48 protein-coding genes (2 of these 48 running past the window's edge) are annotated in these 57,671 nt (G+C 48.0%); 26 read left to right on the top strand and 22 right to left on the bottom strand.

All coding sequences use genetic code 11. The annotated features are described in order from the left end of the window. The 6 genes from EHO61_RS01930 to EHO61_RS01905 all read right to left on the bottom strand — a co-directional run. A protein-coding gene (locus tag EHO61_RS01930) for a DUF4384 domain-containing protein (protein WP_135811956.1) crosses the window boundary here: on the bottom strand, positions 1 to 182 show its 5' end (the start). The gene continues 847 nt to the left of window position 1, outside the view; 182 of the gene's 1,029 nt are visible here — the first part of the coding sequence; it begins with the start codon at positions 180 to 182; its stop codon lies off the left edge, out of view. A gap of 181 nt (positions 183 to 363) precedes the next feature. Then, complete coding sequence (locus EHO61_RS01925; RefSeq protein WP_135811955.1) at positions 364 to 2,250, bottom strand: alginate export family protein; 1,887 nt, start codon at positions 2,248 to 2,250, stop codon at positions 364 to 366. A 187-nt stretch (positions 2,251 to 2,437) separates the two neighbouring features. After that, on the bottom strand, positions 2,438 to 3,502 hold the full coding sequence (locus tag EHO61_RS01920; protein ID WP_135811954.1) for a sulfate/molybdate ABC transporter ATP-binding protein: 1,065 nt from the start codon (positions 3,500 to 3,502) through the stop codon (positions 2,438 to 2,440). A gap of 8 nt (positions 3,503 to 3,510) precedes the next feature. Further along, on the bottom strand, positions 3,511 to 4,410 hold the full coding sequence (cysW, locus tag EHO61_RS01915) for a sulfate ABC transporter permease subunit CysW (protein ID WP_135811953.1): 900 nt from the start codon (positions 4,408 to 4,410) through the stop codon (positions 3,511 to 3,513). Next, on the bottom strand, positions 4,407 to 5,234 hold the full coding sequence (gene cysT / locus EHO61_RS01910; protein WP_135811952.1) for a sulfate ABC transporter permease subunit CysT: 828 nt from the start codon (positions 5,232 to 5,234) through the stop codon (positions 4,407 to 4,409). The genes cysW and cysT overlap by 4 nt, the downstream gene beginning before the upstream one ends. Positions 5,235 to 5,342: 108 nt before the next feature. Next, positions 5,343 to 6,335 (bottom strand): sulfate ABC transporter substrate-binding protein, encoded by a 993-nt coding sequence (locus tag EHO61_RS01905; protein WP_135811975.1) that lies wholly within the window; start codon positions 6,333 to 6,335, stop codon positions 5,343 to 5,345. 328 nt (positions 6,336 to 6,663) lie between these two features. Here EHO61_RS01905 and EHO61_RS01900 point away from each other — a divergent pair, with 328 nt between their 5' ends. From EHO61_RS01900 to EHO61_RS01870, 7 genes are all read left to right on the top strand, one after another. Next, positions 6,664 to 8,697, top strand: a complete 2,034-nt coding sequence (locus EHO61_RS01900; protein ID WP_246031957.1) for a PP2C family protein-serine/threonine phosphatase — start codon at positions 6,664 to 6,666, stop codon at positions 8,695 to 8,697. A 116-nt stretch (positions 8,698 to 8,813) separates the two neighbouring features. Next, positions 8,814 to 8,948 (top strand): hypothetical protein, encoded by a 135-nt coding sequence (locus tag EHO61_RS17380; protein ID WP_135766682.1) that lies wholly within the window; start codon positions 8,814 to 8,816, stop codon positions 8,946 to 8,948. A 104-nt stretch (positions 8,949 to 9,052) separates the two neighbouring features. Further along, positions 9,053 to 11,548 carry a hypothetical protein gene (locus EHO61_RS01890; protein ID WP_135811950.1) on the top strand — a complete coding sequence of 832 codons (2,496 nt, stop codon included), beginning with the start codon at positions 9,053 to 9,055 and terminating at the stop codon, positions 11,546 to 11,548. Then, positions 11,545 to 12,693 carry a DUF445 domain-containing protein gene (locus EHO61_RS01885; protein WP_246031955.1) on the top strand — a complete coding sequence of 383 codons (1,149 nt, stop codon included), beginning with the start codon at positions 11,545 to 11,547 and terminating at the stop codon, positions 12,691 to 12,693. The genes EHO61_RS01890 and EHO61_RS01885 overlap by 4 nt, the downstream gene beginning before the upstream one ends. 65 nt (positions 12,694 to 12,758) lie before the next feature. Then, positions 12,759 to 13,052: a hypothetical protein gene (locus EHO61_RS01880; RefSeq protein WP_135811949.1), complete on the top strand. Its 294-nt coding sequence runs from the start codon at positions 12,759 to 12,761 to the stop codon at positions 13,050 to 13,052. Further along, on the top strand, positions 13,049 to 13,402 hold the full coding sequence (locus EHO61_RS01875) for a hypothetical protein (protein WP_135811948.1): 354 nt from the start codon (positions 13,049 to 13,051) through the stop codon (positions 13,400 to 13,402). Before EHO61_RS01880 ends, EHO61_RS01875 begins: the two co-directional genes overlap by 4 nt. Before the next feature lie 97 nt (positions 13,403 to 13,499). Next, positions 13,500 to 14,210 carry a pirin family protein gene (locus EHO61_RS01870; protein ID WP_135811947.1) on the top strand — a complete coding sequence of 237 codons (711 nt, stop codon included), beginning with the start codon at positions 13,500 to 13,502 and terminating at the stop codon, positions 14,208 to 14,210. A gap of 6 nt (positions 14,211 to 14,216) precedes the next feature. Here the strand turns inward: EHO61_RS01870 and EHO61_RS01865 are convergent, their stop codons facing one another. Both EHO61_RS01865 and EHO61_RS01860 read right to left on the bottom strand, forming a co-directional pair. After that, on the bottom strand, positions 14,217 to 15,245 hold the full coding sequence (locus EHO61_RS01865) for a S1C family serine protease (RefSeq protein ID WP_135811946.1): 1,029 nt from the start codon (positions 15,243 to 15,245) through the stop codon (positions 14,217 to 14,219). 159 nt (positions 15,246 to 15,404) lie between these two features. Next, complete coding sequence (locus EHO61_RS01860; RefSeq protein WP_135811945.1) at positions 15,405 to 15,719, bottom strand: putative quinol monooxygenase; 315 nt, start codon at positions 15,717 to 15,719, stop codon at positions 15,405 to 15,407. An 84-nt stretch (positions 15,720 to 15,803) separates the two neighbouring features. Here EHO61_RS01860 and EHO61_RS01855 point away from each other — a divergent pair, with 84 nt between their 5' ends. Further along, a complete protein-coding gene (locus EHO61_RS01855; protein ID WP_135811944.1) occupies positions 15,804 to 16,721 on the top strand; it encodes an NAD(P)H-dependent flavin oxidoreductase in 918 nt (305 codons plus the stop codon). A gap of 47 nt (positions 16,722 to 16,768) precedes the next feature. Here the strand turns inward: EHO61_RS01855 and EHO61_RS01850 are convergent, their stop codons facing one another. After that, positions 16,769 to 17,260, bottom strand: coding sequence for a hypothetical protein (locus tag EHO61_RS01850; protein WP_135811943.1), 492 nt, complete (start codon positions 17,258 to 17,260; stop codon positions 16,769 to 16,771). Between the two features lie 123 nt (positions 17,261 to 17,383). Here EHO61_RS01850 and EHO61_RS01845 point away from each other — a divergent pair, with 123 nt between their 5' ends. Next, on the top strand, positions 17,384 to 17,956 hold the full coding sequence (locus EHO61_RS01845) for a TetR/AcrR family transcriptional regulator (protein WP_135811942.1): 573 nt from the start codon (positions 17,384 to 17,386) through the stop codon (positions 17,954 to 17,956). Between the two features lie 8 nt (positions 17,957 to 17,964). Further along, entirely contained in the window at positions 17,965 to 18,411 is a 447-nt protein-coding gene (locus EHO61_RS01840; RefSeq protein ID WP_135811941.1) for a PaaI family thioesterase, read from the top strand. Positions 18,412 to 18,474: 63 nt separating this feature from the next. On the opposite strand, the gene EHO61_RS01835 is transcribed toward EHO61_RS01840, so the two are convergent. The 7 genes from EHO61_RS01835 to EHO61_RS01805 all read right to left on the bottom strand — a co-directional run bounded on the left by EHO61_RS01835 (position 18,475) and on the right by EHO61_RS01805 (position 25,913). Further along, positions 18,475 to 18,741, bottom strand: a complete 267-nt coding sequence (locus EHO61_RS01835) for a DUF1145 domain-containing protein (RefSeq protein ID WP_135811940.1) — start codon at positions 18,739 to 18,741, stop codon at positions 18,475 to 18,477. Positions 18,742 to 18,848: 107 nt separating this feature from the next. Beyond that, positions 18,849 to 19,445 carry an MXAN_6521/LA_1396 family lipoprotein gene (locus tag EHO61_RS01830; RefSeq protein ID WP_135811939.1) on the bottom strand — a complete coding sequence of 199 codons (597 nt, stop codon included), beginning with the start codon at positions 19,443 to 19,445 and terminating at the stop codon, positions 18,849 to 18,851. Then, positions 19,442 to 22,357: an efflux RND transporter permease subunit gene (locus tag EHO61_RS01825; RefSeq protein WP_135811938.1), complete on the bottom strand. Its 2,916-nt coding sequence runs from the start codon at positions 22,355 to 22,357 to the stop codon at positions 19,442 to 19,444. Before EHO61_RS01825 ends, EHO61_RS01830 begins: the two co-directional genes overlap by 4 nt. Further along, a complete protein-coding gene (locus EHO61_RS01820; RefSeq protein WP_135811973.1) occupies positions 22,357 to 22,941 on the bottom strand; it encodes an ABC transporter substrate-binding protein in 585 nt (194 codons plus the stop codon). The genes EHO61_RS01825 and EHO61_RS01820 overlap by 1 nt, the downstream gene beginning before the upstream one ends. Before the next feature lie 167 nt (positions 22,942 to 23,108). Continuing rightward, a complete protein-coding gene (locus EHO61_RS01815) occupies positions 23,109 to 23,849 on the bottom strand; it encodes a TIGR04283 family arsenosugar biosynthesis glycosyltransferase (RefSeq protein ID WP_135811937.1) in 741 nt (246 codons plus the stop codon). Beyond that, positions 23,831 to 24,460 (bottom strand): TIGR04282 family arsenosugar biosynthesis glycosyltransferase, encoded by a 630-nt coding sequence (locus tag EHO61_RS01810; protein WP_135811936.1) that lies wholly within the window; start codon positions 24,458 to 24,460, stop codon positions 23,831 to 23,833. Before EHO61_RS01810 ends, EHO61_RS01815 begins: the two co-directional genes overlap by 19 nt. Before the next feature lie 118 nt (positions 24,461 to 24,578). Then, a complete protein-coding gene (locus EHO61_RS01805) occupies positions 24,579 to 25,913 on the bottom strand; it encodes a sterol desaturase family protein (protein ID WP_135811935.1) in 1,335 nt (444 codons plus the stop codon). A gap of 166 nt (positions 25,914 to 26,079) precedes the next feature. On the opposite strand from EHO61_RS01805, the gene EHO61_RS01800 reads away from it, so the two are divergent. From EHO61_RS01800 to EHO61_RS01745, 12 genes are all read left to right on the top strand, one after another. Continuing rightward, a complete protein-coding gene (locus tag EHO61_RS01800) occupies positions 26,080 to 27,132 on the top strand; it encodes a saccharopine dehydrogenase family protein (protein WP_135811934.1) in 1,053 nt (350 codons plus the stop codon). 55 nt (positions 27,133 to 27,187) lie between these two features. Next, positions 27,188 to 27,595, top strand: a complete 408-nt coding sequence (gene lsa14 / locus EHO61_RS01795; RefSeq protein WP_135811933.1) for an adhesin Lsa14 — start codon at positions 27,188 to 27,190, stop codon at positions 27,593 to 27,595. A 1-nt stretch (position 27,596) separates the two neighbouring features. Further along, entirely contained in the window at positions 27,597 to 28,028 is a 432-nt protein-coding gene (gene lsa14 / locus EHO61_RS01790) for an adhesin Lsa14 (RefSeq protein WP_246031953.1), read from the top strand. Beyond that, positions 28,025 to 28,381: a TRL-like family protein gene (locus EHO61_RS01785; protein WP_246031952.1), complete on the top strand. Its 357-nt coding sequence runs from the start codon at positions 28,025 to 28,027 to the stop codon at positions 28,379 to 28,381. The genes lsa14 (EHO61_RS01790) and EHO61_RS01785 overlap by 4 nt, the downstream gene beginning before the upstream one ends. Next, the gene (locus EHO61_RS01780) at positions 28,378 to 28,707 is read left to right on the top strand and encodes a TRL domain-containing protein (protein WP_135811932.1); all 330 of its coding nucleotides are present in this window, start codon (positions 28,378 to 28,380) and stop codon (positions 28,705 to 28,707) included. Before EHO61_RS01785 ends, EHO61_RS01780 begins: the two co-directional genes overlap by 4 nt. Beyond that, positions 28,704 to 29,456, top strand: a complete 753-nt coding sequence (locus EHO61_RS01775) for a hypothetical protein (RefSeq protein WP_135811931.1) — start codon at positions 28,704 to 28,706, stop codon at positions 29,454 to 29,456. Before EHO61_RS01780 ends, EHO61_RS01775 begins: the two co-directional genes overlap by 4 nt. Next, positions 29,453 to 30,331 (top strand): hypothetical protein, encoded by an 879-nt coding sequence (locus EHO61_RS01770; protein WP_135811930.1) that lies wholly within the window; start codon positions 29,453 to 29,455, stop codon positions 30,329 to 30,331. The genes EHO61_RS01775 and EHO61_RS01770 overlap by 4 nt, the downstream gene beginning before the upstream one ends. Before the next feature lie 359 nt (positions 30,332 to 30,690). After that, positions 30,691 to 38,709 carry a TIGR04388 family protein gene (locus EHO61_RS01765; protein ID WP_167884783.1) on the top strand — a complete coding sequence of 2,673 codons (8,019 nt, stop codon included), beginning with the start codon at positions 30,691 to 30,693 and terminating at the stop codon, positions 38,707 to 38,709. Between the two features lie 9 nt (positions 38,710 to 38,718). Beyond that, positions 38,719 to 39,540: a hypothetical protein gene (locus tag EHO61_RS01760; RefSeq protein WP_135811928.1), complete on the top strand. Its 822-nt coding sequence runs from the start codon at positions 38,719 to 38,721 to the stop codon at positions 39,538 to 39,540. A 99-nt stretch (positions 39,541 to 39,639) separates the two neighbouring features. Then, positions 39,640 to 42,972, top strand: a complete 3,333-nt coding sequence (locus EHO61_RS01755; RefSeq protein WP_167884782.1) for a TIGR04388 family protein — start codon at positions 39,640 to 39,642, stop codon at positions 42,970 to 42,972. Between the two features lie 47 nt (positions 42,973 to 43,019). Then, entirely contained in the window at positions 43,020 to 43,850 is an 831-nt protein-coding gene (locus EHO61_RS01750) for a hypothetical protein (RefSeq protein ID WP_135811926.1), read from the top strand. Positions 43,851 to 43,997: 147 nt separating this feature from the next. Then, positions 43,998 to 45,083 carry a TIGR04388 family protein gene (locus EHO61_RS01745; protein ID WP_135811925.1) on the top strand — a complete coding sequence of 362 codons (1,086 nt, stop codon included), beginning with the start codon at positions 43,998 to 44,000 and terminating at the stop codon, positions 45,081 to 45,083. 194 nt (positions 45,084 to 45,277) lie between these two features. Here the strand turns inward: EHO61_RS01745 and EHO61_RS01740 are convergent, their stop codons facing one another. The 6 genes from EHO61_RS01740 to EHO61_RS01710 form a co-directional block, all read right to left on the bottom strand. Continuing rightward, positions 45,278 to 46,342, bottom strand: coding sequence for an integrase core domain-containing protein (locus tag EHO61_RS01740; RefSeq protein WP_135811924.1), 1,065 nt, complete (start codon positions 46,340 to 46,342; stop codon positions 45,278 to 45,280). A gap of 511 nt (positions 46,343 to 46,853) precedes the next feature. Then, on the bottom strand, positions 46,854 to 47,075 hold the full coding sequence (locus EHO61_RS01730) for a hypothetical protein (RefSeq protein ID WP_135811923.1): 222 nt from the start codon (positions 47,073 to 47,075) through the stop codon (positions 46,854 to 46,856). A gap of 661 nt (positions 47,076 to 47,736) precedes the next feature. Further along, positions 47,737 to 48,981, bottom strand: a complete 1,245-nt coding sequence (locus tag EHO61_RS01725) for a circularly permuted ATPgrasp domain protein (protein WP_135811922.1) — start codon at positions 48,979 to 48,981, stop codon at positions 47,737 to 47,739. Positions 48,982 to 48,994: 13 nt separating this feature from the next. Next, positions 48,995 to 49,624, bottom strand: coding sequence for a low molecular weight phosphatase family protein (locus EHO61_RS01720; protein WP_135811921.1), 630 nt, complete (start codon positions 49,622 to 49,624; stop codon positions 48,995 to 48,997). After that, positions 49,621 to 50,685: an ACR3 family arsenite efflux transporter gene (arsB, locus tag EHO61_RS01715; protein ID WP_135811920.1), complete on the bottom strand. Its 1,065-nt coding sequence runs from the start codon at positions 50,683 to 50,685 to the stop codon at positions 49,621 to 49,623. Before arsB ends, EHO61_RS01720 begins: the two co-directional genes overlap by 4 nt. 41 nt (positions 50,686 to 50,726) lie before the next feature. Further along, complete coding sequence (locus tag EHO61_RS01710; RefSeq protein WP_135811919.1) at positions 50,727 to 51,059, bottom strand: ArsR/SmtB family transcription factor; 333 nt, start codon at positions 51,057 to 51,059, stop codon at positions 50,727 to 50,729. A 314-nt stretch (positions 51,060 to 51,373) separates the two neighbouring features. Between EHO61_RS01710 and EHO61_RS01705 the strand changes: the two genes are divergently transcribed. The 4 genes from EHO61_RS01705 to EHO61_RS01690 form a co-directional block, all read left to right on the top strand. Next, positions 51,374 to 52,804, top strand: coding sequence for a circularly permuted type 2 ATP-grasp protein (locus EHO61_RS01705; RefSeq protein WP_135811918.1), 1,431 nt, complete (start codon positions 51,374 to 51,376; stop codon positions 52,802 to 52,804). A 72-nt stretch (positions 52,805 to 52,876) separates the two neighbouring features. Beyond that, complete coding sequence (locus tag EHO61_RS01700) at positions 52,877 to 53,821, top strand: alpha-E domain-containing protein (protein ID WP_135811917.1); 945 nt, start codon at positions 52,877 to 52,879, stop codon at positions 53,819 to 53,821. Between the two features lie 9 nt (positions 53,822 to 53,830). After that, positions 53,831 to 57,130 (top strand): transglutaminase family protein, encoded by a 3,300-nt coding sequence (locus EHO61_RS01695; RefSeq protein WP_135811916.1) that lies wholly within the window; start codon positions 53,831 to 53,833, stop codon positions 57,128 to 57,130. A 311-nt stretch (positions 57,131 to 57,441) separates the two neighbouring features. Then, positions 57,442 to 57,671 carry the beginning of an imelysin family protein gene (locus tag EHO61_RS01690; protein ID WP_246031951.1) on the top strand. It continues 847 nt past the right edge of the window, so only the first 230 of its 1,077 coding nucleotides appear in the window; it begins with the start codon at positions 57,442 to 57,444; its stop codon lies beyond the right edge, outside the window.

Genomic DNA, 57,671 nt, shown 5'->3' with positions numbered 1-57,671 from the left:
TCGGTTTGGTAATTTTCCGCAGGACGAGCGGTAGAAGGATCCGTAATCAGAGAGGAAGGAGTGGCGCAAGAAAAAAGAAGAATGCAGGCAAGAAGGAAACCCTTCTTTTGAAAGGAACCGTAAGAAGTGCATTCGATCTTTCCGAGGTAAAACCGAATCTCATGCGAGAGCCTTCCTTTCATCCGATGCTCCTTCCTTCGGGCAAAAGCCCGTTTTTGGAATCTACCTGACATTAAGACCTGTCGGTGCAGGTATTTCTTCCATTTTTGTAAAAAAATTATCTTTTTACCTGGATCGTCGAGAAAGAAAAACTTCGTTTTTTAAATAGGGCCCGTTCCGCATGTAGGAACGGGATTTTGAGAATCAGATCGCGAACACCGTCTGCAGAAAGAAATAGGAGGCATCAGGCTTTCCGGTATATATGCTGGGGGTACTGGAAGTAGGCACGGTCTGATGGGCATTCCTGATCGAATCTCCCGCTCTTAAGAACGCGACGCCTCCCCAAATCGAGACGTTCTCCCACGGAGTCACCATATAAATGAAGTCCACCTCGGTTCCGATTTTCTTTCCCAAATGTTGTGAATTCGCATTATATTGTTGGTTATTGGAAAAGTCCTCGGTACTTCCCGCAAGAGTTCCGGTGACGATTCCGTTATTATTATAATAAGCGTCCTGCAATTTCGCCTTATAATAGAAATGCGGATTGAAGATGAACGTCCCCCATTTTCCCGAAGTCCATTTTATGTGAACGGAATAATCCTTCGCATTCTGCCAAAAGAAGGTTCCCGCGATTCCGTTTCCGCTATAAGGGATAAAACCGCTTGCGATCCTCCTTGTCGGAAAAGGGGCGTTCCAGGTGCCAACGGAAGAATCGCTTCTATTCGGATCTCCCGAGGCATAAACGTATTGTAGACCGATTCTGAGATTCTTACTCGGATGAACTCCCGCCTGTAGAGTAAGGAAATGCGAGGCATACTTTTGGTTTTCGTTTTCGATCAAAAAATTTTTATTGTTAAACGCATTGATCGCCCCCGTACCCGTACTCGGATCGGTCGCGTTTTGCAGCCAGCTCGTTCCCACTCGGAGTCCATTATAGCCTCCCTGCCAAGCGGCTTCCACGGTCCAGTCGAAAGGTACTCCTTCCGGAAGCGAATTGTTTTCCGTCCTGTTCGTCAGCCTGAAGCCGTAGGTATTCTGTTGGTCCGTAGGCTTGGTCACGACCGTGCTATTGTTCGCGGGGTTGTATCTTCGGATTACGGTGAAATCGTAGATATCCAAAGCCAACCAACTTGCAAATTTCGTAAAATTATTCGCTCCGACAAGATAGGAGTTGGGAAGAGCGGTATTCGCGCTGACTAATCCGGAGGAATTGTATTGAGCCGTGATCACGGTTCCGAACGTGTCCAAAGTGTTGTTTCCGGACTTGGCGGTAAAACGCAATCCGTCGCTGGAATTTCCGATCTGATTGTCGTTCGCCGCGCCTAGAATCCTTCCGTCTCCGAAATCGATGATTTGCCTTCCTAATCTGAGTCTGAGGGATTGGTCCGGTGTGCGCAGATCGAAAAAAGCCTCCCGAAAGGAAGTCGTATTCAATACTGGGACTTGGTTTTGGCTCGCCTTAGTGGTATCGTAAATCACACCGCCGTTCGTGCCTAGTTCGAAGCGAGAGGTTCCGGTGTATGCAGGGGATTGTTCTCCGCCCCAAATCCGAGAGTCCTGCAGAGTAGCTTTGAAAATAACATACGGATTGATGTCTGCGATCAGATAAAACTGGGTCAATCCGGTTACCACGTTGGAATTATCTGCAGTAGTCTTATTGAAGTCCGTGTTATTGATGGATTCGTATCGAGGGCGGACCGAAAATCCCACTCGGAACCTGTCCTGAAACCAGAGATCCGAATTGGAGCGGATCACCTTGTTCTGTTCCGGAGTGACCTGCAAACTTCTCAAGTATTCCCCGGGAGTATTTCCGATGAGAGGGCTCTTGTAGATTTCCTTTTCTTTCTTTTGTGGAGCCGATCCTGTTTCGTTCGGGTTCGTCTTTTCCAAGCCGCTCGGGATGGTTTTAGAAGAATCCTTAGGCTCGAGCTTGTCTGGTTCCGAGGGGAGAGATGGGTTTTGTCCGAATTCCGAACCCTTGTTTTCGTTCCCGGGAGGAGATTCTACGGGGAGGGCTTTGACCCAGATTGGGGCGGATAAGGTGGCGATTCCTAGGACCACACGTGCGATTTTCATCCTGAATTTCGTCATTTTATTTCCTCTTTTATCCGTTATTACAGATTAAAAGGGGGAATATGGTCAACTAGTTTATTATATAGAATAAAAATATGTTATAACGAATAAAATCCGATATGAAAGAGGGCGTGAAAGGAGAAATAGGGGATCCACAGCAAAAAATAGATTGTTTTCAAAGTGAAGGGAAGAAAGGGATCTCGTTTTAGATCGAAAAATCTTCCACATACACTTTCGCGTGCCGAATCCGAAGGTACACGGTTTCCCCCGGCAAGAGATTCAATTCACGGAAGGTGGTTTGGTCGATCAAAGACTCGATCAAGGAACCGGAATCCAATCGTTTCAATTCGATTCGAACATTTCTTCCGGTGGAATGGATGTACTGGATCTCAGCCGGGATGCCGTTTTCTGCGGTTCTTAAAATTTCGACATCGTAAGGTCTTACATAGGCGACCGCTTCCGCATCCTGTACCTGGGAATGCTCGGGAGAATCCACATGTTGGTCTCCGATTCTTGCCACGCCTCCTTGCACCCGGCCGTGAAATAGATTCACGTCCCCGAGAAAATGGAACACGAAGGGGTTCTTAGGCTTGTTATAAACTTCGTCCGGACTCCCGATCTGTTCGACTTGTCCCGCGCGAAGGATGACGACGGAATCGCTGACTTCCAAGGCTTCTTCTTGGTCGTGGGTAACGAACACGCTGGTAATATGGATTTCGTCGTGAAGTCTTCGGAGCCAGGTTCGGAGTTCCTTCCTTACTTTCGCGTCCAGAGCTCCGAACGGCTCGTCTAACAGCAGGTATTTGGGTTCTATAGCCAAGGCTCTCGCCAAAGCGACCCTCTGTCTTTGTCCTCCGGAAAGTTCCGAAGGAACTCTGTCGTGGAAATTTTCCAGCTGTACCAACTTTAAGAGTCGGAAGACCCTCTCGCGGATTTCGTCTTTGGACGGTCTGGTGGAACGGGGGCGGACTTTCAAACCGAAGGCGATATTTTCGAAAATCGTCATGTGTCTGAATAAGGCGTAATGTTGGAATACGAAACCGACCCCTCTCTCCTTGGAGTCTTTTTTGCCGGTTTTTTCTCCGTTGAAATAAACTTCCCCGCGGTCCGCGACTTCCAAGCCTGCGATGATCCGTAAAAGAGTGGTCTTGCCGCTCCCGGAGGGACCCAATAACGCGACCAGGTTACCGTCAGGAATGGTAAGATTGATGTCTTTTAACGCTTGAAATTCTCCGAATTGCTTACTTACGTTTTTGATTTCTATAGACATGTTCTCTCCTAAGGTTTTCCGGTTTTGCCCGCTCCCTGTCCGACAGGAAGAGAAGTTTCGGAGGCTTCCTCATTGTCCTTGTCGGACGGAGCTTCCTTGGCTGCGTCTTGCAGGTTCTTTTCCAGCACGGTTTTGACCAAGAGGGTCATGAGGGATAGAAACACCAGAAGGGATGCGGCCGAAAAAGCTCCAACCGAATTGTATTCATTGTAAAGCATTTCGATCTGCAAGGGAAGGGTGTTCGTTTTTCCGCGAATATGTCCGGAAAGGACGGAGACGGCCCCGAATTCCCCCATGGCTCTGGCGTTGCAAAGTATGATTCCGTACAGTAGTCCCCATTTGATGTTCGGAACGATGATCCTCAGGAACAGTTTCGGAAAGGAGGCGCCCAAGAGTATGCCGGCTTCTTCTTCCTCTTTTCCCTGGGTCTGCATCAAAGGGATCAGCTCTCTTGCCACGAAGGGTAGGGTGATAAAGAGGGTGGCGAGTACCAGGCCCGGAGTATTGAATACGATTTTGATTCCGTACTCGCTCAGGAATTCCCCGAACCAACCTTGCCTTCCGAATAAAAGTAGAAAGATCAGTCCGGAAATCACGGGAGAAACCGCGAAAGGGGAATCGAGCACCGTCAGAAGAACGTTCTTTCCGGGAAATTCGAATCTAGAAATCAAAAACGCGGCAGTGAGTCCGAAGAACGTATTGAGTGGTACTGCGATTCCAGCCACTTTTAAGGTCATCAGTAACGCGGAGATCGTGTCGGGATCCTGCAATCCGACGAGATAGCCGTCGACTCCCTGGGAGAAGGCTTCCGCAAAAACGATGGCGATCGGAAGAAGAAGGATCAGGGCCGCCAAAAAAAATACGCTTCCGATCAGCGAAATTTTCAGCCATACCGGTTCCGTTCTCATCCGAGTCTCCTTGAGGATCTACTCTGGAAGAAATTGATCGCCAACATGATGGAAAAGGAAAGTGCCAGCATCAGGAGAGCGATTCCGGTTGCCTTTGCGTATTCGTACTGTTCCAATTTGGTGACGATGAGAAGAGGGAGGATTTCCGTTTTACCGGGAAGGTTTCCGGAAATGAAGACGACGGAGCCGTATTCCCCGATTCCTCTGGCAAAAGCCATGGATGTTCCCGCGAGGAGAGACGGCCAGATTTCGGGAAGCAGAACTCGCGAGAAAGTTTGGAGGCGGTTCGCTCCCAGGCAGTACGCGCTTTCCTCCAATTCTTTGGGGAGTTCCTCAAGGACAGGCTGAACGGTGCGAACGACAAAAGGAAAACCGATAAAGACCAAGGCGATTACGATCCCGAGAGGAGTGTAAGCCACTTTGATTCCGAGAGGATCCAGGTATTTTCCGATCCATCCGTTGGGAGAATAGATCGCCGTGAGCGCGATTCCTGCGACCGCAGTCGGAAGAGTAAAGGGGAGGTCGACCAGAGTATCCAGGATTTTTTTGCCCGGAAATTCGTAACGGACCAAGACCCAGGCGAATAGAAAGCCTACGACCAGATTGATCGCCGCAGCCGCTCCTCCGGCGCTGAAACTCAACCATAAGGCTTTTTGAATACGATCCTCGGAAAACACCTCCAATAATCCGGACCAGCCTAGATTCGCCGATTTGAAAAATAACGCGGATAACGGAACGATGACCAGAAAGCTCAGGTAAAAGACGGTCATGCCTAAGGAAAGACCGAACGTTGTTTTGGAATATGGGCGGAGGTTCAGTTTCAATTCTTACGTTCTCGGATTTCGGAGTTCCGCTGACGATCCTAGTCGAAAGCGGAATTTCGTCAAACGAAGAGCCGTTTTTTCCGGCTCTTCGATCCTTCCCCGAATCCCTTATTTTTTCGCTTCGGAATAGATTCCGTCAAAGATTCCTCCGTCGGCGAAATGTTTTTTATGCGCGGCTTTCCAGGAACCTTCCAATTCCCTTACGTCGAATAACTTCACTTTCGGAAATTTTGCGGAGTTCGATTTCAGGACCGCTTCGTCTATGGGGCGGAAGAAATGTTTCGCGATCGTCTGCTGGCCGTCCTTGCTGTATAGGAACTCCAAATAGGCTTTTGCGGCTTCCCAGGTCCCTTTTTTTCTCGCGACTTTTTCCACGATCGCCACGGGAGTCTCGGCCAGGATGCTCGTGGTCGGATAAATCACTTCGAATTTGGAATTTCCTCCGTTGTCTTTTTTGGATTCGCTTAAGGCTAATTCGGCTTCGTTTTCCCAAGCGAGCAAAACGTCTCCGATTCCCCTTTGTACGAATGTGGTCGTGGATCCTCTCGCACCCGTATCCAGAACGGAGGTGTTTCGATACAGGGCTTTGACGAATTCCTTCGCTTTTTCTTCGGATCCGTATTTCTTCTTAGCGAACCCCCAAGCGGCGAGATAGTTCCAGCGAGCTCCTCCGGAGGTCTTCGGGTTCGGGGTAATGACTCCGACTCCCGGTTTTACCACGTCGTCCCAATCCTTGATCCCTTTCGGATTTCCTTTTCGGACTAGGAACACGACGGTGGAATAGTAGGGTACCGAGTGGTGAGGAAAGGCTTTTTCCCAATCCTTGGAGACTAGGCCTCCGTGATCCGCAATGCTGTCGATATCATAGGCGAGGGCCAGGGTAACTACGTCCGCTTCCAATCCATCGATCACGGCTCGAGCCTGTTTTCCCGAACCTCCATGGGATTGCTGGATTTGCAGGGCACGCCCCGTTTTCTTTTTCCAACCTTCGATAAACTGTTTATTCACGTCTTCGTACAATTCTCTCGTGGGATCAAAGGATACGTTTAAAAGAGGTTCGTCCGCCGAGATCGGGGCCAGGCTTGCTAGTGTTAGGGCCATGGCTAGGCATGGAGAAAGAAACCGACTGATTTTGCTGTGATTCCATCTTTTTTGGCTCATTTTTCTACCTCTTTCTGTAATAAATCGGATAAAAATCTAATTTATTGGATATTTATCTGCTATACTTTTGAGTCTCCCGGAAATTGTCAATCTAGGTTTTACGCTCCTGACTTTTTTTTCGGGTTCGGAGATCGTTTTTCGATCGTAAGCGATTTGGACAAGTGCTAGATAGAACTTTGTGTTTTCATTCGGGCGGAAAGGTCTATCCAATCGGGAAAAGGGCGACTCGAAATTCGGAGCCCTCGTCCTTTCTCGAATTTGTTTCGTCTTGGCCTGCCTTTTCCTTCTTACGATCTCCTGCGAAGACGGAGAATCTTTTCCAACATCTTTTCGTCCGTTCGCGATCCAGGGAGAAATCGATTTAAAAAATTATGATCTAGATACTCGGGATCCGATTCTGCTCGCCGGTCTTTGGAAATTCCGCTGGTTGTACTGGAAAGCGAAGGGAGGCGAAGAGACGCCTGCAGAAATCCTAAACGTTCCTTCCGCTTGGAACGGAAAGAACGGAGAAAGACTCGGTGCAGGCTACGGAACCTACGAGTTGGAAGTAAAGCTATCGAGGCAATATAAGGAACTCGCTCTTCTTGTCCCGGAACAAAGTTCCGCGTATCGGTTGTTTATAGACGGCGTGCCCGCGGCGGAATGCGGTGTTGTCCGGTTCCCCGTGTCCACGGACCGGACTTCTTTCGAGGTGGATCCGGCTTGGTGCAATCGATTCGTAAGATTCTTTCCCAAGTCGGACTCGTTCCATATAGATATGATGATCGCAAATACGGATCATAGACTCGGAGGATTTTGGGCTCCGATCCGATTGGGAGAATCCGAATCCTTACATAAAGCCTGGGAAAACGAGCGTTATTTGGACGTGTTTCTAGCGGGGGGACTTTTTTGCATCGGGATGTTGCATTTGCTTTTCGCTTCCGTGCGCAAAGGGGAATCCGCATCGCTCTATTTCGGTTTTTTTTGTATCATCATGGCTACACGGGGGATTTTTGCGGGGACTCGGATCGCCGCGGATTATCTACCGTTTTTAGGTTTCGGGCATTTTATAAGAATTGAATATATTACCTTCTACCTCGCGATTCCGGTTTTTTTGAGCTACATCCTCGCCGTCTTTCCTAGAGAGTTGAAGCGGATACTTGTGGATCTGGTTTGGTGGATCGCAATTCTTGCGACTCTGATCGCTCTCGTCCTGCCCGTTCGTATCTTTACTTTTACGATCACCATCTATTATCTAGTGGCGTTTTTGGCCGGAACCTTGGGCTTGTATTCCTTGACTAAGGCCGCCGTACGAAAAAGACAGGGAGCGATCACGATCTTGGGCGGATTCGTTTTCGTGTATGTGGCGATGGTACACGATCTTTTCTACGCGACGTTTTTTTTGGACACCGGATATTTCGCGCACGTAGCCTCGTTCGTTTTTCTACTGTCCCAATCCATATTTTTGTCCGTTCGGAGTTCCGAGAACATGGACAGAATCATGGACCTTTCCAAAAATCTAGAAAAGAGGGTGGAGGAGAGGACTAAACAACTTCGCAACGCTTTAAGGGTGATCCGGAACGATCTGACCGTGGCGAGAGAGATACAAAAGGATCTCCTCCATCTGAACGACGAGGAACGGAAAGAATTCTCGGGTCTCATATTCGATGTTCTGAATAAACCTTTGGCCGAGGTAGGGGGCGATTTTTACGATATCGTCGAGTTCCCAGACGGAAGAATCAGGGTATTTATAGCGGATGCCACCGGTCATGGGGTGCAGGCCGCCCTACTGACGATCCTGATCCGGAGAGCCTACGAAGATCATAGGCTCCTTTCGAACTCTCCCGGGGAATTGATCTCCTCTCTGAGCATGGAGTTCCATAATAAATATAAGAACGTCGGCACATTCTTTTCCGCCGCTTCCTTGGAGATTTCCTCCGACAGAAAAACTTTGGGATACTCTCTGGCCGGAGCTCCCTCTATCGTATTGCAGGACGCGTCGAAAGTAAATATTCTAGAATGCGAAAATCCTCTAGTGGGTCTACTTCCTGATTTCGCTTATAAGAATCGAACAATCGAATTGAACTCCGAGTTTAGAATTCTCTGTTATACGGACGGATTGACCGAGGCATCCCGGGATATGGGGGATTATTTCGGGACGGAACGCGTGGTCCGCCTCATGGAGCACGGAAAAAACGCTGAATTAAACTCTTTGTTGGCTACGATCTACTCCGAACTGCTTAAATTCATGGGCGGCGGGGGGCCGAAGGACGACGTTCTTTTACTGGGAATCGAATCGAAAAGGGCTCGTGTGTCCGATTGATTCCTCCCCTTTTTTGGTTTAATTGTTTTGCCTTATGAAATACATGGTATAGAAGACGGCGGGGAGGGAGGATTCGTCCGGCAACCCTTTCAATCGAAGCCGAGAGAGGACTCTTTATGGCATACAAGCTCGACGGGGCAAAATTTCCCACGCTGGAGGAACTCATCGCAGCGCTCTATCCCCTTTATGCGGACAAAATGAGCGAAGCGGAATTTCGGAAATACGTTCAGGAGAATGCCAAGGAGGAGTAATTCCTCCTTGGGGCCGATTTTCATTTTGCGAGCCGATCGGGAACTGGGGATGATTTTCCCTAGTTTTGCTTGTCAAGTCGACCCGCTTTCCGTACCTTCTCGCAATGGCTTTTCAATTTAAGAAGTGGAGACTCGCCCCGGCTTGGCGGAGGCCTCTTCTCCTTCTTGCCTCCTTTCTCGTAATCATCCTGAAATTCAGATTTTTACTGACTTCCGAAGCCTTATCCGGCTGGAGTCTTCACGCGCAAACCCATCTTGCGGAAACTTATGATTCTCTTCTTTCCGGCGGAGAATCCTTGGGATACGATACGAGATGGTTTTCCGGAATGCCGGTTTTTTACTTCGAACCTCCTTTCTTTTATTTCACGGTCGCTCTGCTGCACAAGTCCCTCCTTTTTTGGGCTCCACTTACCCTTTCGTTCAACGTCGGTATCCTGCTTTCCGTCCTTCTGTTCACATACGCTTTCATTAAATTCAGTCTTTTGTTATTAAGCGAAACCAACCATAAGGCCAATACCGTGATGCTGGCCATGTCCGGACTCCTGTTTTTCTTTCTTTGTTCCGGGGAAGAACCTTTCGGACTTTCTCTCGTCGGGTTGTTTAGCGGAACGGTAACCGGATTTTTCGGCCTGAGTTGGAGTTTATTAGGATTTTATTATCTCGAGAAATACAGAACCACGGGAAAAATCTCCGCGCTTTCCAAATATGTGGTCGTAAGCGCCTGCGTTTTTTATTCGGATTTTCCCTCTTCCCTTTTTTACGTCGTATCGTTATTGATCTATTTTCTTTTTCTCGGCGAGGAATTGGGAAAACGAGCGTTTGCCTTGGCGTTTTTTATCCCTATATTGATCGCCGCTCCCGTATGGTGGAATTTTCTGAAATACTCCTCCTATCGGGCGGAGACATTTCCGATGGAGACCAATCCGGGACTGATCTCGATCCTCGGCCCGGGAGCCCTCGCACCGATTTGGGAAGGCAAAGGAATTTTGGCTTTTCTCTCGAATTTCCTTCTCGGATTGTACTGGATCCAGGCAGTGTTTCCGGCTTTGTTCCTCCTAGGGATCCGGTCCGTTTTAAGGAGGAAGATTTTTCCTCCCGCTTCCAGGTTCGTCTTTTTTGCGAGCTTGATCTTTTACTGGATGGGAGTGGATACTTCCCCCGGCAAATTTTTTCCCGGCATAGGCTTTCCCTGGTATAGGGCTCTGGATCTTTCTCTGCTCTTTTTGACGTTGTCCGCTCTGGAAACCGCCGTTCATTTGTTGAAGAATTTCAAATACAAACTCTTGGCGCAATATTCCATCGGCGGTTTATTGTTCTTTGCTTTGCTTCGGTTTTTTCTCTGGCATCCCGAATTGGAATGGAAAGAGAATTCGGCTTTTTTAAAGGAAAGTTTGTCCGCACTGGAAATGCAGGAAGTGGAAAAGACTCTTTCCGAACTGCCTAAGAATTCCAAAATATTTCCCGAAACGGATTCCCGCAAAAAATGGGGGGACAGCCCCTTTACTTTAGGACTTCTGATCCGAAGAGCGGGTCATAGGAATCTGATCGGAATGGAAGCGGAGGCGTCCTTGACTTCTCTTGCCGTCCAGCCTTATCTGAGTCGATTCCTGCCTTGGACTGCTTGGAAAAAGGAAGGCGTCTATGAGGAAGAGCTTTCTCCGGAGGAAGCCGGCAAAGGGTTGTATCGTTATCTGCAATCTACCGGGACCTCTTATATTTTGGGATCGACGAAGAAACTTTATAAAATTCTAAAGTCGAATCCTGATAAGTTCTCGTTGGTGGACGGATGGGTGAATTCCGAGGGGATCCAACCCTTGGCGACTCCGGAACACGCGAACGCCCGATACGAAAAGGAAACCGAAGATAAGAGCTCGTTGTATCTGTTTTCCGTCAAGGATTCGGGTGCGGACCTTTCCCGTCTGAAAGAAAAAGCCTGGGGCGTCGCGGATTACAAAGAATTGAGCGGCGGAAAAGGATTACGCCCGAAGCGTTTTCTCCATAGCACGAACGAGGCGATCCTGTACGAGGGCTTGGATCCGGGCATCGTATTTGCGAGGATCGGAAAGAACGAGATAGAGGCCGCAGGGGGAGATCTGAACAAATGGTTCAAGGGGATTCTGGTCATCAATACTCCGCCGAATAAGGAGGATTGGAAGGCTGCAATCCGGGAAAAATACGGAAATCTTCCTTTTATGGACCGATCCGAGTTTTTGGGGCTCTTCTTTCCCGTACCTGGAAAGCTTTTGCAGGAATCCGTTACGTTGCCCGAATGGCCGGTTCCGTCTAAAATTCTCTCCGACGAACGGATCGTTTCCGAAGAGGATCCGCGCCCCGCGACAAACCTAAAGGATAAGACGGAAGTATCTTCGCCTAAGTATTGTTATTTGGTTCGCAGAAGTTTTTTCCCGAAATGGTGGGATGCGAACGGAGGAATCCTGTTCCAAACCCAAAGGAACGAAATCCTCCTCTGTTCTAAAGAGGATCACTTCGATCTGAAGTTTTCCAAGGGAAATTCGATTTGGCTTACGTGCATTATGTACCTTCTTCCCTTACTGTTTATCCTGGCTTCGCTGGTAAAAGGAAGGTGGTTCTTTCGTTGAGTCTTAAGGATATGAGCGCGGGAGCAAGAGACAGACCTTACGCGAGACTCCAGCTACTTTCCAATTTTCTTTTGTTTCTTTTCGGAGGGCTGCTGTTCTGGGGGTTCTTCGGAAAATGGGATCGGTTCCCTTGGGGAGGCGTGCTCCTTCACGGATTGGAAGGAGGGCTGGTGGGTGCCGTCTGCGATTGGTTTGCCGTATGGAAAACATACCGGGCGGTGGAAACGGAGAGTGAAACCATCGCCGAGGAAATAGGAAAATGGGTCTCTTCCGATCTGGTGAACGAGGAAAAATTGCGGGAGTATATGGACCGTATTCTGGACGACCCGGAACAGATTGCGGCTCTGTCCACGCTGCTCCAAGAAAATCTAGGCGGGTCCGAAAGGATCGGTAAGGCCCTGGATCTGGTTTGGGAAAAGGTGGAAGAGGACATTGTCAGATATCTTACTAATTTCCGCTTTTCCGGAGCAGACCAAGAAATCCTAAAAGATTTGAGTAGAAGAAAGGAAATCCTGGGAACCGTTCGTTTCTTGGTCGGAGAGGCTCTGGTCAAGGCTGCGGACCAGGAGGATTTTAAGGACCGAATCGATAGGATCACGCGCAGTCTTTCCTTCTTGGCCAAACCGTTGGTATGGTTGTTGGACCCGCAAAAAAGGATTCGGGAATTCGGAGCCGGCCTAAAAGAGGATCAGGAATTCGACTCCGAAGAAGACACGGTTCTTTTCGAGATATTTTCCCTGTTTTCCGATTGCGCGGATTTATACATAGGTTCCTGGAACGATCTTCCCGAATCCAAAAAGGAGGAGGCGGTTCGTTCCTTAACGGATTTCGGAAAAGACCAACTCAATCGCATGTTAACGGATCTAATCGCTCTTCATGTGGAAGATATTAAGAAAATGGAAAATTTAAGGGAATACGGTCCGATCCGTTCCGTTCTGGAATTTCTAAGAGAGAGGACGAATGCGAGCGTCTCAAGATACCTGGGAGAGCAGGTGGCAAGAGGATTGAAGCGTCTGGAACCTAGGCAATTCCGGATCAATCTCGAGGCGAAAACGAGAAGAGTTCTGGAGAAAATACGGATCAACGGTAGTTTGTTGGGATTCGTTTCCGGTTGCGGTATCGGGCTCTTGGATTTTCTGTTTTAGATACGCGAAGATTCCCGCAGAAATTTCTTGCAAAAGCCTTCCGTTTAGGATTCCATCATTTCCGTATGAAGGGAAGGGCTTTCGCTTTCATCCTATTTTTATTCCTGGGAGATTGTTATACCTCCACCTTATTTTATTTCGATAATATAAGAATGAAGGAAGTTCCTCCGGACGTGAGGAGCGGTTTGTACAAACAGGAGGAATCGGATTGTAAGGAAAATCTGGAAACCTTACTGGAAAGGATCCGGAAAAAAAGTCCGAACGCGACTCATGTAAGGGACCTGGAGGTTTTTAAGACCGATTTGGGTTTCGGTAATCGTTGCCTTAGGGTCCGGTACGGATTGGAGATTTCGAGATGAGAAGCCGTCGGAACGTCGTTCTCTTTTTTTCCGTTCTTTTCCTTTTCTGCCTAAACTGCGCCAGCCCGGAAAAACTCTTTTTCCAGATCGATCGCTTTCGACCCATAACGGAGAAGCAGTCCTTATCCGAATCTAGGGTGGAAGGGGAGGATTGCGTAGGCTGGTTTTTTCCGATCTATTTCGGTTCCTTCGAACCGGATCTGCAAACCGCATACGACAATGCGATCGCAAAGTCTCCACCTGGCACGGAATCTTTGGCGAACGGCGAAGTGTTTACGAAATATTTTTTTCTCCCCCCTCTTGTCTACATCCGTTGCATCGCTATCTTGGGTACTCCGGTAAAGGAATAAGTACGGTTTTTTTAAACCCAAATACTTTATTGTTGAACCATCTTTTTTAGAATGCGTCTAATTGATATCCCGGAAAAAACGGGAAAAGGAGGATTTCATGGAAGCAGTGTTGCACAAGTCGGAAACTAGGGGAAAGGTTGATTACGGCTGGCTGAAATCCAAGCACACGTTCAGTTTCGGTTCCTATACGGACGAATCTAGGATTCATTTCGGAGCCTTACGGGTGTTAAACGATGATACGATCGCGGGAGGCACGGGATTCCCGATGCACCCTCACCAAGATATGGAGATCATCACCATTCCGTTGGAAGGCGCGGTGGAGCACAAGGATAGTATCGGAACGAACGGAGTCATCCGTGCCGGAGAAGTACAGGTCATGTCCGCGGGAACCGGGATATTGCATTCGGAGTTCAATCATTCCGCCTCCGAGCCCTTGAGCTTGCTTCAGATTTGGGTGATTCCGGAAAAAAGATCCGTTTCTCCTAGATACGCCCAAAAAACGTATTCCGTCGAAGAGAGGAAAAACCGTTTTCAAGTCGTGGTTTCTCCCGATCAGAATTCGGAATCGCTCTGGATCCATCAAAACGCTTGGTTTTCCTTGGGAAATCTGGACGCAGGCGTTCGTTTGGAATACGAGCGTAAGAATAAGAAGGGCGGAGTGTACGCGTTCCTGATCGGCGGAAAAGTGCAGATCAACGGAGTGGACCTCCTTCCTAGAGACGGGGCAGGTTTTGCTCTAGACGACGTGCTGGAAGTGAAGGCCCTGGAAGATTCGGAACTCCTGTTAATGGACGTTCCGGAACTTTAAAAAAAACTACTTTAGTTCTCTGGGTTCCACGAAAAAGGTTCTCAGAGAACTATCGCGTATCAACCGGACGGTCAACTTTCTGCCTATGCTCGATTCGTCCAAGATCTTATGGAGATCATCCACTCCTAGAATTTCCCGATCCGATAAGTGGATTACGAGATCTCCATTCCGAATACCGGAAAGATCCGCCGGAGAACCGGACTCCACGCTCTGCACCAAGACTCCGCTTTCCTGACGTAGACGATTCATGCTACGAGTTGCGGAGGGGATCGTCTGGTTCTGTCCTCCGATTCCTAGATATCCTCTTTTTACGCTTCCGTGGGTGATCAATCTGGTGATCACGTATTCCGCCGTGCTAGAGCCTACCGCAAAGCAGATCCCTTGGGCCGGAAGAATGATCGCGGTATTGATACCGACGATTCTTCCTAAGGAATCGACCAAGGGACCTCCGGAATTTCCCGGATTCAAAGCGGCATCCGTCTGGATAACGTTATCGATGAGTCTTCCCGTTCTAGACCGGAGAGTTCTTCCTAGGGCGCTGACCACTCCCGCGGTCACCGTGGATTCGAATCCGTACGGGTTGCCGATGGCGATGACGAGTTGTCCTACTTTCAATTTTCCTGAATCGGCGAAGCCCGCGTGACTGTATCCGTTTCCCCGGATCCTGAGTACGGCGACATCCGTAAACGGGTCGTCTCCCACAAGTTCCGCTTCCGTGGAGGATCCGTCGGAAAGTCGTACCCGGATTTTGGACGCACCGTGAATGACGTGACTGTTGGTCGCGACGAATCCGTCCGGGGTCAGTAGGAATCCGGAGCCGCTTCCGCCTTGTCCCCCGGCGGAAGATTCCACCTGTAAATGCACGACTGCCGGACCCACTCGATCCACCGCCTTGATTACGGAATTGGAATATGCGTCCAAAAGTTCCGATTCGTCGCCGACGGAACGGGAATCCTCGTCGGGTAAGAGAGGGGCTTTGCGGAAGAATGCCGGATCGTTTTTGCCGTGAAGGTCGGAATTTGCGAATTGAATCATACTAATTCTTGGACCTCGGAAATTTCGAACTGGAAGAAAAAACGTAACTTTAACCGTTACAGTTTGGGAGTTTCGGTTTTTTTTCGTCCGAGGTTTGTATAATAAGGTCCCTTTCGAATCGGAGAAGCGTACGAAAAAATCCGGCTCGGGCCGAACGTTTTACGTTTTTTTCCAATCGGAAATCGGAGGAAAGACGGGCTTGTAAGGAACCGTTGTGGTTCCTTGGGAAAACATTTCCGGCACGGCGCGTCTCCAATTCAAAAAATGAGGGGTTTCTAAATGGGCCTTCCGAGAAGATTCGCTTTCGTACGCTTCGATTAATAAAAATCTGCCATCGTCTCCGTCGTTTTGCAGAAAGTCGAATCTGTACACTCCGACTTCTTTCAGGGACTCCGAGGCAAGTTCCGTACTGATCTGCCGGAACTCGTCGATTTTTTCGGGAAGGATTTTATAGGAAGAGACGGTTACGATCATAGCGAACCCAGACTAACATTCGATTTCCGGACTGCGAGAAAAAAAAGATGGATTCGACGACGCCGTGTGGAAAGCATCTCCTCTATGAAAATACGCACTCCCATCACAGATATGCTTCGGATCGACTTGCCGATCATCGGAGCTCCCATGTTTCTGGTCTCTTATCCCGATTTGGTCGTAGCCGTGTCGGAGGCGGGAGGAATGGGAACCTTCCCCTCCCAAAATTATAGAACGATAGAGGAATTAAGAAGAGGGCTGGAAGAAATCCGTTCCAGAACCAAAAAACCTATCGGTGTTAACTTGATTCTGCACAAGGATCATAATCCGAACTGGGCCAAGCATTTCGAATTATTGTTGGAGTTCAAAGTGGAATTGATCATCACGAGCTTGGGAAGTCCGAGGAGTATCGTGGGAGAAGCTAAGTCTGTAGGCACGAAAGTGTTCTGCGACGTGACGACTTTGAAGCATGCGAATATCGTAGCTAAGTCGGGAGCCGACGCATTGGTTGCCGTTGCACAGGGAGCAGGAGGCCATGCCGGAGCGATTTCTCCGTTCAGTCTGATTCCATACCTAAAAAAGGAAGTCGGTCTTCCCGTTCTTGCCGCCGGAGCGATTAGCGGCGGCCAGCAAATGGCGGCTGCACTTTCCTTAGGCGCCGATGCGGTCTATATCGGAACCCGTTTGATCGCGTCCAAAGAGGCCGCTGCCTCCGAAGAATACAAGCAAATGATCGTGGACTCCCCTCCGGAAGAGATCGTTTATACCGAAAAGATCTCCGGAATTCCCGCCAACTGGTTGAAGCGATCCGTGGAAAAGGCGGGGGACGATTTTCACGCGAATCGTTCCACAAGTATAGACCAGGAATTTAAGAGGTGGAAGGACATCTGGTCTGCCGGTCAGGGAGTTGCCCAGATCGACTCCGTGCTTCCGGCTGGGGAAATCGTTCGGAATATGGCGAGAGAATACGGAGAAATCCTGGGAGCATTGCCTAAGATTCAGTGACGAGTCGACAGTCTGCAAGTCGACTCGTTTCGGAGTTTCCGTATTTCTCATTCGACCTTCGCGGTATCCCGTTTGCGCAGGAGTAAACGGAATACCGTGATATGGATCACCACCAGCAGAGGCGCATATGCTGTGAAAATAATGAACATCAACCCCGCATGAGCTGCTATGTGTAGAGTCAATGCCTGGACGGCAGCATAGAGCAAGTCGACGAAGCCCTCTATATTGAAGATCCAAACCGCGGGTATTGCAAGCCTCGAGCCGCGCGAAAGTAGTAGGTAAGCGAATAATGCCAACAAGGCGGCGGTAAAATCTCCCCATACGGCGGGGAAGACGAAAGCCTGCGGCATTTCCGGACCTACCACATTCGGTATGTACATAGACATTCCTACAAAGCGAAAGACGTGCACGAGCAGTAGACCCTGCAGAGTTTTCGTAAAGCTTCCTTTCCCCCGGGGTAAAAGGACGTCCTTGACGAGTAATGTAGAAGCGATCGCTCCCATGGTTGAAGCCAAAAGAAAGTAATGTTTAGGTTCCATAGTCTCTGAAGATATAACGTACGAACGTTCGTTCGTAAATCAAAAAAATACATTCACCCGAACGTTCGTTCGTTTTTTTTTTTCTTGCGGTTCCATTTTATCGTGTGCAATCTGGAAAAATAGATGGAGATCGCCGATTCCAGAAAAAAGATCCTTGCGGCTGCGGCCGATTACGCCTCTTTACACGGGCTCAACGATCTTACGATAGGCAAACTTGCGAAGTCCACCGGCATGAGCAAAGCCGGCTTGCACGGTCCTTTCGGTTCGAAAGAGGCTCTTCAGATCGAAACGATCCGTTATGCGATGGGCGTTTTTAGCGAGCATGTCATTCAACCCGCTAGGAAGAAGCCCTCAGGAACGGGGAGGGCAAGGACATTTTGCGAGTCCTGGATCCAGTATGTGGACGGGAAAGTCTTTCCCGGAGGTTGTTTTTTCGGACGGGTTTCCATGGAAGGGGATTCCCTGAGCGACACGGTCAACGGTGAAATCAGGAGACTCTTCAATCTTTTTCGTAGATTTATGACGGCCGAATTGAGCGAGGAACGGAAGGGATCCAAATCCGGCGGAGCCGAATTTGCCGATCAAGTGATTGCACTCGTCGTAAGCTATAATTGGGCGATGCATTCGTTGAAAAACAGGGAACTTGCGTCGCATGTACGTAAGTTGATTCGCGAAAAATTCGCGACGTTAAAATAAGGAGATTTATGAGCGACACGATCTGGGATGAACACTACCGCAAGCTGGAAAATATGTACCACGGAAAAGCGCCGATTAACGTTTTTTTTAAGCCTACAATCAGGATCTCCCGGATGGAGGCGGAAGTGGAAATTCCGGTTCGCGAAGATTTCTTTCATGCTGCGCAGTCCGTTCATGGATCGGTTTATTTTAAAGCGCTGGATGATGCGGCTTTTTTTGCCGCGAATTCGATCGTAAAGGACGTCTTTGTGCTTACGCTTACGTTCCAACTCCAACTCACTCGAGCGATTAAGGACGGATCCATGACCGCGCGGGGGAAGGTTTTGCAGAATCTAGGAAATCAGATCATCGCCGAATCCGTGCTATATGATTCGAGAGGCAAAGAGGCCGCCAGAGGCAACGGAGTTTTTGTAAAGAGTAAGATGCCCTTGTCCGCGGAGATCGGTTACGTTTAGGAACCTACCGGACGAATCCGAAAGGTGATTCGGTCCGGCGTTTTTCGTGCGGCCTTTGTTCCGTTATTCTTTCTTGTCGGAAAAACTTACGGGGATCAGATGGAAAACCCCGAACAGTAAAACCTGAATCGCATCGTTCCACCGAAAGCCTCCTCTTTGCGGGGCACGAATCGAGTAGATTCCGGTTTCCAAAACGTGCAGACCTAAAATCACCCAACCTGCAAGCATGATCCAAGCGTCGAGTTGGGGAAAAATTCGGATCGCTTGGAAGAGTACGGAAAACCAAAGAAACCAGAAAAGTCCCGTAATTACCTTAGAAACCAAGATCATCGCTGTCGCGCTCCTTCTCCGGGAAATTTCCCGGAGAGTTTATACGAACGGAGAGGCGGTTCAGGTCAAGAAGAAGTTTTCGGATTCATACCGAACACTATTCGAATTCAGGTTTGGGATTCTATCTCTATCTTTTCGTCCTGTTCCGCTTCGTTTAATACCGGGCCGGTAATCTCGTCGAACAGGGCTCTAAGCAGGTGATAATAAGGAGCGGCCTTAGGGCCGACGGACTCGCCGAATTTTTGGGTATAAGTCTTTCGTAAAGACTGTTCTTCCGCCTCCGTAGTGGAGTAAGAGGAGGAGGCCAGGGCTTCCCACAGTACGGAATTTCCGGGACAACTTTTCAACTGTCCTAGAGCGGAGAGTTTGATTTTAGAGCCGGAGATTTCCTCGGTCATCTTGAGTAGAAAAATCCCTTGGGCCTTTCCCGGAATGTCCGTACAGGTTTCTCCCGAATTTTTAGGATTGGGATAAACGATGAATTCCCTGTGATGGGCTAGATACTGCTCCGACATCGCTTTCGCCATTTTGGATTCCGCAGAACCCAAGGTGGACTTAAGATCCATCACGACCACCAACCGTTTGAACCTAGCTAGGGATTTCGTGAGATCGGGGGATTCTTTCACGTAACTAACCGTACAGTTGGAAACGGTTAGGAGCAAAAAAAATACTAGAGAAAGGATTCGTTTTAGATATAGGTTCATCGGCTTTTCTTTTTTGGGGTCTTGCCACCGGATTTTTTCTTAGCTTTGGCTTTGGCGATCGAGGGCTTCTCCCGGGGCGGCGGCGGTTCGACGGGAGCGGGCAAGCTAGGTTCTTCTTCCTCCGACTCGAGTCCCAAAGGAACCGTTTCCGATGCTTCGGATTTACGGGATCGATACGCGAGTTCTAGTATCGCGGGCAATAGGGTCAAGGCGATCAACAAGCAGGCGCCGATTCCGATCGTCGCCACTTTTCCGATGGAATGCAAACCGCGTTGGTCCGCTAACAGGAGCGCACTCCATCCGACCAGGGTGGTGAGGGTGGAAGCGATGACTGCAGGACCGACCATTGCCATGGCTCTCACGATATCGTGGTCTTCCCTATAGCGGTAATAGATATAGATTCCGTTCTGGATTCCGTATCCTATCACCACGGGAAATACCAATACGTTCATAAAGTTCAGCTTCAATCCTATCAAGGTCATAAAGCCTACTGTGATCAAAATTCCGAGCAGTAAAGGAATCAGCGAAAGTACGGCAGGTAGGAAGGCTCTATAAAAAAGAATTAATACTACGACCACGAGGAATAGAGTGATAAAGAAGGCGGCAAACCCCTCCTTTTGCACGATCAGGATCAGGTTCGCGAATAGCATCAAGCTTCCCGCCGTACTTGTCTTGAACGTAAAGGATCTCACTTCGGATACGCTTTTGTACGGACGGTGTTCCAAAATCGTGTCCACCGTGCCCGGTAAAATTTTGAGAGAGAGAAGTTTCTCCTTGGAATAGGAATTCAAAGCGGAAAGAAGCGTCTTTTCTTCCGCTTTGGAATACTTCTCCTTGGCCGGATCGATAAATCCTTTTCCCGCGATTCCGGTGGAATAGAGGATCGTATTCAAGTTCCTGCGAGAAACTTTCGGCACCTCCAATTGACCGACGGCGGCAAAAAACTCCAGGAGTTTTCCTCCGTGCCATAATGCGACTTTCGGATACAGAAAGACTATGTATCCCTTTTCCTTAGAGGTGGGAATTTCCGTAAATTGAGTCGCGAAATAATCCGGGACTTCCCGGTATCCGTACGGCTTGACGGAAAGAAAAACCTTGGCTTTGGGGAGGTATTTTCTCTGTTCCGGTTTCAAGAAGGCGGGCTTAACCGGTTTCATGTCCTTTTGGATCTGGTCCAGAATTTTGCGGTTGGCTACCTGCTGTCCGTAAGGAGGTACGAAATTCCAGAGGGAAACCACCTGGTCCACGGAACCGGATATTTTTTCCGGAACGGGATTCATATAATCGAATACGGCTTCAGATTCCTCCAGAGTATTCACTACGATCGCCTGAGGATCCGAGGAGATATCGAATCTATCCGAAATTTCGTCGTAGAGATTTACGGATTCCTGATTTTCGACGAGTAGGTTTCGACCGTTCACGTCGAATTCCACTTTCGGTGCGAAAGCTCCTAAAACCAGTACGAAAATCAGAACCGCGGCCGCTAGTAGTCCCGGTCTGGAATAGAACTTTCTCAGGATTCCGGAGGGAGTCTGTTGCGCTTCGTTTAACAAAAATACTCGAGAGAGTCCGGGGAACCATTTTAAAAGTAGGGTGATCTGAACCGCGGTGACCGCGTACATGGTGACCGCGATGACCAGAGTCCCGTAAGTCGCGATGATTCCGAATTCGCTGAAGCCTCTGAAATCGGAAAAGGAAAGCACGACGAATGCCGAAGTGGTCGTTAGTGCCGAACTTAACGAGGCGACTCCTGTGTGGTAAATGGTGTCCTTAATGGACCGGACCAAATCCTGTTTCTTGGTGAATTCCTCCCGGAATCGATAAAGGAATTGGATTCCGTAATCGATTCCGAGTCCCATCAGGATGGATCCGATGATGCTGGTGATGCTATTCAATTCCCCGATGAAAAATCCGGTGATTCCGAACGTGATTAAGAGTCCGGAAAAAAGCGAAAAGAGAAGCATCGCTATGAACAAGGGATTCCGGAAAAAGAGCAACAATAGGAGAGTGATTCCCACAAACGAAGCGATTCCGATCGGTTTTAATGCGCCGATCAGGGTCTCGTAGTCGTCCTGGTTCAGTTTGTAGGTTCCGGTATATCCCGCGTAAATGCCTTCCTTTTCCAGGCCGGAATCGGCGACGATGGATTGGATCCTTTTGTCCAGACGTTTGTCGAAATCTATGTCCACGAAAGAACCGGTCGGTTTGATCAAAAGGAGAAGCATTCCTTTGTCGGGAGATATATTATATTCGTCGAATATATCACGCTTGGCCAGTCTCTGATATTTGGATACGATGTCCGTGAAGTCCGGGTTGTATTCCTCGTCGGTAAGTTTTATGAAGAAAGGATTTGCCCGTTCCACTTCCTCGTCGATCTTCCGTTTGACCCGTTTGCGTATTTCCGCCAGGTCTTCCGTCTTGAGGAATAGGGGGAGCCTATCCTGGAGAAAGGAAACATTGTAACGATAAGAGACGAAACGGACGAATTCCTTGTCCGCCAAAAAGGATTTCGCCAAAGTTTCGGAGGCTTGTTTTAGAGCCCTTTCCCTCTCCTTATAATAGGAAAGGTTCTTTTGTTTGGCCGACTCGGCAAGATTCAGTTCTTTCTTTTGGAGTTCCTGATTTCCATCCCGTTTGGCGCGGAAAGCTTTTGCGAGATGGTCCGTCATTCCCTTCTCGTCTTTGAATTTCAGTACGACGGTATAAAATCCGCTTCCTCCCACCATCTCTATGACTTTTCTAGTGATGATTACGGAAGGATTGTTTTGCGGTAGTAATTCCAGGTTGTTGCTGTTTATGGAAAGACGCGTCGTATAATAGGCGGAAAGCCCCAGAAAAGCAAGTAGGCAGATCGATGCGGTGACCGGACGGGTGAGAACCGCGTCCGTTGTTCGAGAAAGGAATTTTCTCATCAGCTTTTTGCCGCTTTCAGTATTGAGAGGATCGTTCCTTTGACTCCGTTCTTTTTCAGGGAAGGTTCTATGTTTTTGGTACGATTGATGTCCGTGGCCAACTTTCCTTCCGTTTCAAAATCCGTAATGTACCAGTTTCCGTCTATTTCGGATAGGATCCAGGCAAACGTGATCTGGTCCGAGCCTTTGTATAAAATGGAGGATCCGATCCGAATCTTCTTATCCTTTAGGATCGGTTTTTCATACGTGATATCGATCTTGTCGAAATACTGAACGGCGATCGGAAAGGCCTTGTTTTCGATGTATTTTCCGACCGCTTCTTCGAAGTCTTTCTTTTCCGCCAGAGTGAGTTTATGGTGTCCGACTAGCAGTTCGGAAAAGCGGCCGACGTGGATCAGGGCTAACGCTTTGTCGTTTTTCTTAAAACGGATGAAGCCGACCAATTTTTTCACCGTCGATAAGGACTGTTCTTCCGGAGAAGCGGTCGTCGTTTCCGCAGGGGGAGTTTGAGGAGCTTCTTCCGAAAAAACGGAAACGTTTACGAGTAGAAGGGAAGTGACAAGAAGGATACGAATCTGTTTCACGCGATACCTGATATCGGAAAGGAATCCGAGGGTTTTTTTTCCGTCCGAGAATTCGCGCGAATCCGAGCGGATCGGACGTTTCGTACAGTAAACCGTACGGAAGATCCAAGTCAACGGAAAATACCTAGCAAGCCAAGGCCTTTTGATAGGATTCAAATCCGGATTTTCTAATGAAAGCGTACGGATTTCTTTTCGGAGCCGACAAGGATCCGATACGCTTTTTCCAAACACTCGGGCCCCATCCCCGCTAAAAATAGAAAAGAGCAGACCAAGTAAGAGAATTGCAATCGTATCGTTCCGATTTCGTAAAATTTACGGGGCGAAACGGTTATACTCGAGTCCAGAACTTTGAAAGAAGTCAACTTGCGGATTCTTCGGACGATCTCGGCATCTTCCATGACTTTCCATTCTTTTTTGTATCCTCCGCATTCCCGAAACAAGGAGGCTTCCATAAAAAGTCCTTGGTCTCCGAAACGAAGAAGGTTCCAATCCCAGTCCTTGTATTTCGCATTCCAGCGTAGCCACAGATTTCCCGATTCGTAACGGATTCGAAAGCAACCGGATCTGATTTTACGATCCGTATTCGTTCGGATCCGATCGGGAAAGTCGAAGGGAGGTAGGCAATCCGCATGCAGGAAAAATAAAATATCTCCCGCCGCGGAGATTGCACCCAAGTTGCATTGGGCGGAGCGGCTCCTGATTTCGGACTTGAGAAGTTTTACTCCGTAATTCGCGGCGATCTTGCGGGTCCGATCCGTACTCCCTCCGTCCACGACAAGAACTTCCAAATTCGGATCCGATTTGAGAGAAGTGTCCAGCGCTTCCAAAAGTACGGGAAGATATTTTTCTTCGTTCCAGACGGGAACGATGACGGAAATCTTCCTCTTTATTAGAAATTCGTTCTCCAAATTTTCAGTCCTTTCGCTTCGGCCTCTTTCAGGTCCTCGAGATCGTCGAGATCGGAGAGTGTCTCCAGAAGACCGACCTTCTTTTTCGAGGACTTCGCTCTTTTTACGCTTTCGGCAAAAACTTTCTCCGTGCTCCATGGGATTTCTCGAAAAAGATCCGGAAGGTCCTCTTTCAGAGCGATCAGATAATAACCTCCGTCCAGAGCAGGTCCGAACACGATTTCGTTTTCCCCCAACAAGCGGAAGGCTTCCCGGAGGTGGAGCTCCTGCAATTCGGGACAATCGCTTCCGATCAAAACGGAGTAAGTATATCCTTTTTTAAAGGAATCCAAAAAGGAATTTCTCATTCTTTCCCCGAGATTCCTTCCTTCCTGGATGCGAAGAGAGACTTCGCCGGAACCCCAATCTCCTAGGTCCTTTTTTTCCGGTAGAAAGGTATCGAACCAAAGAGTCTTCGCAACGGGGATTTTTTTTACGACGGAGCGCGTCGCTTCCACCAAGGCCAGGTAAACTTCCAACGCGGCCGCATCGCCGATGTCAGACGCCAGCCTGGTTTTTACCGACCCTAGTACGGGATTTTTTAAGAAAACATGAAGGATCGAATTTTCCATTTCTTAAGAAGTACACCCGGGACGGGTGGAAATGAGAAGGAAAAAAAATCGCTCCGTCTTTCCAGCGACCGGAAAATCGAATTCGCAGGAAAGACGGGGAAGTTCCGAAGTCTTTCGATTAAGCCGTTCGGCTTCGGATTTCTTTTGCGGGATCGATGTCTTTCCAGTAGGAAAAATATTGTCTGTAGTACAGGAACCAAACTAGAGAGAATCCGCAAGATCCTATAACGACGGCCATTCCTACACTGTCGAATCCGAAAATGAAAGCCGTCGCGACTAATGCGGCCAATCTGAGGGGCTCGGCGAATAGGGTCCATCGTTTCAGATCCAGGACCCCGCCGATCGTCAATAGGGAAACGAGACCCAGGAAAAAGATCGTGTATTGCACGTTTGTCGGTATGGAGGCGATTTTTACCAACATGGCAAAGGTCCCGATCACTGTGGCCGCAAACCAGACTAGCGAGTATGCCGTCAGCCCGCCCGGCAGAGATACATCATATTTTTTGAATGTAGCAGAATTTACTTCCGGGATCGGGAATTGGCCCCCCAGCTCGGCGGGTCTCCAGCCCGGCATGGCAAAGAAGATCCGGATCTTGTCCGCCCAACGAGGGGATTTCCAGGAGATTTCGAGCATTTCCCACCAATAATGGAGGTTGGCCCAAATCGGATTGAAGCTGCGTAACGGTTTTACCGTCCCGTACACCGGGATCTCTTCCTCTTTTTGGAAAGTACCGAACCATTTGTCGAATACGATCAAGGTTCCTCCGTGATTCTTGTCTATGTATTTCGGATTGATTCCGTGGTGGACTCTGTGGTGGGACGGAGTGTTAAATACTGCTTCGAACCAGGATGGTAGTTTATCTACCGCTTTTGTATGGATCCAAAATTGATAGATCAGATTCAATTCGCCGTTCAGAAGTAATACGATAGGTGAAAATCCCAGTAACGCAAGAGGGACGTAAAATACCCAGGAGAAAAGCATGTGAAAACTGGCCTGCCTGAGAGCCACCGTAAGATTGTATTCTTCGCTTTGGTGGTGGACGACGTGTCCCGCCCAAAGGAAGTTCACTTCGTGGCTGAGTCTATGGTTCCAATAATAAGCGAAGTCGTATAATACGAAGCAGGACACCCAGACGGCTAATACCACAATCCAAGACCAGGCTTGCGAGGAAACTCCCAGAAAGTCCGCGGTCGGCATCCAGGAAACTCGATCGCTCGGCCAAGAAGGAAGGTCCACGATCCTCCAGTTTTCATAAACCCATATATAAGCCGCGAACGTGATCGCTTTGAATAGGATTACGAAGATTTGGTTGGAGACTCCCGCACTCAGATCGTTGATCGAGTCGTTGAGTCGATACAATCCTCTCTTCTTGTACCACGAAAAGCCCAGCTCCAAGCCGATGAGTAAAAAGAAGAAAGGGATGGCGATCGTAATCAGGTTTATTTTTTCCATAAGCTCCGGTTCTCACCCTAGGATATCCATCCAAATTGGAACGGTCAATCCAAAACGAATCGTGGAGCTCGATTCGGTTTTTTTTACGTAACGAGCGGCCGAAAAAATAGTTCTTAGGGTATATGCGGTTGACGAAATCGAAATCCTTCCGGATGATCTCCTGCTTATGACACAAGGCTGGCTTTTGTACGGAGCGAACGGATATACGGGAGAGCTGATCGCAAGGAGAGCGGTTTCCCGGGGTATGAAGCCGGTTCTGGCGGGGCGTAACGCACCTAAAATCGAATCCTTGGCCAAGGAACTCCGGCTCGAATATAGGATTTTCGATTTGGAGGATCCGAACGTAGTTCGGATGAACATTCGTTCATTTTCCTTGGTATTGCATTGCGCGGGTCCTTTTGTTACCACGTCCATTCCTATGGCCCAAGCCTGCATTGCGGAGAAGGTTCACTACCTGGATCTTACGGGGGAAATTCCGGTCTTTCAAGCTCTGTTCGGAATGAATGCTCTTGCGGAAGAAGCGGGGATTTTGCTTCTTCCCGGCGTAGGATTCGATATCGTTCCCACAGATTGCGTGGCTGCCGCCTTGAAAAGGCAGCTCTCTTCCGCCGAGCAATTGGAGTTGGCATTTGTCGGGATGAATCAGGTTTCCCCCGGAACCGCAAAAAGCGCCCTGGCCCAGCTTCCTTACGGATCCAAAGTAAGGCGGAACGGGGAATTGGTGGGAGTTCCTCATTTGAGTTCGAAGCTCGAACTCTCTCTGAATGGGAAGAATTATACGGTCTACGGCATTCCCTGGGGAGACGTATTTACGGCAGCCATATCGACCGGAATCCAGAACGTTCAGGTCTTTACGGAAATTTCCAAAGGGCAAGTCCGAGCGATGAAGTTCTTAAGACCGTTTCTGTTTTTGTTGAAACTCGGGCCGGTTCTGAACGTATTGCAGGCGCTTTTGGGTTTACTCATAACGGGACCCGACGAAGAAACAAGGAGTAACGTGCGCGCGAAAGTTTGGGGAAGAGTGAAGTCTCCCGGAGGAAAGTCGGAGACTTTGTTATTGGAGTGCAAAGAAGGTTACGAATTTACGATCGAGTCCTCCTTGGCCGCAGTAAAGAAAGTCCTGAATCGAAAAGGGGGAAAAGGTTTCCGCACTCCTAGTCTCGCCTTCGGGCCGGATTTTATTCTGGAGATCTCCGGCTCGAAATGGGACTTCGTTTAAGTAGGGTTTTAAAAATTTCTTTACACTTTTTTTTTGTTGGAAATTCTTCCCAGTCATGTTCGGATCCTTTTTTTCGAGTCTCCTCCGACATTCCGTTTCGTTTTTGCTTTTCGGATGGTTGTCCGCGTGCTCGGGCACGAACGTTCTCACGTTAGTCAGTGCGGATTCCTCCACTCATCCTTTCCAAGGGGATTCGAATCCTTTGCAGAGCGTACTCCGCGGGGAGTGGATCTATCGGAGACAGAGGGCAACGAGCGGTATGTTCCCTGGGGGAGATGCCAGAAGGGAATCCGTCGCCTGTTCGCATAGCATTTTCTCTCTGGTCGGGTGGGGTGACTCGTCCTTGGAAGAAGTTTTCCGAAAAGATACGATTCAAAAAATTGCATTTATAGAATATTCCCAGGAAGCTTGGCTGTCCGGGATTCTATATCATTCCTTTTGCACTAGGGTAGTGGGGGAATGATATGAAAATTCGATTTCCTATGTTTCGCATCCTGATTCTTTTCTCGATACTTTTGTTTATGGGTTGTTCCGGTTGGAATCTTCTGAGCGCGGGTTCCCCCGGAATCGAGACTCATCCGATCCGAGGAGGAAGCAATCCGTTGCAGTCTTTGACGAGAGGAGGAATTCTCTTTTTCGAGACCAGTTCTTGGACGGGGGATAGATCTCAGGCGGATCCGATTTCGTTCGGGGAATCCTGCGCATACAGTCTTTTCGGAGTTTTTGCCTCCGGAGATGCGAGCATCGATTCCTCCATCCGCAAGGGAGGAATCTCCGAGATCGCTTTTGTGGAATACGACCAAATTGCGGTTTTGGGGGGTTTGGTGTACCAATCGTTTTGTACCATCGTTTGGGGAAAAAAGAATTCCGTCGGCACGGAAGGGAGGGGTTGGTGAATCGCAAGTTCTTGTTTCTTTTCCGGTCTTGGAAGTTCGGGAATCTTTTACTTTGTTTTGCGCTTCTGTTTTCGACTCTGAATTGCGCTAGCGGTCCTGTTAGCGGTTTGCTTTATTCTAAGACGGGATTTCCGGGGACGATCAACGAAGATCCGGGCGTGAAACGGGAGCTAAGGGCGGAAGGGTGTATCCATAATTTTCTGACTTTGATTTCGATCGGAAATGCGGGGGCGGGGGAGATCGCGTTTCAAAACGGAATCACGAGAGTGGCTCTCGTCGATCACTCCAGTCTTCAGATACTTACGGTTCTGTATCGGAATTATTGCACGATCGTGGTCGGTGATAAGGGATGAGATTCGTTCCGATGTTTCTGTTTGCCGTTTTGGTTTGTAGCTGCACTTCTTCTCCGGAGCCCGGCTGGATTTATACCCGCAATAAGTACCATTTGTCCACGGATCCTTCAGGAAAAACGATTACCTCCGCAAGAATCCGGAAAAAAGGAGAGTCTTGCACGTTCGGTTCCGCCTTATTCTATTTCGGTTATTACGGCCAACAAATTTCCCTGAAGGAAACGCTACTCAAGAGCGGAATCAACAAGGTCGCTTTGGTGGATCGTAGTACGGAAAGTTATCTGATGGGGTTGGTCTATTTCGATTGCCTCGAGGTTTGGGGGGAATGACGGAATCGGCTAATGCTCCTTCGGGGAGGAAGTTTCGGGCAGGAGTTCGATTCGTTTTCCGGTTCGTTTCTTTCTTTTCATTGCTTTGCTTTGCGACGGACTGTATTTCCTTGAGGGTCTATGTTCCGAGAACATTCCAGGATCCGCACGAAGTTCCTTTGCAATGGAGGAAGTATCGGGAATTGTATTTCGGGTTTTTGAGATCCTCTTACTCTCCGGGAGAGATCCAGGTGGTATTTCCGGGAGAAAAGGAACGGCATTTTGCGAAACGGAATCCTACTTGGCTCGTCTTTGCCCCCAATTATTTGGAAAACGGTTACGGATCTCTAAGTTCCCTTTTGAAAAAGGAATTTGCGGAACATCCGGAGGAATATAAGGGAGCCTACAAGGTCGTCGTCAGGCGCTTCGATTTGGAAACGAAGGACGGTTGGTTTGTGAGGCCGTTTACCAACGAAGTTTCCGTTCTTTTTGAGGCGGACGTTTTCGCGATCGGAAAGGCGGAGCCGGTGTGGCAATTTCACTTTCAGGACAAGATCGTTTCCGGTGTCACAGACGGCATGTTCGTTTTGGCGACGGTGACTTTAGTAGGTTGGATCTTTTACCTTCCCTATCTGGGGTTTCGCGGGAATCGTGAAGACCAACTCAATCAGTTGGGTCGGATCGCTTTATTAGAATTTTTTGAAGGATGGAAACGCCATCCGGTTTTATCCGCCGGGTCCGGCATTCCGGCACAAGAGATCGGCAAATGAAAGGAGTAAAAATTCCGCTCTTGTTACTTCTCGTCGCGATTCTAGAAATCAACTGTTTGTATTCCGCGGAAAAGAGATACACCGTAGGGCAGCCGTACGAGCCGAACGAGGAAAGCTATTTTTCGGAGGAAGACCCTCAGTTCGAAGAAGGTAGGCCTGTCGATTTTTTGGATTCTTTGGGTAATATCTTCGGGGTCTTGAGTAAGATCGTGATCGGTGACAAAAGGATGAGCAATCACCGGATCTCAGAAGAAACCAAACGATTCCTGAAGGAATATATCCGAGACAATAATTTGAAGGACGTGAAAGTTCGATTCAACCAATATTCTCCCGGCGGAGATTTTATGAGACTTTGGAGGTCCAAGAACGTGAATCCGTTATTGAAATGGACGTTCGGCTTGTTGACCTGGGTGCTCGAACTGGCATTTCCGGAACGCCTTCTTGCCAATTGCGGTATTCCTTATATCTGCGGCGGGGACCACTACAATCCGTATACGAACACGATTCATATCTATTCCGATCTTCCCGCGGCGGCGGTCCATGAAGGTGGTCACGCAAAAGACTTTTCCCTTCGGAAATTCAGATCCTGGTATACCGCTTCCTATATGATTCCGATTTTAGGAACCTTCTATCCGGAAGCGCGTGCCTCCGATGACGCGATCCGTTACTTTCGCTACCGTTGCGACTTGGCAACTCAGCTCCATGCGTATCACGTGTTGTACCCCGCGTACGGGTCTTATGTGGGTGGTCAATTTATCGGCCTCGTCGGTGTCATTCCGGGTTTTATCATAGGTTCTCGGAGCGCTACGGAGACTTTGAGAAAGGGGCCCGTTCGGGAGTGCGAGATCCTAAAGGAAATGGAAAAAGCACTCTGATCCTTGCGTACTGATCCCGGCCTTTCTAAAATGCCGGTGATCCATTATCCCCGTGCTTCCGCTTCCTTCTTTTCAATCGTTATGTGTTCGTGAGTTGGAAGCGCTTTGCGAGGTACGGGCATTTGGGTGGAACAGGGTGGCATCCCTTTAGGGATAGAAAAGCTGCATGTTTTCTCGAATTTTCGCGTGAAATTTGTATGTCAGCAATGTTTTTTTATTGCTCGCTTATTAAGTTATTTAATATTTTATCCTGACCGATCCTTTTTCTTTTTCGGTTAGATCGGCCTTTTTTGTTCGTGTCGGTTTCTCGTTTGGATGGATATTCCGATATGGGATATTTGTATGGAGGGTGCTTTCCTATGTTTCGTTCTTTTTTGCGTGTTGGAGCTTGGTTTTTCTTCTTTTGTGTTTTTTCCCCTCTTTCCGGCCAACCGGCGAATGTTCCCTCTTTGAATCCTCAATCGTATGATTGGTCCCTGTGGCAGAAGCAACTGCAAGGTTCGTATTCCGTCGCGAACAACCAGCATTCCGTAGCGGGTTGGGACGGTTTGGTTCTGCAAGGTTTCGGGGTTTTGCAGGCGGAATGGGAAGCCCAGGTTCAGGCGGAGATCAACGCAAAGGTTTCGAGCATTCACTCCCAGGACAGTTTTCAGAGCGTTCAGGATTATCGGAATTATGTGTACGACGCTTTGGAGAGTCAGGCCTCGTCTCTTTTGACGCAATGGCAGGCGGATGCCGAAGTGTCCATCCAACTGAACAGAGATCATTTTTTGTCGAGCAATTTCGGCGCGGGCCAAGCTCAGTTGGCCTCGATGGAAAATTCTTTTTCGAAGGAATTCCAGGATTTCCTTTCGGGGAGTCCCTTGAACTTAGGTTCCAATCCTCTTTCGAATCCGTTTTTGTCCGGCTCTCAGAATTCTTTGCAGCAGTTGGAGCAGAACTGGTCCGCTCAGTTCCAGGCGAACGTGCAGAACGGTTTGTTGAATTACCAACAGGCTCTTCTGGCACTGAACCAGGATTATGCGAATCTTTTGAACCAGGTGAATTCCACGGAAGCGAAGTACCAGGCGTACATGCAACAGATCCTTTCCTACGAATCCAGCGTTAAGGATCAGGTGAAGCAGACCATGGACGGGTACCAGCAATTCCTGAACGGTACGGATCTTTTTTGGAATACCGCAAACGTTCTCTTTGATTCCAAGGCGGGGGCTTTTGTTTCTTCTCCGGCTTGTCCTTCCGGAGACGTTTGTTCGGATTTTCTGTACGACGTGTCTTCGAGGCAATTTTCTTCCTCGTGTGCGTCCGGGGACGTTTGCATTTCCCTTCGATACGATTCTTCCACCCAGCAGTATCTCTCCGCGGTTTGTCCGAGTGGAGGGGATTGTTCCTCGAATCCTTCCAAGAATTTTTCCGTCCGGACGTCCTTGAACGCGGACGGGAAGGCTTTCCAAAATGTGATCAACAATATCGAGTCCGCGATCACGCAAGGGTTGACTTCTTTCGGGATCTTTGACGCAACTTCCGGTCAGTTAGTGAATTACCCCCAGTCCTGCGTAAACGTAGGTAGTGTTTGTAGCCAAGGTCAGTTTGATGTTACCTCTTCTAAGTTTCTATCTGGCTCCTCTTGTCCGGCGGGCCATTCCTGTTATTCCGCGGTGGTGGATCTGTCGGATCCTTCCGCGCCTACGGGTTTGTATGTTGCGTCTTCCTGTCCGAGTGGGGATCCGAATTGCGTTGTCTGTCCGTCCACGAACGGTGTTCCGGACTCTTGCCGGATCCAATCCTTCGAGGCGTCTTTGGTGTATGCTTCGAATGCGATGTCCTCTTTTTTTGCAAGAGAGCAAGGGATTTTTAATACTCAGTTGAACTCGGTCCTGTACGGCGGGGCCGGGATCGGGGGGAGCCAGTCCTTGGGTTTGGGTTTTGATCCATTCAACCATTCCATCAAGCCTTCTCACAGTAGTTCGAGTTTGTACATCACGACCGATGATTTTTTGAGCGCAAAGGACGATCTTTCCCGGAGGACGGGTCTTGTGGGTCTGGCTTGGGAGATCGTGGATTTTCTTTCCGGCAAGATCAGCGGGACGGATTTTCAGAATTGGCTGATGAGCGCGTACTCCGCGGGTACGAGTAGTGTCTGCTCGACGACTCCCACGGTCTCAGGGGATTCCTACAATTCGAACGACTTCAACGAGGGTTGTTTGGGGCAGGCCATCTCGGGGATCGCTCCGGGTGTGATCGTGGATGCGGTGAGTAAGCAAGGGACGGATCTTGTTGCGTTTAACGATCGTAGTTATGTGGGGAACAGCTACATGATCACGGAAGGCGGTCCCAACAACTGGAACATGGACCCGGCATATTGTCACGACTGGTTGGGTTGTTTCTTTGATCCTGCAGGTAAAGTCCCTGCGATCGGCGGTGCGAACCAATTCTTCCAGAACAATCCCACGATCGGGAGTCCTTACGGGAATAACTTCTACAATTATACGGAAGACCAAGCCGGGGTGACCCCTTGGGGGCCCGTTTTGTCCAACACTACGATGCAGGAGGATTCCATCGGGATCTTTCTGAACTATCATACTTCCGATCTGAACGGTCACGGGAACGCGGTGACTTGGCAGGCGGCTTTGAACCAACTCAACCAGTTTGCGACCAACTGGCAGAACAATGCGGTTCCTGCGATCCTGAATTGGTCGGCTCAGGTGAGCAATTTTCAATTCCAGTATTCCACCTGGCAGCAGACGGAGGCGGGATTGTTGTCCCAGGCGCAGTCCCAATATTCTTCTTCCTTACTGGTCCTTCAGAAGAGCGAGTTGTCTTGGCTCTCCCAGATGAACGATCTACAAACGAAGGTGAACGGTGAGTTTGCGGCTGCGAATTCCAAACTTCAAAATTCCCAAGGGCAAACGGACGCGAATTTGGTGGCGAGGGAATTGTTTGCCCGTTTGAATTTCGGGTCTTCCGGCGCGGAGCTTTCCTCCATTCCGAGAGAGTTTAACTCGTCGGAGAATCCGTTTGCGGGTAAGAACTCCGTCTTGGACGGGATCGATCCGGGGCACGGTCTTCCGAATTTCGACCTTCTTTCCAAGTTTTCCGGGGAGTTCGGGAGCGCTGCGACAGGGATGGGGAATCTGTCCCTTCTTTCCTCCACGAACAACGCGATCGTGAATGCGAGGGCGAGTTATATGCAGGATCTTGCGGCTTCCTTGCGGTCGGAGAGGTCGTTTACACAGAACGGTGAGGCGGATCTTTTGAAGGATCACGGGAAGTTGTCCACAAAGGATGTGGACGGTCACACGTATCTTACGGACGAGCGGGGGTTTTTCGTTTCTTGCAGCGGGGGTTCCTGCACTTCCTGCGGCGTGGATCCTACGAAATGTAACGGAGGGGCCGCGACGGAGTTGGGCGCTTTTATCCAGAGCGTTTGCGGGGAGAAGATGGATTCCTGCAACCAGTATACTAGATTCAAATATTCGAATGTGAGCTACGACAAGAGCACGGATTCCATCTCCATGGACGAGTCGGTCTATACGGGTTCCGCTTCCGCTTCGAGTCCGGGTTGTAACGGGAACGCGATGGACGCGGGATCTTACTGCTTCGGTACGGCGACCCAGCATGTCACGATCAACGCTCCGGTTTTTTCTCTCGGCGGAGGGGCCAACAGTTTCGGGAATCTTTTCGATGCAAATCCGGATCACCACGAAGGGGACGTTCTTTCTTCGTTTATCAGCCGTAGTTTTGCGAGCATGAGCAATTTCTTTGCGAACAGCGCGTATTCGGGAGCGATTTTATCCAAGTTGAACGCTTTGGAAACCGCGAACAATTACAACCTCCAAGCGGCCGGGAATAGCGCGAGCGCTCAGGCGCAGTCCGCAAACTTCATAGCGGACGCTATAGACATGATGGTTTTGCACAAGGGTGGCGTTCAGGATTTTATCAAGAAGGAAACCCATAATCTGGTGAACGGGATGGTGGCCACCGCTCTCGCGAACACCTTCCATCTCACTCCGGACGAGGCGGCTTTTGCGGCCGGGATGTATATGGACCAACAGGCGTACAAGAAGGCGGAGAATCATTTGGGTTTCTTGAACAAGGTAGATTCGTTTTTAAAATCGATTCCGATCTTGGGGACTTCCGTCGATCTTGCGTTCCGGTCCGGGGTGGGTCTGACTCATGCGGACGACCTACGCGCCATCCGCCAATGGAAAGATGATCGTTATGCGACATACGGTTTTATCGCGACGGAGATCCTGAAATCGGAGAATGCGACTCCGGAACAGATCGTGATCGTGAGCCAGGCTGTGACTTCTTTTTTCCGCATGAAGGACGCCAAGGAAGAATTGGGGATGAGAGGGAATCTTTTGTCCTTGTCTCGGATGCAGGGGATGTTCCGCGCCTTCGACGCTTCTCTGAACGGGATAGGAGGAGAGTTGTACGGAGGCCTGTTGAAATTCGGTAGTCATGGGTTGCAGCAAGGGCATTTGATTTCCGCAAGAGAGGAACAGAAATTCGACCGGGATCTCCGGTCCACGATCGACGACCTGAAGATGGTATATGACAAAACCGCGATCAAGCAGTGGCAGAGCGCTCAACTCCAACTGATCCGGGAGGCGACCGTCGCGTACGGTACCCGGCAAGGGATGGATCCTCAATCCGTGCAGAATATCGCGAATGCAGTTGCGGAAATGGTGGGGAGACAACAGGCGAAGGCGGAATTGAACAAACTGCATTTTACGGAAGACGTGCTGACCACTGTCTTGCCGATCCTCCCGAGCTCTTACTTGGATCGGCAGGTTTTTAAGGGCGGCTTTTCGATCATGGAAGCAAAGGCGTTTCGTGGAGTTCTGTTATCCATGGTGGATATCGGTAGATCGATGGGATTCTTTTCGAAATCTCAGGCCAAGGATTTTTACCAACAAACGTTAGGTTGGTCGAATTCCTTTACCGGAGCCACCCTGGAAGCTCAGGCCCACCAAGGATCTATGGACAAGTATTGGTGGAAGCAACAAGAACGAAATGTTGTATTCGATTTTTTGAGCAAGCTCCTAGATCCGAACGGTAATCCGGCGGAACAACAGGGAGTTGCGGCAGCTCTCAAATACTACTTCGACCAAAAGGAAGCGAAGAAACAGGCAAGAAAACAAAGACTGTTAGACATCCAACAAGGAATCGAATTCGCAGCAGCGGTGGCGTTTACGGTACTTACAGAAGGAGGAGGAAGCGAGACGATCACGAGCGTAACCGCCGAGGTCGCAAACGACGCGAAGGTTGTACAAGCTGGAGAAGAGATCGCGACGACAGCCGAGACAGCGACCCAGGTAGCAAAAGATACATCTTGGCTTAGGACGATCGCAGTGAGCCGGGATCTGTTCGAAGTGGGCGGGAACATGGCGAGACTTCAGTTAACGAACGGCCAACTGATCGCAGGAGCGGTGAGTACCGTCGGACAGACGTGGATCGGAGATGAGTTAGGAGGAACGAACGGAGCGGTCGCAGGACTGTTGAACGGAATCATCAGCACAGTGACAATGGGCTCGAACCTCCCGATGACAGGATTCGTGAGCTGGACACCTCACCAAAACAAAGACATTCTACTCGGAGAAGATGCGCAAGCAGGGGGCTGGGGAGGAGGATTCGCATTCGCTACAGATCGCCTTCCGTTAAACGCAGGATTGAGTTTTGCTCCGGGAAGTGGCGTAGACGTAAACGTGAACTACAACTTCAAAGGAGCGAACGGTGAAGGACTTGGCTTTGCAGGAGTGAATTACAACGCGAATAGCGGGAACGCGTCCGTCAGCGGAGGAGTGGATCTGTTCGGAAAGGATCCGGGGGCGAAGCACCACGGAGGACTCACAGCGAGCGTGAGTAAGGACGGAAGCGGCAGCATAGGTGGATACTACAACTACGGAGACGGAAGACTTCCCCCGAACCTGAGAGGCCACGGATTTACACTGAACTACTCCACAGACGGAAGACTGAACTTCAGCGGTCAGTTTAAAGGATCTACGGTCGCATCGGTAAATTATAATACTGCAACAGGAAGATTCGAGAAATTAGAAGGGAACATCAACTTCCAAAACGATCTGAACTTGGCATTCATCCAAGAACATGCGATCGAGAACTCTCAGAAAGGAACGAGCGTAGTAGCGGAGATGACTGGAAGACTACTCGTGGAGATGGGAGTGCTTTCCAAATCGGAATTCAGTGCGCTTCTTCGAGATCCGGAAGGTACAAACAAGATCAACGAACTCTTTGAATCCCGCAAAGCCAAACTAGATACCCAAGAGAAAAGAGATTTGTTCAAACTGCAATTGAAGACAGCAGGGGATCGACTGGGAGTCAAGATCGAATTCGAACCTTCTGCTACAGAGACATGGCAGAAGTTGACGAACCGGGTCCTGGGTGACGTGCTACTTGCCTTCGGTGGTGCGAACACGGGCTTGAGTGCAGTGGACACTGCGGAGAATACGTTTCGAACGAAGACGTGCTTTGAGGCGGAAACAGGAGTTTGGACTCCGAAAGGCAGAAGGTCTATCCAGTCCTTGAAAGTGGGAGAAGAAGTGTATTCGCTTAACGAAGAAACAGGGGAAATCGAGATCAAGAAGATCACGGAGACTTTTGTCCACAACGTGATGAGTATCCACAAGTTAAAGTATGAAAACGGCTCTTACTTAGGTTCTACCTGGAACCACCCGTTTGGAATACTAAATCCAGGATCCAGAACGAAAGAATCCGGCGTCCAGGGTACGATCTGGGCGAAGGTTGAGGACTTAAAACCGGGTGACAGAAGCATCACTAGAAGAAGCCTACAGAATGCGAAGTTGAAGAGAAGACTTGCAAACATCCCAGTGATCGCGGCATCTTTCGGAGACAGGTCTTGGATCAACGAAGAACTCAGTTCCAATTGGAAAGAAGAGAAGGAAGGAACTCTCCAAATCAGAGAGATCCAGGAGATTCGGAAGCCTGAGAAAGTATACAATCTGGAAGTGGAGAAGAACCATAGCTACTTTGTATTCGTTGGGGATGAGCCTGTGGTGGTACATAACTACGACGAGACGACCCAAGCAATCCTGAAAGATCCGAATCTAACACCCAAAGAGAAAATGGAAAAGCTACTTGCGCGAGAGTCGTTTACGTTTGAAGGCAAGACTTGGAATCGAGAAGAAATTACTCCGGAGAAGAAGGACGCAAAAGGCAAAATCATCCAAAGAAGAGAATTGGGATACGTCTCAGAAGAGAATCAGTATGGCAAGAAGGATACACTTACCTTCCGGGAAACAAAGGGAGGTAAAGTAGAAGCAGTCCAATTGCAGGAGGGAGGGAACTTAGGGAAGTATTATAAAGAGATTAAGAAATACAACGAGAGGCTCGAACAGATAACGGGTAGGGACAAGATCTACGGGAACTTACCTACATTCGAAGAGAATCCCCAGTTTTATCGAGACGAGGCGCGTGTCGGCTTAAAGAAACATGGAATAGAAGTACCTTTAACAGCAGATGCTAATGGAAATAAATCCTTTAAATTTGTGATTCCTGATGGGCAGGGGAATTATTCAAGCTCAGACGTTCCGAGTCGCATGATAGAGACGGATGGAGGTGTGCTTTTAATCGACAGACCAAACCATTCTCAACTGGGAGCGAATTATCAAGGAGAGACAGTCGAGAATACGAACAAGAATGGAACTAAGATCGTAAAGAATAAAGTACACGACGGTCCTGGGAGTATATTCGATCCGAAACCGGTATTCGATACACAGATTTGTAATTCAAGTACGCTTGCAACGGACCTACAATCCCAGGGATTTAAGATGACACCCGAAGAAGTGAAGAAATACGGGCGAATGGAAGTGATGATAGCTCGGGATTTGGCAGATTATGGTAAGACTGTGGTTCGTACTTTGGAAGACGGGAGTAAGATTTACGGTGTGAAACCATCAGGATTAACGTATGAGGAAAGAATGAAAGTGCTGAATAAGAGAGGGTTTGAACTTGATTCGGCCTTTGAGATTAATACGGAATCAGTCGCAGAAAAGCCGGATGTGAATTACTTTGATGGGGCAAATGATGAACGCTATAAAGCAAGACTTGCCGAATATCGCGAAGCAATAGTAAACTCCAGTAAAACGACCGAACTTTACAAATATATCATAAGCGAACTTCGGAAGGGTAAGGTTGTGAACGTAGGAGGGACTTTTGCGGGGCTGGAGCACATGTTTGATATCATAGGATATGACAAATATGGCTTTATCATTCAAGATCCGTTTGGGAATTTGAACAACGGTTATTATTCGGATTCGGATGGGAGTTACGTTCGTTACCGGTATCGTGATCCTAGAATGGTGATCCAGCATTCGTTTACGACGAGGAAGAAGAAATAGGAGACAGCAGTGAAATACTTTAAGCATATACTATACATAGGATTAGTAATTTGTTCATCCGGGTTATTTGCTCAAGAAGACATCTACGAAAGGGATTGTTTTAGTGAGAAGAATAACGTTAGTTTAAAACAACTGAAGAATCTCCGTCCCTATGATGAATATCCCATGAGGATGGTGACATCTTCTTCTGCGATTAAAGCTAATGGGATGAGTTGGTCTACTTCATATTTTCCGAATCCGTTTCATAGACCTCTTGCCAAAACAAGACCGAAAGGAGATCGAAAAGCAGAAGTGGAATGGGTAAAAGGTACATGTAACTTTACCGCTTTTCGAGTACAAGATAAATGGTCAGATACTTTCTGGTGTACGGCAGAAGGGCTTGGAGTCGGCGAGGTCGTGGCTAGTTTAATCGATCTAGACCACGATTATTTTCAAATTATTCCAGGCTATTACCAAGGAGAAATGAAAGGTTTTCTTTCATATTCCCGTCCTCATGAGATCGACGTCCATTATTTGGTGCCTAAAGTAGTGGGTCGAGGAGATGGTAGCGGAACAATTGTGGGAGATTTTGTGTATCTTGGAAAACAGAGAGTAGAACTTCCGAATAAACCCGGCTACCAGAAAATCCAGATGAGGAATTACAAAGAGATATTAGATTTCGCAAACAAAAATAAGAAACTCCGAGGGAGCGGAAACTATATCGTAGTCGCGATCGAATTCATTTCGATTTACGAAGGAAACGATCCAAAGCTAAAAGAACATACCTGTGTGAGCGAGATTACAAACTTTTTAAAGGATTCCGAATACGAGAAATACAATAATCTAAAGTAATCCGATGAGATCCTCACTCACAACTCCGCGAAGGATCGAACCGTGGTCAAGTTATTGGGGGGTGAAGGAAGTTTTGCTATTTCAAAAGAGCGCAATAACTTGACCGAAGGCGAGAGCCTGACCCGAGACTGGAAACGTGAAAGTATTAGAATAAAGGAAAATGCGAGGGGCGCGGCCAAAGGAGGAGAAGCAAAGAAACAGGCAAGAAAACAAAGACTGTTGGACATCGAAGAAGGAATCGAATTCGCAGCAGCGGTGGCGTTTACGGTACTCACAGACGGAGCGGGAAGCGAGACAATCACGAGCGTGACCGCCGAGGTCGCAAACGACGCGAAGGTAGTACAAGCAGGAGAAGAGATCGCGACGAGTGCAGAGACAGCGGCCCAGGTAGCAAAAGATACATCTTGGTTAAGAACCATCGCAGTGAGCCGGGATCTGTTCGAAGTAGGCGGGAACATGGCGAGACTTCAGTTAACCAACGGCCAACTGATCGCAGGAGCGGTGAGTACCGTCGGACAAACTTGGATCGGAGATGAGTTAGGAGGAACAAACGGAGCAATAGCGGGACTGCTCAACGGAATCATCAGCACAGTGACAATGGGTTCGAACCTCCCGATGACAGGGTTCGTGAGCTGGACTCCTCACCAAAACAAAGACATTCTACTCGGAGAAGATGCACAAGCAGGGGGTTGGGGAGGAGGAGTAGCCATCGCTACGGATAGCCTTCCGTTAAACGCAGGGCTCTCCTTTGCTCCGGGAAGTGGCGTAGACGTAAACGTGAACTACAACTTCAAAGGAGCCGGCGGAGAAGGACTTGGCTTTGCAGGAGTGAACTATAACGCAGGAAGCGGAAACGCATCCGTCAGCGGAGGAGTGGATCTGTTCGGAAAGGATCCGGGGGCGAAACACCACGGAGGACTCACAGCGAGCGTGAGCAAGGACGGAACCTCAAGCATAGGTGGATACTACAACTACGGAGACGGAAGACTTCCCCCAAATCTACGAGGCCACGGATTCACACTGAACTACTCTACAGACGGAAGACTGAACTTAAGCGGTCAGTTTAAGGGATCTACGGTCGCATCGGTCAACTACAACACACAAACAGGAAGATTCGAGAAGTTAGAAGGGAATATCAACTTCCAAAACGATCTGAACTTAGCATTCATCCAAGAACATGCGATCGAGAATTCTCAAAAAGGAACGAGCGTAGTCGCGGAGATGACTGGAAGACTCTTGGTGGAGATGGGAGAACTCTCCAAATCGGAACTGAGCGTTCTTCTCAGAGATCCGGAGGGTACAAACAAGATCAACGAACTCTTTGAATCCCGCAAAGCCAAACTGGATACGCAAGAGAAAAGAGATTTGTTCAAACTGCAACTGAAGACAGCAGGAGATCGACTCGGGGTCAAAGTTGAATTTGAACCTTCTGTGACAGAGACTTGGCAGAAGTTGACGAACCGGGTTCTGGGTGACGTGCTACTCGCCTTCGGTGGAGCGAACACTGGCTTGAGTGCAGTGGACACTGCGGAGAATACGTTTCGAACGAAGACGTGCTTTGAGGGTAGTCAGGAAATTTGGACGGTAAAAGGATACAGAAGGTTAAACGAACTAAAATCCGGAGACAAGGCATATACGTTAAACGAAGAGACAGGTGAAATCGAGATCCAGGAGATTGAAGAGGTGATCACGCACAATGTGAAGGTAGTCAACAAACTTCGTTATGGGAACGGAGGAATTGTGACGACAACTTGGAACCACCCATTTGCCATCTTAAACGCAGGAGAAAGAAGTAAGAATTCAGGAGTCGCCGGAGACGTATGGGCGAAGGCAGAAGACTTAAAACCCGGAGATAGAAGCATTACGAAACAGAGTATCCAGAGAGCCCGAATGAAATCGAGATTGAAAAAGACCCCTGCTTTGACGGAGAGACTTGCATACGCGTCTATTGCGCTCCAAGGGAATCCGTTTAACGGCGTAGTAGAAGCGAATTGGAAAACTGAAGTAGAAGGAACACTCGAGATAGAAGAGATCCGTGAAGTCAGAGAGAACGAGAAGGTGTACAACCTTGAGATGTCCGGGAATCACAACTATTTTATCCGGATCGGGAATGACCTTGCACTGGTTCATAACTATGATGAGACGACTCAAGCAATCCTGAAAGATCCGAATCTAACACCCAAAGAGAAAATGGAAAAACTACTTGCCCGAGAGTCTTTTACCTTTGAAGGCAAGACTTGGAATCGAGAAGAAATTACTCCAGAGAAGAAGGATAAGAACGGCAAAATCATCCAAAGAAGAGAATTGGGATACGTCTCAGAGGAGAACCAGTATGGCAAGAAGGATACACTTTCTTTCCGTGAAACAAAGGGAGGTAAAGTAGAAGCAGTCCAGTTGCAGGAAGGAGGGAACTTAGGGAAGTATTATAAAGAAACGAAGACATTTGATGAGAAGTTTCGCCAACTTACCGGTAGAGACAAAGTGTACGGAAATACTCCCGATTTCAAAGAGAACCCACAATACTATCGAGACGAAGTTCGTATAGCGTTGAAGGATAAAGGAATAGAAGTTCCGTTGATAACAGATGTTAATGGAAAGAAATCCTTTAAGTTTGTAAATCCGGATGGAAAAGGAACAATCACTTCTAGTAAATCCGTTACATCGATGATAGAGACTGACGGAGGAATACTTCATATAGATGGACAAAGTCACTCTCAATTAGGGGCGAATTATCAAGGAGAAACCTATAACGGTAAACCTAAAGTACATGATGGTCCTGGAGGGATTTTCAGTTCGAACCCTGTGTTAGACACCCATATCTGTAATTCGAACACATTGGCTATGGATTTGCAGGCGAGAGGATTCAAAATGACTCCGGAGCAGATGCAAAAATACGGTCGTCTTGAGGTCATGATTGCAAGAGACTTGGCGGACTATGGGGCAACATTAAATCCTCCTTTGAGGCCCTCTCAACTGGATTACGTTCAGAAAATGAAAGTCATTTCAGAAAAATACGGATATGAACTAAATCGTAGAGAGGGTGGTAAGGCTAACAAATTCGAATTCTCTCATAAGAACGTCGCTGAAGAACCCGACCCTAATTTTTACGGTGGCAAGGATACGGAAGATTATAGGTCTGCAGTAATCGGGTATAAGAAATCAATTAACGAATCTCCTCAAATGAAGCAACTTTTTGAATATATCAAGCATGAATTGAGAAAAGGAAATCGTGTGATTATTGGTGGAAAATTAGGTCCATACGCGCACATGGTTACGGTTGTTGGCTATGACAAACATGGATTCATTGTCCAAGATCCATTAGGGGATTTGAATGCAAATTACCACTCCGGAGATGGGAGATACAACCGATACAGATATAACGATCCAAGGTTCCTCCCGGATCACGGATTTGTGACCAGTAAGAAAAAATAATATTGTAAAATAAGGTCCAGCATTAAAAGTTCGGATATGGTTGAAATATGAGCATTTATAGACGTTTATCATGGATTTCCTTGATTCTTGGAGTATGGATATTTTATGGCCCCCTGTTTCCACAAGAATACATATATGAGAAGGATTGCTTTAGTATTAAAAATAATGAGTCCTTAAAAGGTTTATCTATGCTAAGGCCCTATGATTTGTTTCCGGCTCGACTCGTTGCATCTGATTCTGATGACAAATCTGAAGGCATGGCTTGGTCTACTTCGTACTTTCCGAATCCTTTTAATGTGCCTCTCCTAAAAGCGAGACCTAAAGGGGGAGAAAAAGAAATTGAATGGGTCAGGCAAACTTGCGCTTTTAACGCCTATCGAGTTCAAGATAAATGGTCTTCGACATTCTGGTGCACGGGACAAGGAAAAGCGATCGGAGAGGTGGTTGCAAGTGATATAGATATAGATCGTAGCATATTCTATATTCTTCCTGGAAACATACAGGGGAAATTCAAGAAATACTTTGCTTACTCACGACCACATGAAATCGATGTTCACTACTTGGTGCCAAAGAATGTAGGGAAGGGAGTGGGAAGAGGCACCATTTTTAGCGATTTTGTATATTTGGGTAAGCAACGAGTAGAACTTCCTGATAAACCCGGTTATCAAAAGATCGAGATAAAGAATTATAAGGAGATAGTGGAATTTGCCAATAAATTCAAAAATACTCGTTTGAGCGGAAATTACATAGTAGTCGCGATCGAGTTTATCTCTATCTACGAAGGAAACGATCCAAAGCTAAAAGAACATACCTGTGTGAGCGAGATTACAAACTTTTTAAAGGATTCCGAATACGAGAAATACAATAATCTAAAGTAATCCGATGAGATCCTCGCTTACAACTCCGCGAAGGATCGAGCCGGGGTCAAGTTATTGAATTGAAAAAGTAAATCCGGCTATTTCAAAAGAGAGCGCAATAACTTGACCGAAGGTGAGAGCCTGACCCGAGAGTAGAAACATGAAGGTATCGTAATAAAGGAAAATGCGAGGGACGCGGCCAAAGGAGGAGAAGCGAAGAAACAGGCAAGAAAACAGAGACTGTTGGATTTAGAACAAGGAATCGAATTCGCAGCAGCGGTGGCGTTTACGGTACTTACAGAAGGAGGAGGAAGCGAGACGATCACGAGCGTCACCGCCGAGGTCGCAAACGACGCGAAGGTAGTACAAGCAGGAGAAGAGATCGCAACCACTGCGGAGACAGCAGCCCAGGTAGCAAAAGACACATCTTGGTTAAGATCAATCGCAGTGTCCCGGGATCTGTTCGAAGTAGGCGGGAACATGGCGAGACTGCAACTCACAAACGGCCAACTGATCGCAGGAGCGGTGAGTACCGTCGGACAGACTTGGATCGGAGATGAGTTAGGAGGAACAAACGGCGCAATAGCAGGACTGTTGAACGGAATCATCAGCACGGTGACAATGGGCTCGAACCTCCCGATGACAGGATTCGTGAGCTGGACTCCTCACCAAAACAAAGACATCCTTTTAGGAGAAGATTCACAAGCGGGGGGCTGGGGAGGGGGAGTAGCCATCGCTACGGATAGCCTTCCGTTAAACGCAGGATTGAGTTTTGCTCCGGGAAGCGGAGTGGATGTAAACGTGAACTACAACTTTAAGGGAGCCGGCGGAGAGGGACTTGGATTTGCAGGAGTAAACTATAACGCGAATAGCGGGAACGCATCCGTCAGCGGAGGAGTGGATCTGTTCGGAAAGGATCCGGGGGCGAAGCACCACGGAGGACTCACAGCGAGCGTGAGTAAGGACGGAACCTCAAGCATAGGAGGATACTACAACTACGGAGATGGGAAACTTCCTCCGAACTTACGAGGTCACGGATTCACACTGAATTACTCTACAGACGGAAGACTGAACTTAAGCGGTCAGTTTAAAGGATCTACAGTTGCATCCGTAAACTACAACACACAAACAGGAAGATTCGAGAAGTTAGAAGGGAATATCAACTTCCAAAACGATCTGAACTTAGCATTCATCCAAGAACATGCGATCGAGAACTCTCAGAAAGGAACGAGCGTTGAGCCTCGCAAAAATTAAAATAACAGAATGAATCGAATACATAGCAGATAAGAAATGCTAAAATATTTAATATTTGAATCAAAGAAAATGCAAATCTGTATTTGTTGGTAAGATAAATAGCGACTTTAAAGAACTGATTCTCTGCTCCGAGCATAGCTCTTATGCATTCAGAATTCCGAATGTGACGGTTTAACCTTAGTTGTTAATTCAACTTACGCGACTTTTTCGTAGGAATAGGAATGATATAATCCGCCAAGAGCGGGAGTGGAAACGAGCTTTGCATCGGGCGGTCTTTCCAGAACAGGCGAAGGGACCGGAGTGTCCTTGTCCAGGGCTAAATGGGTTCGATGATGGTTGTAGAAGTGTATATATTCTTCTAAGCGCGTTCTGAGATGGTATTCGTTTGCAGGGATGAAAAAATCCAAGAATTCGTTTCTGCAAGTCTTAATCCATCGTTCTGCATAACAGTTTTGCCATGGAGAACGGGGAGAAGTTTTCTTGGGTTTAATTCCGATTCTTTGTAAATATTTTGTGAATCTCTTTCCGAAGAGAGGGTCGTTGTCGGAAAGAAAGTAATGAAAATTTTTTCCGCCTCTTTTTTTGACGGCACATTTCAGAACTTTTCTCATCCATTTGGTGGTAGGATTGGTATGGATGTCGAAATGTAAAATCTGCCTAGTTCCTATGTGAAGAAAGAATGCCACTCGAAAGATCTTTCTAAAATTAATGGAATAAACGGTGAGTGTATCCGAAACAACCATGGCATCTGCATGTAGAGAATAGAATTGTTTCCATAGAAGTCGTTTCTTCGGATCGGTCGGTCTCTTCGGGATGTATTTAGAGACAGTCCTTTCGGAAATGTCGTATCCGATTTTTTGTAGCAAGCCGTGAAGCTTTGTTGCTCCCCAGATTCGATTTTCTTTTGCGATCCTTCGAATGAGCTTGATTAGGGGCCATGGTACATTGGGTCGTCCGGTCTTTTTTCGTTTGGAAATCGTTGCCCAAAAAGTTTTAAATTTCTGCTTTCTCCAAGTGAGAAGGGTGTTGGGGGAAACGATAGCGAGATTCGTTTTCCAATCGTAGAGAACATAGGAAAGTAAAACGAGGGTTAGTCGTTGGAAAGGTTCGGTATGAAACTTTTTCGTTCTTCTTTTGTAGGCTACTATTTGGGTCTTTAGGAATAGGATTTGAAGTTCAGTTTGGGTTTCCGTTTTGCGCTGAGACAGGAAGTAAAATAGAAAGAAGAAGTTTGTCAGGAGGGATAACTTATAATACATTGTTGATTTCTTTAGTAAATATTCGCGTTGAGTGAGCAGGAGTTTTTTCGAAAATTGTAATCAATATGAATATGTATAAGATATATTTCGGACTTTCTCTATTATATGTCGCTTGGGGCATAAAGGTTTTAAAGAATTTTCTTAGATATTCCAAGGATCTATGATTTGTAGATTGGGAATGGGGTGGAAGTCTGTCGTATTTCTAGTAATTAGAACTAGATCGTGGATGATAGTCGTAGCCGCATGATCGCGTCAGGAGTTTTGATTTTGTGGTTTTGGCGAATTTGAATCGTTTTTTGAACAACGGTATCGTCGAGTGGAAAGATTCGAGCTTTTGAAATGAAGTTTTCGATACTGATAAGTTTTTCCTTTGTAGTCTTAGACCAACCTAATAGTTCTATCTGAGAGATGACAGATATGACAGGCGGAATTGTATCCAAAAAGGATGCACCAGAGATAGGGAGTTCATTCGCAAGATGATCGATAATCGCGTTGGTATCAAGGATGAATTTTAACTCCATTCGTTGCGGTCTATATTTACTTTTTTCTGTAGTTCGGTAGCGGTTTCTTTAGAGAGGGTGCCGCGAAAATCTTTCATGGTAACAGTGTTAACTGATTCTTCCTTCAGTTCGTCGATGGCATAGAGTCGAACTTCTATACTTTTTCCCACATAGCCTTCTGGAATAGAAAGATGGAGGTCGGTATTTTTAGGAGTGAGTCTTGTTCGAATCATTGCGTTTCTTACCTCAAGGTTCTTTAGCAAGTTCTTGTCTTACTTGAGCGTTCAATTCATCTATCTGGTCAATTTTAAACGTATGACAACTGACGATTGACTGAAAACCTACTGAGACCCCGAGGATCCTTTCCAGTATACATATACGAAGTTATAGTTTATAAACTATAACTTCAAGCATTTTAGTCATAAAAATTTGCAATTGAATTGGAATTCTTTAATAGGAAATAGCAAACTTCCCTGAGCCTAAAATTACTCTGCACTTGTCCTAAAGAATCTCCACGTAGGCCCCGCGAAGGATCGAGCCGTGGTCAAGTTATTGGGGGTTGAAGAAGATCGGTTAATCAAAGGAGAGCGCAATAACTTGACCGAAGGTGAGAGCCTGACCCGAGAGTAGAAACATGAAGGTATTAGAATAAACGAAAGTATTGAGGGGCGCGGCCAGAGAAAAGGGATCGAATTTGCGGCGGCGGTAGCGTTTACGGTACTTACAGAAGGAGGAGGAAGCGAGACAGTAGCGAGCGAGGCGACGAAAGTAGCGAACGAAGCGAAGGTTGTGCAAGCTGGAGAAGACGGCAGCTCAGGTTGCGAAGGCTAACGTCTTGGCTCCGTACAGTGGCAGTGTCGAGGGATCTGTTGCAAGTGGGCGCGAATATTCCTATCAATCAGGAATCACATATAAGGGGGAAAATCCTCCTCCTTCCGTTCTGAAATTCGTCGTTTGTCCTTGGTACAAACGACTCGCTAAAAGAAGAATTTCGTCACGATAGATATAAGCCCTTACGTCCATTTTCAAATCCGTTTCTTGTCCAGTGACGGACGTGATTCTCTTCGAAGGAGGGATGAATTCCTGGCCGATATATTCCCCTTGCACGATTTCCGAAAATTTATTCTTCGTTAATTTTCCTCCGAAATAAGCGGCCTTGCTTCCGAATCCCTCCTTCGGTTTGAAGAATATGCGCTTCCGGTTCTCCCAAAGTTGTTCCGCGTTCCCGGGGGTTACGATTTGTGATACAGGTACGGAAGCTTTCAGGATTTCCGCGTCCCTACGGTTCAGGCCTGCCCTTAAAAGGAATTCGTTATCGGAAAGAACGGACAAATTCGTCTTTCTGGCGAATACATCATAGTCGAGAGGATTCGGAGTTAGTACGACATTTCCGCGCTCCCAAGCTCTTCGAATAAAAGCGTTCGAGGATTCCGACAAATGAAAATCGGTCAGACGATTATAGATGAGATCGATTTTTCCACTTCCGAAGTACAGTTCGTCGTCGATCCTTTCTATCTGTCTCGGATCCAAGATTTCGGCATAAATTCCTTTCGACTTGAATAGATCACGGAAGAGTAGAAACTCCGGATATAAAAACTGATCGGACGGATTTTCGTCCACGATGGCGATAAAATTCGGAGTTCCGGTGCGGCCTTTGTCGTTCCATTCGCGAAGAAAAGAAGCGTAAAATTTTTCTTCTATCTCTTTCAAGGTCTCGGAGTTCGGCAATGCAAGATGGACCGCCTCGCAGCAACCGATCTGCGCTTCCAGAAGTTTTAACTGCAAAAAAGCGCCGCCTGCATTCGTATTGATTTCGATCAGTTTGGGACCTTCTTTGGCGATATGAAAGTCCAGGCTCAGAAATACTCCTCCCGATATATCCGGGTTTTTATCCTTTTCCGCGCAATCCGCTAACAGTAGGTTCTTTACTTTCGGAAGTCGGATCGTATTTCTGATCGCGGAAAGAATCTCCTGGATTTTCTTTTTCTCGGACGCATTGATAAACGAAGGAGTTTCGGAATAAAAGCGCTCGATCCCGTAATTCCCGTTTTCCGAGGAAGACCTCTTGCTGAGAATCTCTTTGTTCAAAGTGGAACAGGAACAGTGCTCGTTCAGCACTTCCGCTAAATTCGTCGGCATAGGCGTTTCTCCTTTACGTTGCGACATTCTTCATCACAAAAAGAAGCTCTCTCGCAATCGTTTCGCAAGTTTTTATATATTCCTCAAGAACTTGAGGTGTGCCATCGGACGATTTCGGATCGGGATAAGGAAGACTAATTCTGACTTCGGCTCCGGGAACAAACGGACAGGCTTCGTCCGCGGAAGAACATACCATAACCGCAATAAACTTTTTGCTCGGATTTACGACATCCGAATATAATTTCGAAAACGCGAGAATCGGTACATTGTTTTCTTTGTAGGAAACCCAATACCTCGGGTTATCTTCGGTATTCTTTTCTTTTTCGATTTTAAACCCTATTTCCGTAAGAGCTCGGACGGAGTTCGGATGGAAGGCGGTGATCTCCGTTCCTCCCGAATAGGAGCCTATCCCGGAAATTCCGAGATATTCCGCGCAGACTAAAGCGAACATTTGGGCGATTTGACTCCGTCGTGAATTGTGCGTACAAACGAAGATCATTTCCGAGTAACTCTGCCCGTTCCTCATTTCCCTGATCGACTTTGAAAATCGAAGTAAGTTCTCTTTTCGTTCTTGCGGTATTAGGGATTGTTCCGATTCCCTTGTCGCTATGAAATTCTTTATGGATTCGTATAGCGAGCTCATATCGCTTTTTCCTTAAGATAGAACTGATTTCGGAGTTTCTTTGCGATCTCAACTAGGAGAACAAGCACCGGAATCTCGACTAAAGGGCCGACGATTCCGACGAAGGCTTGTCCCGATGCCAGTCCGAACGTTCCGATGGCGACCGCTATCGCGAGTTCGAAATTATTTCCTGCAGCGGTAAAAGAGACCGCTATGTTTCTCGGATAATCCGCTTTGACCAGAATTCCTAGGCCGAAACTGAGGAAAAACATGATAACGAAATAGATCAGAAGAGGAACGGATATTTTCAGCACATCGAACGGTATATTAAGAAGCGAATCCCCTTTGAGGCTGAAAATGAATACGATCGTCAGGAGTAGAAAGATCAGAGTGATCGGAGAAATCGCGGGAAGGAATCGATTCGTCGTCCATTCCTCTCCCTTTACGCGAATACCGACGTTACGAATTCCCCATCCCAATAGAAACGGAATCCCCAGATAAATCAATACGCTAGATGCGATATCCCAGTAGCGGATTTCTAAGAACGAATTCGGAAGCCCCAATGTTCCCGGTAATATGCCCACAAAGAAATAGGCCAGACTGCCGTAGAGAAGAAGTTGAAAGATACTATTTAAAGCTACGAGACCGGCCGCGACCTCTCTGTCACCCTCCGCGAGATCGTTCCAAACTAAAACCATCGCGATACAACGAGCGATTCCGATCAGAATCAGTCCGACTCTATACTCCGGATTGTCCGGAAAGAAAAGGAACGCCAAACCGAACATCAATAAAGGTCCGACAATCCAGTTTAAAACGAGCGAATAAAAAATCAGATCCGTTCGGCCGAACGCTTTCGGGATTCTTAGGAAATTTACTTTCGCTAAAGGAGGAACCATCATGAAGATCAGACCGATCGCGATCGGCACATTCGTTCCTCCGAACTCGGATCTTCGGATCCATTCCACGGAGCCGGGAGACCAAGTGGCCAGGGCCATTCCGATTCCCATGGCGATAAAAATCCAAAGGGTGAGGAATCGATCTATAAACGATAATCGTTTTTCGGGAAGGGGTTTTTGATCCATTAATCGCTTTATCGCAATGTTGCGATTAATGTCAAATGAATTTACCGGCAGGAATTTTCGTTTTCGGGCATTCGGGAAAGTAGGGTATTGAAATAACCGCCGATTTCTTCCCAGACTTTCTTGTCGATACAGTAGCAGATCGAAGGTCCTTCGACGGTTCCTTGGAGAATCCCGACTTCTTTCAATGCCTTTAAGTGTTGGGAAATCGTAGCTTGGGCGAGTCCGAGTTCATCCACTAAATCCCCGCATATGCAGGCTTTTTTCTTTAGTACCGACTCTAGGATCGCTATTCGAGCCGGATGTCCTAAGGCTTTGGCGTAGGAGGCGATTTTATTCTGCCTTTTGTTGAATAGCTGAGTCTTTGTGATTCCCATCTCTTTTACCACACCAATGCGGCGGAAAAAGCCCGGGGAAGAAAGCGAATTTTATCAAGGCTTGCAACAAATGAGAAAACATAAGGAAGGTCGTACGGTCCTGTAGGGCAGTACTAGGCTCTTCTCCGGTGGCAGGAAGCGCCGGAAGGCACTAAGGGCCTGCCAAACCCTCTGCAGTTTGTTCTATATTCGGGTTATATGTCTATTTTTTGAACATATATTTATATTGAGTTTAAAAAATAGGCGAGTAATTTAAATTCTGCTTGTTTCTTGAAAGGGGGAATTCAGTCTTTCTGTCGAGAAGGAGGAGGTTTATGCTCCTAACGAATTACCAAACCGATTCTTTTTATGATGAGATGTTTTCTCCCGAGGGGGGGATTCGCCAAAGTTATCACATCTTGAAGTCCAGAATCGAGAGGATGGACGATAAGGAATTGTTTCGCCGCAAGTCTTCCGCGGAAAAAGCGCTCCTTTCTCTAGGGATTACGTTCAACGTCTACGGTGACGACGAGGAAGAGGAAAGGATCATGCCTTTCGATATCATTCCTAGAATCGTCACGGCTCACGAGTGGAGGAAATTGGAGGAAGGCTTGAAGCAGAGAATTCGGGCCTTGAATCTTTTCATCCAAGACGTCTATGGGGACGAAAAGATCATCCGAGACGGAGTGGTCCCCGCCGAGATCCTGTATAGCAGCACGGGATATCTGAAGGAATGCAAGGGAATCGTTCCTCCGAAAGGAACTTGGATTCATATCACCGGCACCGATCTGGTAAGAGACGGGGAGGGGAGAATGCTCGTCCTCGAGGACAATCTTCGCTGTCCGTCAGGAGTCTCTTATGTATTAGAAAATCGTGAAGTAATGAAGAAGACGTTCCCTGAACTTTTCGCGAGCCTGTCCGTCCGTCCGATTTACGACTATCCGATCCGATTGAGGGGAATGCTGGAGCGCGTCTCCGGAAAACCGAATCCGAGTATAGCCGTGTTGACTCCCGGCATATATAATTCCGCCTATTATGAACATAGCTTTTTGGCTTCTCGGATGGGAGTTCCGCTCGTGGAAGGGACCGACCTTTTAGTCAAGGACGATTATCTATTCATGCGAACGACCCGCGGCTTAAGGCAGGTTGACGTACTGTATCGCAGGATCGACGACATCTTTATGGATCCGAAAGTATTCCGAAAGGATTCTCTCTTGGGGGTTCCCGGAATTTTCGGCGCTTTCAAAAAAGGGAATGTTGCTTTGGCAAATGCCCCCGGAACGGGCGTGGCCGACGACAAGGTGATTTACTCTTTTGTCCCGGAGATCATCAGATATTATTTGGGAGAGGATCCGATCATTCCGAACGTTCCTACGTATCTCTGCTCCAGGGAAAAGGATCTGAGTTACGTACGTGAGAATATCGGTAACCTGGTGGTAAAAGCCGCGAACGGAGCCGGTGGATACGGAATGATCATAGGTCCGACGGCGAGTCGAAGGGAACAACAGGAATTCTTGGCTAAGATCGATGCGGATCCTAGGAATTATATCGCCCAACCCGTACTCAGTCTTTCCCGCGTTCCCACTCTCGTGGAGGATAAATTGGAAGGAAGGCATGTGGACTTGCGCCCCTTCATACTATACGGGGAAGATACCTACGTTATGCCCGGCGGGTTGACTCGTGTCGCTTTGAGGAAAGGATCCTTGGTGGTGAATTCCTCCCAAGGAGGAGGTTCTAAGGATACTTGGGTGATGGGGCAGGAATAGGCGGATAGGTACCGGGGGAAAGATTCCCGGCAAGCGGAACCGAAGTAAAAAGAACAACTAGAGAGGTTTCCCATGCTGAGTAGAGTTGCGGAATCCGTGTACTGGATGAACAGATACATGGAAAGAGCGGAGAATTATTCCCGCTTTTTGGACGTAAATTTTCAACTTTCCTTGGATTTGAACGAGGACGCGAGCCGTCAGTGGATGCCCTTGGTTTATACCACGGGAGACAACGAGCTTTTTACCAAAAAATATTCCCATCCTACCAAGGAAAACGTGATTCATTTCATGAGCCTTGATACGGAAAATCCCAACTCCATCGTGAACTGTGTGCTCAGAGCCAGGGAAAATGCGAGGACGATCCGGGAGAATATCTCCACTCCCATGTGGGAAGTTATCAACGAGTTTTATCTGAATTTCAAGGCGAGGAAAAAATTCGAAGAATCGGATATGCCCGGTATCGTCGAGTTTTTCAAGTCGATCCGCAACCAATGTCTTCTGTTTTACGGTTGTCAGGAGGCCACGATTTCCCACGACGAGGTCTGGCACTTCGCACTTTTAGGAAGACTGCTGGAACGCGCCGATAAGACGACTCGGATTCTGGATATGAAATATTTCATTCTTCTTCCATCCCACGAGGAGGCGGGGGCCACCTTGGATCTGTTGCAATGGTTGTCTCTGCTCAAATCCGCGAGCGCTCACGAGATGTTCAACCGCTTCTATACCAGGATCACTCCTAAGAACATCGCTCAATTTCTGATTTTGGACAAACTTTTTCCGAGAGCCATCCGATTCTGTCTGAATCGGACTTTCGACAGTCTTAAGATATTGAGCGGTACGGATAAGGACTCGTATGCGAACGAAGTGGAGCGTCGCGTAGGACTTCTCTTATCGGAAATGAATTACGCCTCCATTGACGAAATTTTCGGTAGCGGTATGCATGAGTATCTGGATCGGCTTCAAATACGTTTGAACGGTATCGCCACGGAATTGGACGAAACTTATTTCAGGAATTAGAATCGTAGAATGCCCTTATTGGTTTCCTTAACGCACGAAACGTCCTATCTTTACGATAGGCCCGTTTCTCTTTCTCCCCACGTGATCAGACTCCGTCCTGCGCCTCATTCCCGGACGAAGATCGTGTCCTATTCGCTTCAAGTGGATCCTTCCAAGCAGTTCCTAAATTGGCAGCAGGATCCTTTCGGCAATTACCAAGCCAGGTTGGTGTTTCCGGAAAAGACGAGTTGCCTTCGGATTCTGGTGGATTTGGTCGCCGAAATCCACGTTTTGAACCCTTTCGATTTTTTTCTGGAGCCCGAAGCGGAGAATACACCTTTCGTTTATTCCGATACGTTAAGGAAAGAACTCCTTCCGTATCTCAGCGCTACGGACGGTAGTTATGCGTTAGCCGATTATATTTCGAAATTGAGAAAGGAAGGAATCCTCCATACGGCGAGAACAGTGGATTATCTCGTGCGTCTGAACCAAAAAGTGTACGAGGACGTATCCTACGTGATTCGGATGGAACCCGGAGTCCAATCCTGCACCGAAACTTTGGAGAGGAAGTCGGGTTCCTGCCGTGATTCCGCCTTTCTGCTAGTACAGATCTTACGGCATATCGGTTTGGCCGCCCGCTTCGTTTCCGGTTATCTGATCCAACTGAGACCGGACGAGGTCCCTACCGACGGCCCTCAGGGACCTAAGGAGGATTTTACCGATCTTCATGCCTGGGCGGAAGTATATTTGCCGGGAGCCGGCTGGGTGGGGCTGGATCCTACTTCGGGTTTGTTTGCCGGGGAAGGGCATATTCCTCTTGCGGCGGTGCCGGAGCCGTCTAGCGCCTCTCCCGTATTCGGGTACTCGGATCCTGCGGATACGAAATTCCATTTCAGGATGGAGGTGAAGCGAATCCAGGAATCCCCCAGAGTCACGAAACCTTATACGGAATCCCAATGGGAGAGAATCCTGAATTCCGGGAGAACGATCGATAGTAGATTAAAGAAACAGGATATTCGAATCTCCATCGGCGGGGAGCCGACTTTCGTTTCGGATACGGACCGCCAGGACCCGCAATGGAATACGTCCGCATTGGGATCGGAAAAACTACGCCTATCCCAAGAGCTCCTGACCAAATTGAGAAATCGGATGACGCCGGGGTCGGTGGTTCAGGTCACCCAGGGAAAATGGTATCCGGGAGAGCCCCTCCCTCGTTGGTCCTTAAACGTATTTTGGAGAAGGGATGGGGAAATTCTATGGTCCGACGAAACCGTTTTGGCATCCTTGGGAGAGGAAAAAAAAGCGGATCCTGTTCGCGATCTCGCATCCGCGGAAACGTTGGGAAAGAAAATCTGCGCTTCCTTAGGTCTTTCCTCGGATCATCTTCATCCTTTGTTCGAGGACGGTTTTTATTATCTTTGGAAGGAGGGGCAGTTGCCCGAGTGGAATTCCAAGGCGGAGGCAGGTCCGGAAAAAGAGGATTTTTCTTTCGAGACTCTCGAAAGAAAAAAGCTACTTTCCCTTTTGGACGACGGCTTTCGGCTCCAAAAAGCGTTCGCTTTGCCGCTGCAGTACGATTACGTTGAGCGACGTTGGGAAAGCTCCGAATGGAAATTTCGTAGGGATAGATTGTACCTGGTTCCCGGAGATAGTCCTGCCGGATTCCGCCTGCCTTTCGCTTCCATTGCGGAAACGTTCCGAGCCAGCGCATTATTTACGGACATTTCCGATCGGGGAAAGCTCCCTTCCTATATGGAACTTTATGAAAAAGGAAAGTTCCGAGCGAAAGGAAAGGGAACATTTTTTCCCGCCGGTAGGGATCTTCCGATCCGCACTACTCTCGTTCTTGAGCCTAGACATGGAATTCTTCGGATCTTTCTACCTCCGGTGGAACGTCTGGACATTTGGCTGGAGTTGATGGCCAGTATAGAATCCGCCTGTGCGGATTCGGAAATCCCCATCCTATTGGAAGGTTACGAACCTCCTTCCGATCCCCGACTCTCCCTTTTCAGGATCACACCGGATCCGGGAGTGATAGAAGTGAACCTTCACCCTTCCTCCAATTTCGAGGAGTTGGAGGAAAAGACTCGAATTCTATACGAAGAGGCCAAGGCGGTAAAGCTGAGCGCGGAAAAATTCCAGATCGACGGAAGGCAATCCGGAACGGGAGGAGGGAACCATATCACGGTAGGAGCCATTACCCCTTCGGACAGTCCTTTTCTGAGGAGGCCGGATCTATTGCGCAGTCTGGTCAGCTATTGGCAGCACCATCCTTCCTTATCTTATTTGTTTTCCGGTCTATTCGTCGGTCCTACCTCCCAAGCTCCTCGTCTAGACGAAGGAAGGGACGAAACTTTGTACGAATTCTCTCTGGCCGCTAAGCAAGTGGACGAATCGAAGAAGCTTCCCCCTTGGTTGGTGGACCGCCTCTTCCGAAACTTGCTGACGGACCTGACGGGGAATACTCACCGCGCGGAAATTTCCATCGATAAGCTCTATCCTCCCGCCGGCCCGAGATTGGGTTTGGTGGAACTCCGCGCCTTCGAGATGCCCCCCCATTATAGAATGAGCGTGGTACAACAACTTTTGGTAGTATCCTTGTTGGGAAGGTTTTGGGAAAAACCCTATCGGAAGCCTCCCGTTTTTTGGGGAACGGAACTCCACGATCGCTTTCTATTGCCGCACTATGTTTGGAGCGACTTTCGGGAAGTCCTAAACGATTTGCGGGAGCACGGTTATCCGCTGGAAGACGAGGATTTTTTCCCCTTCTTCGAATTTCGTTTTCCCGTGTATGGAACCATGAAAAAGGAAGCTGTCTTTCTGGAACTGCGTCTTGCCTTGGAGCCTTGGAACGTTTTGGGAGAGGAGTCCTCCTCTTTCGGCACTTCCCGTTCCGTGGATTCTGCCTTGGAAAGGTTGCAGGTTCGGATGGAGGGTTGGGTCCCGGAACGGTTCCGACTGTCCTGCAACGGCTTCGAAGTTCCTTTGCGTTCCACGGGCAAAAAAGGGGAGGCAGTGGCAGGGGTGCGATTTAAGGGGTGGAATCCTCCGTTTACCTTGCACCCGAATCTTCCCGTACAGAACCCGTTGGTCTTCGATATCTGGGATAGCTGGTCGCAACGTTCTCTGGGAGGTTGCAGGTACTATGTTTCGCACCCGGGGGGAAGGGCCTATGATTCTTTTCCCATCAACTCCTTTGAGGCGGAAAGTCGCAGGAACTCTCGCTTTTTCGCGGACGGTCATACGGCTGGGTCTTCTCCTCCCCCTCGTAGAGTAGAGAATTCTCCCTTTTATACTCTAGACCTTCGTTGGGCAGAAAATTCTGCCTAAATGACATAATTTCTGCTTCTCTTGACATTCGTCAATTTCTGAGAATCTTTCTCAAAAATACTTGCCTCGGAAGGGCTCTTTTTAATCCTGATTCTCAGATACAAATTTAATTGAAGTAGGAATCTCTATGTTGTCAGGAATTTCAGTTCGATTTTGTGGACGGCTTTAATATGAAGCCGCCGGTTTGCTGGAGACGTTCGTGGGGCCTCGCATCTTTTCTTTTTACCTTCTATTTTCTCTTTTTTTCGTCCTGCAGTCCTAGACATCCGGGGGCTAGCGACAACTCTTTAGTCAACGGATTTCTTTATAGGATGTTTAACACCTATGATCCGAGCAACCTTCTGGCGAATGTGGGACGCACAATAGCACCTCCTCTGTTTGCGAATCTGAAAACCCAGGCGGCCAATCTTGTGACGCAAGGTGCGACTTTGGCCTCCTCCTGCACTGCCGGGAATCTGACGAACTTTCAGAACGCATGGTTCGCGAACATCGCTGCCGCAAAGAAAGTGGAGATCTTCCACTTCGGACCCTTTGTCACCTA

It is taken from the genome of Leptospira fluminis (assembly GCF_004771275.1).
Lineage (GTDB): Bacteria > Spirochaetota > Leptospiria > Leptospirales > Leptospiraceae > Leptospira_B > Leptospira_B fluminis.
Note: the sequence above shows the minus strand (reverse complement) of the source record. Positions and strands in the feature narration are given on the sequence as shown.

Coding starts and splice junctions, on each gene's coding strand:
- EHO61_RS01850 (WP_135811943.1), bottom strand. CDS start 17,260: ATGGAACCTAAACATTACTTTCTTTTGGCTTCAACCATGGGAGCGATC.
- EHO61_RS01880 (WP_135811949.1), top strand. CDS start 12,759: ATGAAGGGAAGGGCTTTCGCTTTCATCCTATTTTTATTCCTGGGAGAT.
- EHO61_RS01710 (WP_135811919.1), bottom strand. CDS start 51,059: ATGGGAATCACAAAGACTCAGCTATTCAACAAAAGGCAGAATAAAATC.
- arsB (WP_135811920.1), bottom strand. CDS start 50,685: ATGGATCAAAAACCCCTTCCCGAAAAACGATTATCGTTTATAGATCGA.
- EHO61_RS01870 (WP_135811947.1), top strand. CDS start 13,500: ATGGAAGCAGTGTTGCACAAGTCGGAAACTAGGGGAAAGGTTGATTAC.
- EHO61_RS01765 (WP_167884783.1), top strand. CDS start 30,691: ATGTTTCGTTCTTTTTTGCGTGTTGGAGCTTGGTTTTTCTTCTTTTGT.
- EHO61_RS01720 (WP_135811921.1), bottom strand. CDS start 49,624: ATGAGCTCGCTATACGAATCCATAAAGAATTTCATAGCGACAAGGGAA.
- EHO61_RS01750 (WP_135811926.1), top strand. CDS start 43,020: ATGAGCATTTATAGACGTTTATCATGGATTTCCTTGATTCTTGGAGTA.
- EHO61_RS01855 (WP_135811944.1), top strand. CDS start 15,804: ATGAAAATACGCACTCCCATCACAGATATGCTTCGGATCGACTTGCCG.
- EHO61_RS01875 (WP_135811948.1), top strand. CDS start 13,049: ATGAGAAGCCGTCGGAACGTCGTTCTCTTTTTTTCCGTTCTTTTCCTT.
- EHO61_RS01805 (WP_135811935.1), bottom strand. CDS start 25,913: ATGGAAAAAATAAACCTGATTACGATCGCCATCCCTTTCTTCTTTTTA.
- EHO61_RS01780 (WP_135811932.1), top strand. CDS start 28,378: ATGAGATTCGTTCCGATGTTTCTGTTTGCCGTTTTGGTTTGTAGCTGC.
- EHO61_RS01865 (WP_135811946.1), bottom strand. CDS start 15,245: ATGATTCAATTCGCAAATTCCGACCTTCACGGCAAAAACGATCCGGCA.
- EHO61_RS01825 (WP_135811938.1), bottom strand. CDS start 22,357: ATGAGAAAATTCCTTTCTCGAACAACGGACGCGGTTCTCACCCGTCCG.
- EHO61_RS01725 (WP_135811922.1), bottom strand. CDS start 48,981: ATGCCGACGAATTTAGCGGAAGTGCTGAACGAGCACTGTTCCTGTTCC.
- EHO61_RS01840 (WP_135811941.1), top strand. CDS start 17,965: ATGAGCGACACGATCTGGGATGAACACTACCGCAAGCTGGAAAATATG.
- lsa14 (WP_135811933.1), top strand. CDS start 27,188: ATGTTCGGATCCTTTTTTTCGAGTCTCCTCCGACATTCCGTTTCGTTT.
- EHO61_RS01775 (WP_135811931.1), top strand. CDS start 28,704: ATGACGGAATCGGCTAATGCTCCTTCGGGGAGGAAGTTTCGGGCAGGA.
- EHO61_RS01860 (WP_135811945.1), bottom strand. CDS start 15,719: ATGATCGTAACCGTCTCTTCCTATAAAATCCTTCCCGAAAAAATCGAC.
- EHO61_RS01905 (WP_135811975.1), bottom strand. CDS start 6,335: ATGGCCCTAACACTAGCAAGCCTGGCCCCGATCTCGGCGGACGAACCT.
- EHO61_RS01830 (WP_135811939.1), bottom strand. CDS start 19,445: ATGAACCTATATCTAAAACGAATCCTTTCTCTAGTATTTTTTTTGCTC.
- EHO61_RS01800 (WP_135811934.1), top strand. CDS start 26,080: ATGACACAAGGCTGGCTTTTGTACGGAGCGAACGGATATACGGGAGAG.
- EHO61_RS17380 (WP_135766682.1), top strand. CDS start 8,814: ATGGCATACAAGCTCGACGGGGCAAAATTTCCCACGCTGGAGGAACTC.
- EHO61_RS01740 (WP_135811924.1), bottom strand. CDS start 46,342: ATGTATTATAAGTTATCCCTCCTGACAAACTTCTTCTTTCTATTTTAC.
- EHO61_RS01730 (WP_135811923.1), bottom strand. CDS start 47,075: ATGATTCGAACAAGACTCACTCCTAAAAATACCGACCTCCATCTTTCT.
- EHO61_RS01925 (WP_135811955.1), bottom strand. CDS start 2,250: ATGACGAAATTCAGGATGAAAATCGCACGTGTGGTCCTAGGAATCGCC.
- EHO61_RS01700 (WP_135811917.1), top strand. CDS start 52,877: ATGCTGAGTAGAGTTGCGGAATCCGTGTACTGGATGAACAGATACATG.
- EHO61_RS01845 (WP_135811942.1), top strand. CDS start 17,384: ATGGAGATCGCCGATTCCAGAAAAAAGATCCTTGCGGCTGCGGCCGAT.
- lsa14 (WP_246031953.1), top strand. CDS start 27,597: ATGAAAATTCGATTTCCTATGTTTCGCATCCTGATTCTTTTCTCGATA.
- EHO61_RS01770 (WP_135811930.1), top strand. CDS start 29,453: ATGAAAGGAGTAAAAATTCCGCTCTTGTTACTTCTCGTCGCGATTCTA.
- EHO61_RS01695 (WP_135811916.1), top strand. CDS start 53,831: ATGCCCTTATTGGTTTCCTTAACGCACGAAACGTCCTATCTTTACGAT.
- EHO61_RS01920 (WP_135811954.1), bottom strand. CDS start 3,502: ATGTCTATAGAAATCAAAAACGTAAGTAAGCAATTCGGAGAATTTCAA.
- EHO61_RS01835 (WP_135811940.1), bottom strand. CDS start 18,741: ATGATCTTGGTTTCTAAGGTAATTACGGGACTTTTCTGGTTTCTTTGG.
- cysW (WP_135811953.1), bottom strand. CDS start 4,410: ATGAGAACGGAACCGGTATGGCTGAAAATTTCGCTGATCGGAAGCGTA.
- EHO61_RS01810 (WP_135811936.1), bottom strand. CDS start 24,460: ATGGAAAATTCGATCCTTCATGTTTTCTTAAAAAATCCCGTACTAGGG.
- EHO61_RS01890 (WP_135811950.1), top strand. CDS start 9,053: ATGGCTTTTCAATTTAAGAAGTGGAGACTCGCCCCGGCTTGGCGGAGG.
- EHO61_RS01705 (WP_135811918.1), top strand. CDS start 51,374: ATGCTCCTAACGAATTACCAAACCGATTCTTTTTATGATGAGATGTTT.